Source organism: Nostoc sp. (assembly GCF_036919675.1).
In the GTDB taxonomy this organism is placed as follows: Bacteria; Cyanobacteriota; Cyanobacteriia; order Cyanobacteriales; family Nostocaceae; genus Nostoc.
On sequence record NZ_JBALCP010000063.1, the window covers coordinates 1 to 57,671 of the forward strand.

Annotated in this window: 45 protein-coding genes and 1 pseudogene (1 of these 46 running past the window's edge); 16 read left to right on the forward strand and 30 right to left on the reverse strand. The window is 41.1% G+C overall.

The features are described from left to right. The first annotated feature begins 1,110 nt into the window (after nt 1–1,110). On the forward strand, nt 1,111–2,190 hold the full coding sequence (locus V7K49_RS13120; RefSeq protein ID WP_335205907.1) for an endo-1,4-beta-xylanase: 1,080 nt from the start codon (nt 1,111–1,113) through the stop codon (nt 2,188–2,190). A gap of 843 nt (nt 2,191–3,033) precedes the next feature. Here V7K49_RS13120 and V7K49_RS13125 read toward each other — a convergent pair. The 11 genes from V7K49_RS13125 to V7K49_RS13175 all read right to left on the reverse strand — a co-directional run bounded on the left by V7K49_RS13125 (nt 3,034) and on the right by V7K49_RS13175 (nt 16,347). Continuing rightward, complete coding sequence (locus V7K49_RS13125) at nt 3,034–3,858, reverse strand: WecB/TagA/CpsF family glycosyltransferase (protein WP_442942287.1); 825 nt, start codon at nt 3,856–3,858, stop codon at nt 3,034–3,036. A 41-nt stretch (nt 3,859–3,899) separates the two neighbouring features. Next, the gene (locus V7K49_RS13130; protein ID WP_335205908.1) at nt 3,900–5,102 is read right to left on the reverse strand and encodes a glycosyltransferase; all 1,203 of its coding nucleotides are present in this window, start codon (nt 5,100–5,102) and stop codon (nt 3,900–3,902) included. Nucleotides 5,103–5,113: 11 nt separating this feature from the next. Further along, nucleotides 5,114–6,007, reverse strand: coding sequence for a glycosyltransferase family 2 protein (locus V7K49_RS13135; protein ID WP_334870869.1), 894 nt, complete (start codon nt 6,005–6,007; stop codon nt 5,114–5,116). A gap of 60 nt (nt 6,008–6,067) precedes the next feature. Then, on the reverse strand, nt 6,068–7,048 hold the full coding sequence (locus V7K49_RS13140) for a glycosyltransferase (RefSeq protein ID WP_334870871.1): 981 nt from the start codon (nt 7,046–7,048) through the stop codon (nt 6,068–6,070). 51 nt (nt 7,049–7,099) lie between these two features. Beyond that, nucleotides 7,100–8,116, reverse strand: a complete 1,017-nt coding sequence (locus V7K49_RS13145) for a hypothetical protein (protein WP_334870873.1) — start codon at nt 8,114–8,116, stop codon at nt 7,100–7,102. A 24-nt stretch (nt 8,117–8,140) separates the two neighbouring features. Further along, on the reverse strand, nt 8,141–9,412 hold the full coding sequence (locus V7K49_RS13150; RefSeq protein WP_335205909.1) for a glycosyltransferase family 4 protein: 1,272 nt from the start codon (nt 9,410–9,412) through the stop codon (nt 8,141–8,143). A 48-nt stretch (nt 9,413–9,460) separates the two neighbouring features. Beyond that, complete coding sequence (locus V7K49_RS13155) at nt 9,461–10,699, reverse strand: O-antigen ligase family protein (RefSeq protein WP_335205910.1); 1,239 nt, start codon at nt 10,697–10,699, stop codon at nt 9,461–9,463. A gap of 28 nt (nt 10,700–10,727) precedes the next feature. Further along, nucleotides 10,728–11,654, reverse strand: a complete 927-nt coding sequence (locus V7K49_RS13160; RefSeq protein ID WP_335205911.1) for a glycosyltransferase family 2 protein — start codon at nt 11,652–11,654, stop codon at nt 10,728–10,730. Between the two features lie 24 nt (nt 11,655–11,678). Then, on the reverse strand, nt 11,679–13,001 hold the full coding sequence (locus V7K49_RS13165; RefSeq protein WP_335205912.1) for a flippase: 1,323 nt from the start codon (nt 12,999–13,001) through the stop codon (nt 11,679–11,681). A 107-nt stretch (nt 13,002–13,108) separates the two neighbouring features. Then, on the reverse strand, nt 13,109–14,062 hold the full coding sequence (locus tag V7K49_RS13170) for a glycosyltransferase family 2 protein (protein ID WP_335205913.1): 954 nt from the start codon (nt 14,060–14,062) through the stop codon (nt 13,109–13,111). Nucleotides 14,063–14,142: 80 nt separating this feature from the next. Further along, nucleotides 14,143–16,347: a GumC family protein gene (locus V7K49_RS13175; protein WP_335205914.1), complete on the reverse strand. Its 2,205-nt coding sequence runs from the start codon at nt 16,345–16,347 to the stop codon at nt 14,143–14,145. A 1,271-nt stretch (nt 16,348–17,618) separates the two neighbouring features. On the opposite strand from V7K49_RS13175, the gene V7K49_RS13180 reads away from it, so the two are divergent. The 4 genes from V7K49_RS13180 to V7K49_RS13195 all read left to right on the forward strand — a co-directional run bounded on the left by V7K49_RS13180 (nt 17,619) and on the right by V7K49_RS13195 (nt 21,286). After that, nucleotides 17,619–18,035, forward strand: a complete 417-nt coding sequence (locus V7K49_RS13180; RefSeq protein WP_334870887.1) for a hypothetical protein — start codon at nt 17,619–17,621, stop codon at nt 18,033–18,035. An 87-nt stretch (nt 18,036–18,122) separates the two neighbouring features. Further along, complete coding sequence (locus tag V7K49_RS13185) at nt 18,123–18,536, forward strand: bifunctional diaminohydroxyphosphoribosylaminopyrimidine deaminase/5-amino-6-(5-phosphoribosylamino)uracil reductase RibD (RefSeq protein ID WP_334870889.1); 414 nt, start codon at nt 18,123–18,125, stop codon at nt 18,534–18,536. 1,122 nt (nt 18,537–19,658) lie between these two features. After that, the gene (locus tag V7K49_RS13190) at nt 19,659–20,678 is read left to right on the forward strand and encodes an RNA polymerase sigma factor, RpoD/SigA family (RefSeq protein WP_334870891.1); all 1,020 of its coding nucleotides are present in this window, start codon (nt 19,659–19,661) and stop codon (nt 20,676–20,678) included. Nucleotides 20,679–20,791: 113 nt separating this feature from the next. Then, entirely contained in the window at nt 20,792–21,286 is a 495-nt protein-coding gene (locus tag V7K49_RS13195) for an ureidoglycolate lyase (protein WP_334870893.1), read from the forward strand. 290 nt (nt 21,287–21,576) lie between these two features. Here the strand turns inward: V7K49_RS13195 and alaS are convergent, their stop codons facing one another. Further along, nucleotides 21,577–24,219, reverse strand: coding sequence for an alanine--tRNA ligase (alaS, locus tag V7K49_RS13200; protein ID WP_335205916.1), 2,643 nt, complete (start codon nt 24,217–24,219; stop codon nt 21,577–21,579). Between the two features lie 251 nt (nt 24,220–24,470). Here alaS and V7K49_RS13205 point away from each other — a divergent pair, with 251 nt between their 5' ends. Then, nucleotides 24,471–24,671, forward strand: a complete 201-nt coding sequence (locus tag V7K49_RS13205) for a heavy-metal-associated domain-containing protein (RefSeq protein ID WP_335205918.1) — start codon at nt 24,471–24,473, stop codon at nt 24,669–24,671. Nucleotides 24,672–25,566: 895 nt separating this feature from the next. Then, nucleotides 25,567–26,610 (forward strand): GGDEF domain-containing protein, encoded by a 1,044-nt coding sequence (locus tag V7K49_RS13210; protein ID WP_334870899.1) that lies wholly within the window; start codon nt 25,567–25,569, stop codon nt 26,608–26,610. Between the two features lie 5 nt (nt 26,611–26,615). Here V7K49_RS13210 and V7K49_RS13215 read toward each other — a convergent pair whose 3' ends face one another. Continuing rightward, nucleotides 26,616–27,299, reverse strand: coding sequence for an ATP-dependent Zn protease (locus V7K49_RS13215; protein ID WP_335205919.1), 684 nt, complete (start codon nt 27,297–27,299; stop codon nt 26,616–26,618). Nucleotides 27,300–28,062: 763 nt separating this feature from the next. Between V7K49_RS13215 and V7K49_RS13220 the strand changes: the two genes are divergently transcribed. After that, a complete protein-coding gene (locus V7K49_RS13220) occupies nt 28,063–30,180 on the forward strand; it encodes an AAA family ATPase (RefSeq protein WP_335205921.1) in 2,118 nt (705 codons plus the stop codon). Between the two features lie 242 nt (nt 30,181–30,422). Here V7K49_RS13220 and purU read toward each other — a convergent pair whose 3' ends face one another. The 5 genes from purU to V7K49_RS13245 all read right to left on the reverse strand — a co-directional run bounded on the left by purU (nt 30,423) and on the right by V7K49_RS13245 (nt 35,974). Beyond that, on the reverse strand, nt 30,423–31,298 hold the full coding sequence (purU, locus tag V7K49_RS13225) for a formyltetrahydrofolate deformylase (protein WP_335205922.1): 876 nt from the start codon (nt 31,296–31,298) through the stop codon (nt 30,423–30,425). Nucleotides 31,299–31,482: 184 nt separating this feature from the next. Beyond that, complete coding sequence (locus V7K49_RS13230; RefSeq protein WP_335205923.1) at nt 31,483–32,106, reverse strand: DUF4340 domain-containing protein; 624 nt, start codon at nt 32,104–32,106, stop codon at nt 31,483–31,485. 222 nt (nt 32,107–32,328) lie between these two features. Further along, on the reverse strand, nt 32,329–34,002 hold the full coding sequence (locus V7K49_RS13235) for a GldG family protein (RefSeq protein WP_335205924.1): 1,674 nt from the start codon (nt 34,000–34,002) through the stop codon (nt 32,329–32,331). Nucleotides 34,003–34,153: 151 nt separating this feature from the next. Then, entirely contained in the window at nt 34,154–34,966 is an 813-nt protein-coding gene (locus tag V7K49_RS13240) for an ABC transporter permease (RefSeq protein WP_335205925.1), read from the reverse strand. Then, nucleotides 34,967–35,974 (reverse strand): ABC transporter ATP-binding protein, encoded by a 1,008-nt coding sequence (locus V7K49_RS13245; protein WP_335205926.1) that lies wholly within the window; start codon nt 35,972–35,974, stop codon nt 34,967–34,969. Nucleotides 35,975–36,533: 559 nt separating this feature from the next. On the opposite strand from V7K49_RS13245, the gene V7K49_RS13250 reads away from it, so the two are divergent. Further along, a complete protein-coding gene (locus V7K49_RS13250; protein WP_335205927.1) occupies nt 36,534–36,692 on the forward strand; it encodes a hypothetical protein in 159 nt (52 codons plus the stop codon). Nucleotides 36,693–37,301: 609 nt separating this feature from the next. On the opposite strand, the gene V7K49_RS13255 is transcribed toward V7K49_RS13250, so the two are convergent. The 3 genes from V7K49_RS13255 to V7K49_RS13265 all read right to left on the reverse strand — a co-directional run bounded on the left by V7K49_RS13255 (nt 37,302) and on the right by V7K49_RS13265 (nt 41,693). Further along, nucleotides 37,302–39,038: a diflavin flavoprotein gene (locus V7K49_RS13255; protein ID WP_335205928.1), complete on the reverse strand. Its 1,737-nt coding sequence runs from the start codon at nt 39,036–39,038 to the stop codon at nt 37,302–37,304. Between the two features lie 264 nt (nt 39,039–39,302). Further along, nucleotides 39,303–39,815: a phosphate-starvation-inducible PsiE family protein gene (locus V7K49_RS13260; protein WP_335205929.1), complete on the reverse strand. Its 513-nt coding sequence runs from the start codon at nt 39,813–39,815 to the stop codon at nt 39,303–39,305. A gap of 147 nt (nt 39,816–39,962) precedes the next feature. Further along, nucleotides 39,963–41,693: a diflavin flavoprotein gene (locus V7K49_RS13265; RefSeq protein ID WP_335205930.1), complete on the reverse strand. Its 1,731-nt coding sequence runs from the start codon at nt 41,691–41,693 to the stop codon at nt 39,963–39,965. Nucleotides 41,694–41,914: 221 nt separating this feature from the next. Between V7K49_RS13265 and V7K49_RS13270 the strand changes: the two genes are divergently transcribed. Continuing rightward, complete coding sequence (locus V7K49_RS13270) at nt 41,915–42,859, forward strand: 1-aminocyclopropane-1-carboxylate deaminase/D-cysteine desulfhydrase (RefSeq protein WP_335205931.1); 945 nt, start codon at nt 41,915–41,917, stop codon at nt 42,857–42,859. Nucleotides 42,860–43,148: 289 nt separating this feature from the next. On the opposite strand, the gene V7K49_RS13275 is transcribed toward V7K49_RS13270, so the two are convergent. Both V7K49_RS13275 and V7K49_RS13280 read right to left on the reverse strand, forming a co-directional pair. Then, nucleotides 43,149–44,198, reverse strand: a complete 1,050-nt coding sequence (locus V7K49_RS13275) for an aldo/keto reductase (RefSeq protein WP_335205932.1) — start codon at nt 44,196–44,198, stop codon at nt 43,149–43,151. Then, on the reverse strand, nt 44,195–45,262 hold the full coding sequence (locus V7K49_RS13280) for an aldo/keto reductase (protein ID WP_335205934.1): 1,068 nt from the start codon (nt 45,260–45,262) through the stop codon (nt 44,195–44,197). Before V7K49_RS13280 ends, V7K49_RS13275 begins: the two co-directional genes overlap by 4 nt. A 119-nt stretch (nt 45,263–45,381) precedes the next feature. Between V7K49_RS13280 and V7K49_RS13285 the strand changes: the two genes are divergently transcribed. Then, on the forward strand, nt 45,382–46,290 hold the full coding sequence (locus V7K49_RS13285) for a LysR family transcriptional regulator (protein ID WP_335205935.1): 909 nt from the start codon (nt 45,382–45,384) through the stop codon (nt 46,288–46,290). Between the two features lie 32 nt (nt 46,291–46,322). Further along, a complete protein-coding gene (locus V7K49_RS13290) occupies nt 46,323–46,589 on the forward strand; it encodes a hypothetical protein (RefSeq protein WP_335205936.1) in 267 nt (88 codons plus the stop codon). Between the two features lie 100 nt (nt 46,590–46,689). On the opposite strand, the gene V7K49_RS13295 is transcribed toward V7K49_RS13290, so the two are convergent. Beyond that, entirely contained in the window at nt 46,690–47,349 is a 660-nt protein-coding gene (locus V7K49_RS13295) for a class I SAM-dependent methyltransferase (protein WP_335205937.1), read from the reverse strand. Between the two features lie 494 nt (nt 47,350–47,843). On the opposite strand from V7K49_RS13295, the pseudogene V7K49_RS13300 reads away from it, so the two are divergent. Further along, nucleotides 47,844–48,016 (forward strand): annotated as a pseudogene (locus tag V7K49_RS13300) (transposase); the annotation flags it as partial. A gap of 145 nt (nt 48,017–48,161) precedes the next feature. Here the strand turns inward: V7K49_RS13300 and V7K49_RS13305 are convergent. Together V7K49_RS13305 and V7K49_RS13310 are read right to left on the reverse strand one after the other, a co-directional pair. Beyond that, nucleotides 48,162–48,422 carry a hypothetical protein gene (locus tag V7K49_RS13305; protein ID WP_273764067.1) on the reverse strand — a complete coding sequence of 87 codons (261 nt, stop codon included), beginning with the start codon at nt 48,420–48,422 and terminating at the stop codon, nt 48,162–48,164. Between the two features lie 64 nt (nt 48,423–48,486). Continuing rightward, entirely contained in the window at nt 48,487–48,723 is a 237-nt protein-coding gene (locus tag V7K49_RS13310; RefSeq protein WP_334870930.1) for a hypothetical protein, read from the reverse strand. 391 nt (nt 48,724–49,114) lie between these two features. On the opposite strand from V7K49_RS13310, the gene V7K49_RS13315 reads away from it, so the two are divergent. Further along, a complete protein-coding gene (locus V7K49_RS13315; protein WP_335205939.1) occupies nt 49,115–51,235 on the forward strand; it encodes a tetratricopeptide repeat protein in 2,121 nt (706 codons plus the stop codon). Between the two features lie 32 nt (nt 51,236–51,267). Here V7K49_RS13315 and V7K49_RS13320 read toward each other — a convergent pair whose 3' ends face one another. Then, a complete protein-coding gene (locus tag V7K49_RS13320; RefSeq protein WP_334870934.1) occupies nt 51,268–52,029 on the reverse strand; it encodes a hypothetical protein in 762 nt (253 codons plus the stop codon). 130 nt (nt 52,030–52,159) lie between these two features. Continuing rightward, nucleotides 52,160–53,692: a DUF1565 domain-containing protein gene (locus V7K49_RS13325; RefSeq protein ID WP_335205941.1), complete on the reverse strand. Its 1,533-nt coding sequence runs from the start codon at nt 53,690–53,692 to the stop codon at nt 52,160–52,162. 185 nt (nt 53,693–53,877) lie between these two features. On the opposite strand from V7K49_RS13325, the gene V7K49_RS13330 reads away from it, so the two are divergent. After that, nucleotides 53,878–54,216: a hypothetical protein gene (locus V7K49_RS13330; RefSeq protein ID WP_334870935.1), complete on the forward strand. Its 339-nt coding sequence runs from the start codon at nt 53,878–53,880 to the stop codon at nt 54,214–54,216. A gap of 378 nt (nt 54,217–54,594) precedes the next feature. On the opposite strand, the gene V7K49_RS13335 is transcribed toward V7K49_RS13330, so the two are convergent. Then, nucleotides 54,595–55,125 carry a pentapeptide repeat-containing protein gene (locus tag V7K49_RS13335; protein WP_334870937.1) on the reverse strand — a complete coding sequence of 177 codons (531 nt, stop codon included), beginning with the start codon at nt 55,123–55,125 and terminating at the stop codon, nt 54,595–54,597. 278 nt (nt 55,126–55,403) lie between these two features. Between V7K49_RS13335 and V7K49_RS13340 the strand changes: the two genes are divergently transcribed. Beyond that, nucleotides 55,404–56,294, forward strand: a complete 891-nt coding sequence (locus V7K49_RS13340) for a hypothetical protein (protein ID WP_335205940.1) — start codon at nt 55,404–55,406, stop codon at nt 56,292–56,294. A 265-nt stretch (nt 56,295–56,559) separates the two neighbouring features. Here V7K49_RS13340 and V7K49_RS13345 read toward each other — a convergent pair whose 3' ends face one another. Further along, nucleotides 56,560–57,671, reverse strand: partial view of a TldD/PmbA family protein gene (locus V7K49_RS13345; RefSeq protein ID WP_334870940.1) — the 3' portion only. The gene runs 283 nt beyond the window's last position; the window shows 1,112 of its 1,395 coding nt (coding positions 284–1,395); its start codon lies beyond the right edge, outside the window — the gene reads right to left on this strand; its stop codon occupies nt 56,560–56,562.

Sequence of the window (57,671 nt, forward strand, 5' to 3'; positions counted from 1 at the left end):
ACTATTTTTTCTCGAAGTTCGACAGAATATGACTTCATTTAAAAGTATTTATATTTTAATCTAGTGTACCTCATAACAGACGGAAGTGCTGTAATCTACATCCAAGAGTATTTTATCAATCCCTTGTAGAGGCGCACAGATATGTATTGGTGTCAACTTAAGCTAAAACCCTTTTAAAACTCGTTACTAGCCAGAGGCTGGTAATGCACCTCATTGCGGCTCTGCCACTAGTAAACTTGGATCTAGGCAAAAGTCCTAGAAAAAATACTTAAATTTGCATCTCACATCTTATTAATAAAAACCTTATTTTTATGTAAGATAATTTAGAAAAATTATCTTACAACTTTAATTAAGCCATAAATCGCAAGGTAAATTAGTCAAAAAGGAAATGAAGATAGATATTAAAATGTATGAATATAAACAAAAGATTGATGAAATTGAAAAAGCTGGTAAATAGCTGTTTCATCCATTTAGTAGATATTTTAAATATATTGAAGAATATGAAAAAGCAAAAATTCTCCTAGAAACCGAAAATGATAAAGGACAAGCTTTAGTCAAACAGATTCACAATAATATTCGTGAAATTTTAATTAGTATTCAGCTATCTTTTGAGTTAAAGATAATTGTAGGTTGGGTTGAACATAGACGCCAGAGGCGGCTTAAGGCAGGGTAGTGAAAACCAACAAATGCCCGTCTAGGTTGGGTTTCGTTCCTCAAACGCCATTTGCTTCTCCTAAGGGGAAACGCGCAAGGGACAAGTTGGGAAACCCGCTTGGGCACTGTGGCTCCCCAACCTACGCAATATATTTTATGTGGCTCCAACCCAAGCGTATTGCCGTATATCTGGATGAAGATCGATAAATACTTGTAGTTCTGTGTTAGCGTTAGCACAGCCTTTTCTGAGAAAAATTACTGAAGTGGGAGACAAACAGTAGCTTTAGCTATTTGGAATGCAATGACTTTGTGGGAATCATTACTAAACCCCAAAAAGTATCAAAAATTATTCTGTAATATAATAAACTATGTGTTTTTTATTAAGTACAATTTATGCCTTATCGGAGAAAATTTTTAACAAGAGCAGGATACACTACCCTTTCTGCCTTATTGACTATGGGGTTTTTACAAAAGGATAAGCAAAGAGAAGACCAGAGCACGAATTCTATCGCAGCAAATAATCCAATTAGAAATGTAAATTCTCCACTTCGGCAATTAGCTGCCGCCAAAGGAAAGCGTTATGGCACAGCAATTGATGGTGACTTTTTGCGAAAAGAGAAGGGTTACGCTGACCTGATTGCTCGTGAATGTTCGATTGCGACACCAAATGGTGAATTAAAATGGGCCGGCACTGAACCACAGCCAGGAAAATTTACCTTTGAATCAGCAGATGCGATCGCCAATTTCTGCCAAAAGCATAATATGACAATGCATGGTCATACCCTTTTTTGGCACTTGTCAAAACCAGACTGGGTTCCTTACCCCCCTACTCTTAAAATGCTCGAACGCCATGTTACTGGTGTCATGGGGCATTATCGCAAGAGTCCGGTTTTAAAATCTTGGGATATTGCCAACGAAATTATCGCTGATACTCCAGATGGAACTGACAACTGCTATGGTTTGCGTAGAGGGGTAAAACCAGAATTGATTCGAGACTTATTTTTAATAGCAGCTGAAGTTGATAAAAATAAGAAATTTTGCCTAAATGATTTTGGCATTGAAGGCGCTACATGGAAATCAGACCATTATTTAAAAATGGTGGAATACCTGAAAAATAATGGGGTCAAACTTGACTGGGCAGGTCTGCAATCGCATTTATGGTTTTCTAAAAACTATCCTTTTGACGAGAAAGGATTTAGTAGCGTCTTAAAACGGTTAAAAGACCTGGAAGTTAAACCAGTAATCACTGAATTAGATATTATTATTGATACTCCATTTCCTGATAGTATTGAAAAGCTCGATCAAATGATAGCGGATAGTTACAAGCGATTTCTTGAGCTGTGCTTTGCAGGTGGAGTTGATACCGTGATTACATGGGGAATTACTGATCGTCACACCTGGATACGTTATCCTCAATGGATGCCACAAAAATACAAGGATAATCCAGAGTTCCAGAAATTTCTGCGTCCGCTTCCCTTCGATAAGAACCTGAAACCTAAACTTGCCCGCAACGCTATTGCCCAGGCTTTTCAGTAAGCAACTTATACTCGCACCCAGATGTAAATAGCGCTTTTAAGTGTCATTCTGAACGAAGTATGTGGCGAGATTCTTCCTTATTTACAAGGATGAAAGTTGAATACAATATCTTGACTGTAGCGCTTTTCGTTTGTACGCAATACACTTTGACCTCTCTCCTAAAAGGAGGACCCACTGCGTTGGGGAGCCAGCGCGGTCTTCTCCCAAAGGGAGAGGCTAGCGCCTGCCGTAGGATGCCCGAACGCAAAAGTGTCTCCTGTCTTGAGAAGGGCTGTACATGAGCGACTGGCGTCCGGCTCTGCCGACAAGCCTTGCATGTGACGTCAGAGGCTTTGAATTTACTCCCCAATGCTACAAGGGTTGGGGCTGTTCTTGTTAGGTCTGTATTGCGCTCAATTGAGAAGCATTATAATTAGTGATTAAGCCTTATACCATTTCTTTGTGAGGCTGCACCAAATTTTTTTGGCTTCTTATTTCTTTCTTTCTTTGTGTCCTACCCTACAGTCAGCTACTTCTCAACTCTTGAAGAGGCTGCACCCTAAGCCTGCGGCATAGCGTCTCGTAGAGAAGCTATGCCGCAGGCTTTACGAGGCGCTTTGCGTAGCTTGCTTCTCCGTAGGAGTACGTGTCTATGCGTTCAACTCTTGGAGACCCAACTCTTAGAGAGGCTGCGCCAACGGCATGGTTCGACTGCGCTCACCAGCCGCTCAGGGCATCGCGCTGCGCGAATGCGGTTCGTTCCTCATATAGTTTGGCGCATCTTCAAACAGAATTGGTATTACCAGTATTTTATAAATTCATGACGAATTGAGCGACCTACTGGTAAGGCTTGGCGAGACTCAATCACGCTACAAACTTGTGAAATCTTGTACTAAGAAATAGCAGCATTCTATTTCTTTTTTGTTTACTTGAGATACTCCAAATTTCTCGTAAAAATAATGTGCCAACAAACCAAGGCTCAAGTAAGTAACGTCTCCAAAGTCTTTTAGGTTCACACAACAAGCGATACAACCATTCCAAGCCGACCTTTCCCATCCAGCGAGGAGGAGTGGGTATTGCTCCTGATACATAGTCCATGCAGGCTCCACTAGTCAAAATAGTGTTGGTGTGAATATGTTCAAGATTTTCGGAAATCCAATATTCTTGGCGTGGCATACCCATCCCCACCATTAATATATGGGGTTTGTAAGCATTAATTGCAGCCAGAGTAGCGAGATTTTCTTGACTATCTTTATTCATATCAATGTAGCCATGAGCGCAAGAAATCTGTAAACCAGGAAATCTCTGGCGCAAAATACTTGCTCCTTGTTCAGCAACTCCTGGCTTTGAACCTAAATAAAATACACGCCAGCCTTTATCAGCTGCTTCCGCCATCAGAGGCCATACCCAGTCAGCATAGGTTACTCTTTGTTCTCGTTTCATTGGAAAACCCAACAGCTTTCCAATAAACAATAGAGGCATACCATCAATGTGGATATATTCTGCCTTGGCATAAAAAGCTTGCATTGTTGGATCATTATGGAAGAGATAAAGACTATGCAAGTTGTGATTAGCAATAATCAATTTCTGATTTTGCTCAATAGATTCTTTAATCAAAAAATTTAACTCAGGGATAGAAAGGGCATCCACTTGAATACCAAGAAGTTTATAAGATGAAGTCCGGATCATAAATTTTTTTAGTATTAGATTATATGAGTAAAGGTTTAATACTACTGAGTATGCGATCGCTGTTTTTTCAATATTTGTTCAGCACCTTCAACTAAGTTCTGTACCCTAGCAGCCCAACTGTGATGATTTACTATCTCAATGCAAGCAAATTGTCCCATTTCTGGCAGTGCTTCTCTTTTCTGATAAGCTTCCAATAAGGTACGTTTTAAATCATTTTTATCACCTGGTTTAAATAGGAAACCTGTTTTGCGATCGCAAATCAACCGTTTAGCATCTTCAAAAGCTGATGCTATGACTGGTTTAGCCATTGCCATGTATTCATAAAGTTTCATAGGTGAGAGATACATTTTTCCCATTTTTAGTTGAACTTGCCCAGAGTAACCAATATCAAATCCAGCGATATACTGGGGTACTTCTAGCCAAGAAACTCGACCTATAAAAGCTACATAAGGCGAAATACCTAATTCTTGACTCTGCTTTTCCCAAGCAGATTTCATTACGCCATCGCCTACTATTACTAGCGAAATGTCTAAGCCTTCGGCTCGTAATTCAGATATTGTTTCTACTAATAAGTCTAAACCAGCCCAAGCATATAAACTACCTATAAAACCTATAGTAAAACCTGAAAATATTCGCTTTGGAACATGTAGTTTAGGATTAATAAAATCAATATCGACTCCGTTTGGTATCAAGACAATTTTTTCCCTCGAAATCCCAAAATCCTGTACTAAAATTTCTTTTAAAGTTTCACTTACACAGGCTAAAACATCACATTTTTGATATGATCTAATTTCCATCCATTGAGCTAATCTATACAGGATCAATGCTTTTCGTTCTGCCTTTGCTTCATAAAAAAGTAATGCTTCAGCTTGCAAAATCCAAGGTATTCCCTGACGTTGGAATATCCAGCCCAGACATTGCAAAGTCGCAGCGTACTCATACACCCAATCAACTTGATTTTTAAGTTCTTGGTAGCTTCTCCACGAGTTAATGACACCAAGACCGAGACGCATAAAATCTACTGCTAAGGTGTAGAAAAATCCTTTGCTAATTAATTCACCAGAACCATTCGCCGACCACTTTTTTGAAACTTTATCTCCGACAATAAATGTTTCGATTTTCCACTCAAGTGTTTGAAAGCCCTTCAGGATTCCTAAAATTCGGGAACGGGGTCCAGACATTTCTGCATCAGGATGTGTTGAAATCCGAGGTGCTGCCGCTAAAAAACCAAGCCGTCGCTGCATTTTGGAACTCCTTAAGGTTGCGAACTACTTTGTGGAATTTCTTCTGCAAATGTGGGAGATGCAGCCAAGTTTTTGTAACCAATAATGGCTCGGAGATAAGGTAAACACCAATAAATTACCCAGAAAAACCCGGAGTGGCGACGACAGAATTCAGTCCAAGGTTTGAGCGGAAATGCTTTGACTTGGATTACCTTTCTTAAGCGTTCTAAAACAGATAATTTTGTATCTACCCAACTGTTGCGGATTGAGTTTTTACCACAGGTTCCGACATATCCAGGTACAACCCATATTGAGCAACCACTCTTTCTTGCTCTCAAACCATAATCTAGGTCTCCTAAACTGTGGATAAATGCTGCATCAAGATTCCCTACTTTCTTTACAACCGCACGAGGAATTAGCACGCAGTTACCAAACATCGTGTCACATTCTTGAAAAACCTGAGTTGAGCCTAAAAATTCATATTTATTAGAGTACCATTTGCAAGATTTTACTGCACCGCCGTATGAAGCTTCTCTTGTTATTGAATCTTGAGTCGTACCAACTAATATTGAATTTTGTCGACCAGATTCTAATAATTTTTGATGAAGCGTCAATAGACGTTCTAGGGTGTTTGATTCTAGTATTGTGTCGTCATTCAGCCAGAGATAATAGTCATAATCTTTTTGCATTGCTTCAGCAAACGCTAGTCTCATTCCTCCCACCCAGAATAGATTCCCATTGCCTTGAAGAATCTGGACTTGTGGATAAAAAACTTTCACTGCCTTTGAAGTACTGTCATAACTTCCATCATCGGTTAAGTAAACATCAAAAGACTTTGTTTGTTGAGCTAAGGCACGCAGACAATTCAGAGTTGTCTCACGCCTATTAAAACAAGTCATTATTACTGCTAACTGTGATTCATTCATAGAATATTTTTTTATATAATCTAAATTTTTGCAATACAAATTAAAGGTTTATTTCGCTTTTTATATAGAAAAAACCTCTTGAAAATTTTTCCAATTATATTTATACAATTCTTCAAGTTTTATATATCGAGATTGGATGCCATTGGGTGCAGCAAAGCATTTTTCTCTCATGGCATCTGGTTGTATTTTTTTACCACCTTCTTGTTCAATAAGATTAGCGATATAAGTGCAATAAGCTAACCTCCAATCATTCATTTTTTTCAGAGTTTGTTCTCGAATCTTTTTTGGATCAGGTGCTAACTGTTTTAAAGTTTGCACAGCTTCAGCAACTTTCTCAGGCTCTGGAGCAACAATAACGGAGTTCTCAGAAGTAAAGAATTCATCTCGTCCACCTTTACTTGGAGTACTGACAACAGGAATTCCGCATAGTAAGTACTCGCTTGATGCTAGATTTGCTCCTTCGACTGCTGAAAGAATCAAACCGACAGAGGACTGATTATACTTTTTTGCTAACTCTGTACGTGCAATAAAGTCTTTGTTGAAATCTGCATGTTTCAATTCCGGACAAAATTTATGTAAGTCACCACCATAGGATACAACCATCAATTTCTCTACGTTTTTTGCCAGCCCAAGACGCTTTGATTGATTGAGTTGTGCCGTATAAATTGCATCATAAAGCTTTGGTTGATCGATAACTTGATATAAATATTCATTAATATAAAAATTTTGGTTGAAGTGCGCTCCACGAATTAAAAAACGTTTTCGCAATTCTTCTTCATCTGACGCATTTACCATTAAGTGATGCGTTCTTCCCTCAATGCCATGTAGGGTTGCCTTTATCTTTCTTAGTAACATTTGCTTAGGTGTTCCACACCACCCAGGGATATGTTCTAAAACGTGTTTGGGACGAAACCATTTAGGTAGAGGTTGATATGTGATTTTGCTTTTTTCGTAAACCACTCCCCCTAATAAAGGATAGCTTCCAAGAAAGGAAACAATAAGCGGTCGAGTACTAAAAATATAAAAACCGTGAAATAACATTTAAATACTTTTCCTTAATTAACTATGTAACTCACAGGTGATAATAATCATTTAAAATTTTGCAATTTTTTCTATCCAATTACTCACTTGACTATTCAATTTAAACACGCGTAGCTTTTGTTCTATTTTCCTGAGAGTCAACATATATCGGTGCATTACTGATGTGCGCGGCATCTTATGTCTAACAACTCCTTCGGATAACCATTGATATTTATCTGAACTTCGATTAAAGTTTTTTAAGCTTTGAATTTGTGCATTCCAATCATTATAAAAAAACAAATTAAAATAATGTATCGACACTATGTCATCCCAAGCTTTAAGTCTTGATTCTTTAGATAAGCGATTGTGTAAAGGTAATGGATAACTATAAGCACAAGAAAAATGAGAAATATTTTCTTCCAGCGAGCATAAAGTCACAGATAAGACTGACTGTTCCACAAAATAAATCCCTTGAGGAGGGGTAATATTCATACGCATTACCTTCTCAAAGTTTTCTTTCCAGGCAGTAAATATACCTGCACTCCTTCTTACAGCAACTAAACCAGAATTCCAGTAGGCTCTGATTTTTTTATTACCAATTGGTGTGTCAACAAATACCTCACGCTTCACATTCAGCACTTCATATAGTTTTTGCCAGTACCATTCTTGAGGGTCTCGCAGACCTGTAGAACCAATTCCTTGACCATACTCAGGACGTATGCGAATGTTACAATTTACTGGCAATAAAAATTCGTTTGGCTCATAAAAAAAGCATTTGTCACTGTCTAAAAAAACTAATATTTCTGCATCGATATGTTGTTCGGCATAGGCACAAACCAGGGGTTTATTGGCTAGATAATATTCATGAAATTCTTGATTGATTGGAACTTGTTGATGAGTCACCTGCAACGCTTCAAATGCTTGTTGGGTTTGCTTTGATATCGGTTCACCCACTCTAGGATGAAAACTATATATAGGCGTATTTTTCAATTCACCGCAGAACTTACGAATACTTTCTGCAAGCATCAAAGATTGACCTTCTAAACGACCAGGTTCTGTACAAATTATAAACGCTATAGGTATTGACATATTATGAAGTGTTTATTTACTAAGTTAATTAATAAATGAAGATTTCTTTGTTGTAATTAATATCTCCTGAAACAAAGCTAAATAACGACGTGCTTGAAGTTCCAGAGTGAATTCTTGTTCGGCTTTATCACGAGCATAGAATGACAGCTTGTGCAGCCTCTGCTCATTTTCAAGTACCCAGGTAATTCCTTTAGCAAAATCCTCAACTTCATAAGGTTTAGCCAAATACCCGTTCTGCTGATGATCAACAATATCTTTTAAGCCAGTAGAATTAAACGCAACAACTGGAGTACCACAAGCGAGTGATTCAGAAGCTGTCTGTCCAAAAGATTCTTGAAGAGACGGTACAAGCATCACATCAGCTGCTGAGTAAACAGTTGCTAAAGATATATCATCGTGTAAGTGTCCCAAATAGTGTGTTTTTAAGCCCAAATCAGGTGGATTATCAGGTTGAGATGCCCCAAAAATCACAACTTCCAAGTCATCCTTCCAGCCAGATTTACTCAATTCTTGTAGAGCTGGTTGCAACAAATGAAATCCCTTATTTCTATCGCTTGTTGCTTCTATCGCTCCAAACAGCATCAGCTTCTTATTTTGGGGTAGATTGAGTGCTTCTCGTGCAAAATGTTGATTAATAGGTCGATATTTTTGAGTATCCAGTCCGTGGGGAATTACCTCAACTCGCAAATTCTGAAACAAAGAACTGGAACGAGCGCACTGCGCTAACCAATGACTTGGTGAAACTAAAGTTAAATTCAAATTTTTCCAAGCTTTTACTTTGCGTTGCCATACCCAACGGGATAAATCCCATTCTTTACCACTGTTGAGTTGAGGACAAGCTCCACAGGATACTTTATAGCGATCGCATTCTCCAGTAACGTGACACCCGCCAGTAAACCCCCACATGTCATGGAGAGTCCAAACTAGAGGACGCTTCAGTTTAGGGAATGTTTCTATCTGCATAAAACCTGCACTAATCCAATGCAAATTAATTATGTCTGGATTAATCTGAGCAACTTTAGGAATAACTCTATCTGGCAACCATTGAATAAAAAATGGAGTCTTTTTCTTTTGAGGATAAAGCTTTAATGGTAAACTTTCAATTGTCAACTTTGCCTTAGCGATGCCTTGAAAGAGTCTAATTTTAGGTGCAATTACTGTTTTATCATTACTATATTTTTCCTGAACTAGCATTTGTGACTCTAGTCCTATATCCTCTAAACCTGTATGCAAACGATATGCAGCCCTCGCTGCACCTCCACTAATATCATTGGTACTAATATGTAAAACTTTCATTTTTATTAACCTTATAATTACTAAAATTATTTCTGACTGCCATAATAGCTAGTCGACTAAAATATTTTTATGATTTCGTTGATATTCAAGAGTCAAAGATAACGACGTGGTGACATACATTAACCAATTCCAACTAGGAGTTAATAATCTGGCTTCTGAGAAATTTACTATGACAATAATAAGTAGCATCTGCATTGGCCAATAATCTTCCGGTTTTTTGGCGACAGAAATAATTCGAGTCAATACCATTACAAAGAACCGGACAAACCCTGCTGCAAAAGTCAAAAAACCTAATAAGCCTAATTCTAAGAATAGTTCTAAGAAACCATTGTGAGCATTACTTGCCCAATCATAAGTAGCTCTGAGATTAGATGCAGTATTACTAGTCCAAAATCCCGAAAATCCATAACCTAGCCAAGGTCTTTCCAAAATCTTGGAAATCACTAGCCCCCAGAGGTCAGAGCGTCCATTGAATGTAAGGTCTTTACCAGAAGTACCAACTACAGTTTCAGCATTATTGAGAAGTAATATTGAAAAAATAATGAGTAACATTAAAGCTGAAGTTATCATAATAACTTGTAATTTATAATTAGTTTTTTTCAGGAATTTGTAGAAAGGTAAAAATAATATCATTGCTAATAAGATCGTTAAAGATGTTGTTGAACGTGAGAGAATAATTAGACATATAGATATCCCACATAGTGCCCACATCAACCAGCGATATTGATGGCTACTAAGAGCAAGGTGTAAAAAGACTCCTGCGCTCCAAGCCATCATGTAACCTAATTCATTTTTATGACCAAAAATTCCGCTCCACATATTTACTAATTCAGGTGATTGGTGAATATAACCTGGTATGAATGCAGAGAATATCATAGATAATAATGCCGCTACACCAAGTGCCCAAGCTATTAGCCTCATTTGTTCCCTAATGGAATAACGCATTGCCAAATAGATTGCAAGAAAATATATTCTGATTAGACCTTTTATATCTTTTAGAGTAGAATGTAGGTCTTCTGACCACAATATAGAAAATATAACTATTGTTAGTAAAAAAAACTCTAATGGACTTTTGGTAATTACATAAATAAAACCTTTCCAATATAAGCTTATGAAATAAAATAAAATTAAATATGAAACTATATTCAAGAAAGTATCTACCTTATCGCCTCCAAGGGTAGACATAGAAACTTCTTGTGCAGGGTGGATTGTTAATGCCCCTACAGCAATGAGTAATAGCAAAATAGTTAATAGTTTTTCTGTTGATTTTACCTTCATTGCTGACATTTAATTTATTAGTTTACTAAATATATTGCTATTTTTTTATCGTTGAGTAATTCAATCTTTTCTTCACTTCCTCTTTAAAAATATCCAATACAGTTGCTTTATAGACTGTTTTCTGGGTAAATTTATCTGCCTCTATATTCCTCACGATAAACGGTGGATGTTTTAGAGGAAATTCCATCGCTTGCGTTGGCATATTGATGAACGAAAATTCTTGATTAGAAGTGAAATGAGTTGCGTCTGCACCAACACCAACATTAGAGATTAAATTGATGTTGGGAATAATACTTAAGCTCCCCTGTATCCAGCAAGCAAATGTCCATTGGTAATCCCAGGTTATACCTGTAGGATTGTTATAAACAGACTGAAATATTCGTCGCCAAAAATTTACTGCTTTTGGGTCTATAAGAATGTCATGTAAAAGATTTTCTGCTTGTACCTCTTTCCAGAGTTTGATGGTCAAATCATAATGTTGCCAAGCACGTCTCCAACTTGCCCAACCCCAGCAGTGGTTATAGCGAGAAAAATAGTAACTGTAATTTGTACGTTTTCGTCCCACTTGAAGATTTTGAGCAGAGATTGTCGCGATTCTAGTATCGTTTCTATATTTTTCCAACAGTTCTTCACTAAATCTGAAAAATGTTGAGTGAGGGATACAATCATCTTCTAAAATAATTGTCTCTTCAACATTATTAAATACCCAATCTAAACCACTAGATACTCGTTTTGCACAACCTAAGTTGATATTAGAATAATTCTTGATCACTTCGCAGTCCCAATCAACTCTTTCGATGATTGCCCGAGTTGCTTCACACTTTTCTGCCTCACCTTCACGGTCAGTGCGGGGACCATCTGCAATTACAAAAAGTTTTGTTGGCTTGGCTTGGCGAATAGCATTAAAAACTCTCTCTGTTGTTTGTGGGCGCTTGAAAATAATAAAAGTTACTGCTGTTTGCATAATATAAAAGTTAAATATAAATGATCAATATTTGTAAAAAGTAAGAAGCGATCGCACCTGAATCTGAAATATTTTTTGTGTTCTTGAATCAAATGCATTACATAGAAAAGTAGCAGCAGCTTGAGAGATTATGGTTGCGATCGCAGCCCCAAGTCCTGCATATTTAGGAATCAATAATAAATTGAGAATAATGTTTAGTATGGCCCCAAATAAAGTCTTACCTAAAGAAACGTGATTCAAACCTTCAGCAATAAACCACGGTGATGTTGCAAGACCCATAAATACAAACAAAGAAGTCCAAATATGAACTGCTAATATTGGCCCCGCTTCTGCATATCCACTTCCAAACATCACCATAATTATCTTGTTAGACAGGAATGTCATTGGAAAAGCAATTGCCAAAGATATACATGTCATTAAACTGAGTAATTGTCCTATTCTGTGATAGTAAAGACTTTCTGATTTTTCCTTGGCTGCATAAATTGCAGGAGCAACAGAAGAAACAATAGCTGCCGGAATAAAATACCAAATTTCAGAAATACGCACAGCAGCAGAATAAACTCCAACCTCGCTATCTCCGATCATTTGACCTAACATCACCTGATCGATTCTCATAAAAATCATGATAGCGAACCCCGAAAAAATTAGAGGTAAACTCTCTTTTAAAAGAGTTTTTGCAGATGCAAAACTCCAACGCCATAACCACAATGAAGACCCTTTGAGTTGATAAACAATCAGCAAGCTAATTGCACTCATCGCAAATTCTGCTAATGTTACCCAAGCAAAAGCTAGCAATGGTGCTTTTGTTAAAATTAGTGCGATTTTGATGACACTATTTAGCAGAAATGCTGTATTTTTAGCAATTACAGTGTATTTTGACTGCACCTGTGATTGAAACCACAGTTCAATAGTATCAGCCGCCCTAAAAATTCCTGCCATTCCTAAAATTGCAACTAGCCATATCTTCAGTGTTTCATGCTCACCTAAGAAAAAGATAGTGCTAATTGCCAATAAGACAGAAGCAATTCCACCCAGCAATTTTAGCCAAAAAGTGGTTCCTAAAATTTCCTCTTTGTTTGATGATTGACGGACAATATGGCGAACTACTACGTCGTCCAGTCCTAAAGTGAAAATTGGGCTAAATAAGCTAACAAAAGCTAAAGCATAGTTAAAGAGACCATACTGCTGTACTCCTAAATACCGTGCTACCCATACTCCTACGACCAAGCTTGCACCCATACGTAGAATGCGGTCAGCAAACAACCAACCTGTATTGGCAATAATTGCACGCAGCCCAGAACGAGATTTAAATTTTGATAAGTTTTTAATTTTTAATTTACTTAACATTATTTTTATGAATTAATCATTTAAAATTCTCTACCTCTTTCAATATTGTGAATTTTTTAACGGATAAAACAACGTACATCTATGCATGACTTTACATTATTTATCGCCTACAATATTTTTAATTTACCAGTTATAAAAATTTTAACAAAGTAGCTAAGTAATAACACTATGCCCTTGATTTTCCAAAAAAAACTATGTTCAAACAAAAATATTATTTTTAAATACAAAATAAAATCTTTATATTTTGGACATTGGATTGTTTTTAACTCATTGAGAGATGTGAAAGCCAAGAATAATGGTGAACTGAAATTATTTTTTTGCAGAATGTAATTAAATAGGGAATTGCGTTTCCAGAACCTCTTATATTCATAGTTGTTGTCTATATCTAAAAATTTCTTATTATGATACTGGTTATTTTGATGGATTCTATACATTACTAAAGATTTCGACAGATAAAACTTTTTAGCTCCTACCAAAGAAGCTCCCCAGATCAGACAGTCATCAGCCCTTACACGCCAATCTTCTATATATGGAATAGGTAAAAATTTTCTGATTATTTCTCTACGTATTGATAATGTTGAAGTTATGGAACCAATCCATTCACCATTATATAAAGTTCTGATTACTGAATAACCCAAATCTAAATCAACTACATCACTTTGAAACGTTCCTTCTACTGCTCCAAATTTTTTATACGCACAAAATAGAAAATCACATTCACTACGTCCCTTATAAAACTTTAAGGTGGTTTCTAAATATTGAGGTTCATAAATATCATCGGCGTCTAAAAAAAATATAATGTCCCCAGTTGCAGCTAAAAATCCTTCGTTAAAGGATGATAATTGTCCTTGATTTTTTTCTTTCAAGATAGATTTAACATTAGCTACTTGAGTAAATTTAGTGATGACTTCCGCAGAATTATCTGTAGATGCGTCATCAACAATAATGATTTCATCAAATTTCACTGTTTGATTTAAAGCGCTATCAATTGCCTCTGATAGAAATTCAGCGTAATTGTAGTTATTAATTAAACAAGATGTTTTGATTTGATTTTTATCCATGTAAAAATTTCTTGTTCATAAAAAATAAAAGAGGTTGAAATGTTTGTAGTAAGGGTCGCTTTCACGATTTATAGGATAACTTAACGCTCGTTAGAAAATTTTGTTAAGCTGCTAGATACTAAATCTTGTTCAATTTGTCGTTTTTTGGTGTCATAAAAATAATTATTAGGTTCATTTTTAGTATTCACACCATTGATGACTATCCCTAACACCTTCTGACCTGACTGAGTTAAAAACTCTTTAGCTGAATTCGCACTGTTAAGGTCAACCACTCCAGGACGAACAACTAATAAGATACCGTCAGTCAGGGTACTTAAAACAGCAGCATCTGCTATTCCTGATAGAGGAGGAGTATCAAAAATCACAAAATCATAATCTCTCCCGAAGTCACTAACTAATGTTGCCATCCGTTGAGAATCTAGCATTGCTACTGGATTGGGAGGCAAAGCTCCAGAAGTAAGAACCTCAAGATTAGGCATCACTTCTTGCACAGCTGCATCTAAAGAAACTTGACCAACAATGACATTACTTAGTCCCATTGTATTTGTTAGCCCCCAGATATGATGCTGTATGGGATGACGCATATCTGCATCCACCAATAACACCCGACGCCCGGACTGAGCCATAGTTACAGCTAAATTTGCAGATACGTCAGACTTTCCTTCTTTGGCAACGGAACTTGTAACTACAATGCTTTTGAGCGGTTTATCAGAACGGAGGAACTTCAAGTTCACTTGTAGTATTTGGTATGCGTTACCAAGAGGGAAGTAAGGAATATCTCTGCCAATGATTTTGGGAATAGCTCTATCAAGTCCTGCTATAGAAGAATGATCTTTACCATTTCTACCTTGTGTGGGAATTACTCCCAAAACACTGTATTTCAAGACTTCTTTGGCTTCTTTGACAGTTTTCACCGAGCGGTCTATCAAGTCTAAACTAAAGGCGACAATGATACCTAAGAAAAGACCAATTCCTCCTCCACCAACAATAAACAGGATTTTGCGAGGCCCTTCTCCTATTTCCGGGATTAAGGCATAGGAAATGACACGAGCATTAGGAATCTTTTGGTTCTGTGCAATATCAATTTCTTGGCGTTTGTTTAAGAGCGTTTCGTAAGTTGTTTGAGCTGCTTTCAGCTTCCGTTCTAGTTCTCGTTGATTCTGTTCTAGCCTTGGCAAATAATTTGCTCGTTTGATGTAAGCATCTTGCTGTCGCTGGAGTGTGCCAATTTGTCTTTCTAGACCAACGCGGTCTGCCTGAGCACGAGTAATATCTGCAATTAGGCTTTGCCGCAGTTGTCCAACCTGTAAACTTCCCTCTGTTACCTGCGCTGTACCAGCGACTTGTGCTGTCCGCTGTTTTAGCAAGCTCTTAAGAGCTACGACTTTTTCTTCTAAGCTAGTAATTGTAGGGTGTTCAGGTTCAAAACGGGTACGCTCTAGTGCCAGTTGGCTTTCTGTTTCTTGGAGTTGGGCAAGCACTTTTTGAACTCCAGGTGCTTGACTCAATTCAGATGCGATTACACCTTGCTGTGAATCTACCTGAGCTTCACTGCCTAACTGTTCTAAACGACCTTTGACATCATCTAGTTGAGCTAATGCTTGAGAAATTTGGTTTCCTAACTTGGAAATTGTATCGACTGCTGCGGTTGCTTCTTGTTCTAGGACAACAACTTTATTCGTTTCTTTAAATAGCCGCAGTTTTGATTCGGCTCTTCTGACAATTTCTTCAGCTTTGGGTACTTCCGTTACAAGAACCTCTTTGGCTGTCCGCGCTTCATTCTGATTAGCCTTGATATTTAGGTCGATATAACTGTCGATAACTTCATTGACGATTTTGGCAGCTAGTTCCGGATCACCGCCTTGATAAGAAAGTTGTACAACATCAGTGCCTTTAATTCCTTCTATTTTTAGTTGTTTTGCCAAGCTGGGAATCGAGAGTAGTTTCCCTTGACTATCTTTGAGGTTGAGGGAATTAATTGTTTTCTCAATCACTGGATTTGATCCAATAACTCTCACCTGAGTTTCCAGGGGATTGTCGTTCATATTCAGAGCTTCTAGGCGTCCTATGTCTTCTGGTAAGCCTGTGAGTGAGGAAGAGCGATTTGTTTTAATCATCAAACTTCCTTCTGCCTTGTATGAAGGTTTTTGTGAAAATGCATACAAGCATCCAAAGGTAACAGATATGGCAACAATTCCGACTAGAGGTAGCCAACGGCGTTGAAAAACTTCTAAGTATTTCTGAATATTTACTTCTTCAAAGTTGGGCAAAGATTCCATCGTCATATATATGCAAATTTTTATAAAAGAAGACTATTTCCTTACAGCAGATTTTTCTCAGTATTTTCCTGGCAGTAGCACTGTAGCCAACTTCGCGATGGTAATATTTGCGTTGATTGTCAGCTAATGCCTTTTTACTGAGGTTGTTCAATAGGTGAAGTAAACTAATAGTTTGACAAGTCGCGATTTTAACTTAGATTGCTTGATATTATCCTGAGAGCAAAACAGGATAACTAACAACTTTCTCCATGTTTAGTGGATTTCTATTTTTTGGATTAACTTAGTTTTGTGTTACTAATGATGCAAGTATTGATTAATAATCTAATACTCAACATCATATTATGTAAGAACACTGAATTTGATAACTTTACAAAAAATTCATAGAACATGCTAGTATATTCGCTGTCGATTTACTGATTTTGAAAAGACAAGAGGAATTAATTACTTAAGGGTAAGGAATAGAACCATTGTGCCAGCTACAAGCAATGGAACAACTTCAGAGATAGGCTTTGTCCAGTTAAAGTAGACACTTGGAAAGACTGGATGGATATTTATGTAAGCTGCTTAAAAGCTTTCAGGAACAATTAATTATTGCTCTGAATAATGGTCAATCTTGGGAACGATAGGGGACTGGCAATATTAAGATTGTGTGATTTTAGTATTGAACTTGTAAAGACTTGCTATCAGTTTAATTTGCCCAGGCTGGTGAAAGACTTTTTTTGATTTTGCTTGAGGTGTGGAAATTACAACACAGTGAGCCTTCCAAAATTTATCTAATATTGTATCATAAATGTAACCTGATAGTAATATATAGGATAAATAAACGGCTAGTAAGTCAGTTGGGACAATAAAACCAAACTATGTTAATAAAGATAAACTAGGCTACAACCCTCTTTTCGCCTGCCTCTTTAAAGTTTGATAGCCGGAAGCTGGCGCTCGAACTTCTCTCTGCCTCCCGCCTTGTGCCAACAACAAATTTTTACGCCTACCTAGCTATTAATACGCCTAACAGAATATGAGTTAGTAAGGTTGTAGCAGGAAGCAGATAACAGGCGAGTATCAAATTACGATGTGGTTAGAGCATGGATTGCTCAACTGCCTCCTGCCAGACAAAAGTCTACATCTCACTAAACTTCACTATATTTTTAATGAAGTTTAGCTATACTTTTTACTACCTGTGTTAATCTGAAGGACTCAAACCAGGCTGCTATTTTTTCGTTTCTGTATCTAGCCAATTGTAATTATTAAACTGATATTAAATGTTAAGAAATTGAATTATGAAATCCTCTTCCATCATCTTAGTCGTTGTGATTAGCGCACTTACTCTCTCTCAGAGTGCCTATGCTAACCAAGAGAATGTTCCCATGACAACAGGCGATGCTCTGAAGGAGCCGTTTCAGGATCGCAATCAGGCTGGAGTTTTATTGACGGAACCAGCCACGATTAACACTACATGGAGTAATTTTATCGGACAGACTAATAATCCAAAACAAACTGCTGAATCAATTTCGCTAGTGCGAGAGCGAGGATGCGAAAAAATCAACCCGCTTGAGTTGATCAATAACCCAGAGGCTTTCTTTAAGCAATGTCAGAAACCAACAAATACCCAAAGTTCTCAAAGTAGTGAGCCAATTGAGTATCTCAAGGTTCCCAAACTCGATTCTGGTATTAGTGTGACAGTCACTAAGTTTTGATATAATAACTTTTTTAACAAGAGATAACTAATTCTTGGTAGTGTAATTTATCTAGATAATTTCCGCTAATACATGGATGAAATATTTATGCTGGCTGCTTTAGCTCAAAGCAGAAAAGCTTTGCCGGAATGTTTACCCAACCCACCAGTAGGCTGTGTGATCGTAGATGCCCAAGAGATAGTAGCTCAAGGATATACACGGACACCAGGAAAACACCATGCTGAGGCTGACGCACTTAACCAGATTCAAGACAAAGCTTTCGACTTCTTGAAAATGTATGTAACTCTTGAACCTTGTTCTTTTCATGGACGCACACCCGCATGTGCTTTAGCGATCGCCCAAGATCGGCGGATACATGAAATATATGTATCTATAGTTGATCCAGACCCCCGTAATAATGGTCAAGGATTAGACATTCTCATAAAAGCAGGAAAGACAGTTAATGTCGGGTTATGCGCCAATGATGTGAATGCTTTTCTTAACGAATATCTAATAAGGTGATAGTTGAAGAGTTAGATTGAAATTGCAATGTAGTACCATTTTCCCAAAAATCTTTGCAACAAGTCAATCATCTATATGGATGCATAACTGTGTAATTGTGTCAATTGAAGCTGAAAACTAGTAAGAAAGAAAGCTTTAAGATGTTGTCTCCTTAAGAGTCTCAGATGATTTCCGACTTATTAAAGAAGTGGGAGATATTGTCCGTTTAAGTATGCTGCATAACAACCAACCACCCACCTCTAAACGTAAATCTTTTCGCTTAAATTAGGATATTAGTGGCGATCCGTGGGTGTTGCTGTCTTGCCAAGTATTATCCTTGATGTTAATGTGACCACTGTTACTACTTTTAGTCCAGAAAATGTCTCCAGGAGTAATTACATTGATAATACCGCACTCGATGCAGATGTCTGCGTGCAAGTATCACACAAGTGCAATTGTCACAGATATCCACCTCTTTGTCATCCTAAATCCCTGATTACAAGTATTTACCAGACTCTTAAAGAAAGCTGTTCTTGAGCAGGGGCAGCAGGAGAAGGACTTTCTTTGATATTTAACGATCGCCCGCTACGTACCCGGCTTCAGATGATTGGATTATCTAGCAAAATATTAGAGGTCAACAAATGGACATTTTATATTTAATTAATTCCCATTGAATGAGAATTCTCTGGAAGTATAACCAGACTATTAACATTTAAAAAAATAAATTACTGATGGCTTAACTATTGGAAATTACTTTAAGAGTTACTGTGATTAATTTATTTCTTAGCTAATTAAATCATTGTCCGGCAAACTTTTTATTTTTTTCATGAACTGCATTGAATAATTAAAATAAATATAATTCGGGTTTAAAAATATGCAAGAATCAACAATAAAGGAGTGTAATTACTTCAAAGGATATCTTGATGATCCTTTAGGTAATTGATTTGTGACTGGTGATGATGTTAGTATTAAGGGGTGGGTTGATTTTGGGTTTATTATCTCCAACAATTGACTTGTAATGTATCATAGACCAGAATTCATCAGTATTGCCAATTGATTGATTAGCAGTGTGAAATGGCTATGGGTCTGAATATCTAGACTTGATACCAATAAATTGATGAGGTTACAGAGGAGCAAATAACCATGAGCAACTTAACATCTCCACATACCGAAGTTCAAAAAACGAAGAAAAAAAGTTTAGCAGCAGATAAAAAACCTCGAGCTACAGATGATATTGTGCGTAGTTATCTGCAAGAGATCGGGCGTGTAGATTTGTTGACTCGCGAACAAGAGGTTATTTTTGCCCAACAAGTGCAGCAGATGATGATTTTACTAGCTGCTAAGGAAGAATTGGGTGTGAAATTAAAGCAGGAACCCACGCTGCAAGAATGGGCAGATCAGGTGGAGTTAAGCGTTGAGGTGTTAGAGCAACAGCTAAATTTAGGACACCAAGCCAAGCAGAAAATGATTCAGGCTAATCTCCGGTTAGTGGTAGCAGTAGCGAAGAAATACCAGCACCGCAACCTGGAATTTATGGATTTAATTCAAGAAGGTACTTTGGGTTTAGAGCGAGGGGTCGATAAATTTGATCCGGCTCTTGGTTATAAGTTTTCTACCTACGCTTACTGGTGGATTCGTCAAGGAATCACACGAGCGATCGCTCAACAAGGACGGACAATTCGCTTACCTATCCACGTCTTTGAGAAACTGAACAAAATTAAACGGGTGCAGCGAGAATTATCTCAACAGCTAGGTCGTGTTCCCACGACTGCTGAAATTGCTAAGGCGTTATCTTTGACACCCAGCCAAGTTCGAGAGTGTTTATACTTAGCCCGTCAACCCTTCTCCCTAGAGGCGCGAGTTGGTGAACAACAAGATACAGAATTGCAGGACATACTGGAGGATGATGGCCCTTCTCCGGAAGACTATGCCGTTGAAGAATCTCTCCACCAAGACTTACAAGACTTGTTGGCAAAGCTGTCTCCCCAGCAGCGAGAAATATTAACCTTGCGCTTTGGTCTGAGTGATGGATATGAACTTTCTTTAGCACAGATTGGCGATCGCATGGGTATTAGTCGAGAACGGGTGCGTCAGATTGAGCAAAAAGCTCTCAGTCTCCTCCGCCGCCAAAAAGAACAAGTACGTAGTTATCTAGCTAGTTGAGGTTATTTTTTCACAATTTAGAGCATTTAAACTCAGGAAGTCACCAGAATGGCTATATAAAATTCAGTCATTTTAGGGGTAAATAAACCTAAATAATCTCTCAAAGATTTGATATGGGCACATCAAAGACAGTGCAACAATTGCAAGCACAATGGGTGAGTTCTGAAAATTTTTGTCGTTATGGACAGGTAATTTTTGCAAGTCTTGATGGCAAAGCTTACGATGGGGAAGATGCCCAGTTAAACCTGCAAAACGGGATTCCACGATTTTATATTATGCGATTGGAGCAGAGAGGGCGAAAGTTTGATAAAATTACTCGCCATGTCCAATGCACTCAATGTCTGGGTTCTTTGTCAGGGAAAGATTGGTTAATTGCAGTTTGTCCTCCTGATAATGATCAGAATGAACCAGCATTAGAAGAGATTGCTGCATTTCGCATTCCAGGAAATTGTTTTATCAAGCTACATGAGGGTACTTGGCACGCTGGCCCCCATTTTGACCATGAAGCTGTGGATTTTTATAATTTGGAATTAGCTAATACAAATGTAGTGGATCATTTCACTCATGATTTTTTTAAGAGTCATCAATTAGAGTTTGAGATGGTATAGGTGAGATTGGGTTTAATTAGAGATTTTCAAGAAATAAATTATTCAAAGAAACAAACCACTCCAGACGCAGAGAACACAGAGAGGATTTTTGCATCTGTTTTGGGATATTTTTATTTGGAAGTCCCTTAGAGGCATAAACTAGTTATAGATAGCAGTGGTTATCTTAGACTTGCGATCGCTATTTTCATTTCATGTCTAATAGCGCTTCTGGGTTGAGTTCAATATAGACCTAACAAGAACAGCCCCTTCCTTTGCAGGAAGGGGAGTAAGTCTTAAAGTCAGGAGGATGGTTAACCCAAGGCGGACTTTAACTCACTTTCTGCTTGTTCCAACGCTTCTGGTAATTTACTCGGATCACGTCCGCCTGCTTGGGCTAAGTTCGGTCTTCCACCGCCACCGCCACCGCAGATTTTAGCGATCGCACCGACAAATTTACCAGCTTGCAAACCTTTTTTGTTTACTTCTTGACTAAAAGCTGCAACTATGCTGACCTTATCGGCTTCGGGAATAGAACCCAGCACCACTGCACCTTTACCGATTTTTTGCAGCAAGCGTTCGGCTGCGGTTTTCAAAGATTCTGGATCAACGTCTTCTAATTGGGCGACGATAATTTTATAATCGCCTACAGTTTCGGCTGTTTGCAACAAGCTGTCAGATTTTGCGATCGCTAACTGTACCTTCAAGGTTTCCAGTTCCTTCTGGCTGGTTCTCAGTTCGCTTTGCAGACTTGTGATTCTATCTGGTAGTTCTTCGGGTTTAACTTTAAAGCGATCGCTCAAATCTTTAACTACTTTATCCCGAAGGTCGAGATAATCTAGGATTGCCGGCCCCGAAACAGCTTCAATGCGCCGCACCCCAGAAGCTACACCAGCTTCTGAGATAATCTTGAACACGCCAATTTCAGCAGTATTACTGACATGGGTTCCACCACACAGTTCCATTGATACGCTAGGGAAGTCAATCACCCGCACTTCCTCGCCGTATTTTTCGCCGAACATGGCAACAGCACCCCTAGCTTTCGCCTCTGCTAAAGGTAATACTTCCACTTTTGCAGCATGTGCTTCAGCAATCCAAGTGTTCACCTGTTCCTCAATTTGTTGCACTTCCTCTGCTGTCAACGCGCGGGGACAGTTGAAGTCAAAGCGCAATCTGTCAAAGGAAACTAGAGAACCAGCTTGAGATATGCCATCATCAACAATTTTCTTCAACGCCGCTTGCAACAGGTGCGTTGCGGTATGGTTAGCTTGGGCACGACGCCGACAAGCCGGATCAATTTGGGCTGTAACATGATCACCGACGCGCAGTGTACCGCGTTCGATGCGTCCGAAGTGAACAAAGAAATCAGATTCTTTCTTCATATCTTCCACCCGGACTAGAATACCATCACCAGAGATATAACCGCGATCGCCGATTTGTCCCCCGGATTCAGCATAAAATGGCGTTTTGTCAAGGACAATTTGCACCTGTGTTCCCGCTTCTGCTTCCTCTTGGGAAACACCTTCTACCAATATCGCTTCGACTTTCGCAGTCGCCGCAGGTTGGGTATAGCCTAAGAACTCCGTGGCTTGGATGTTTTCTGCTAATTTGTCGAGGGAACCTTGTACAGTTAAATCGATGGTTTCATGTGCTGCTTTGGCACGTTCCACCTGCTTTTGCATTTCGGCATCAAATCCGGCTTCATCGACTGTCAGATGATTTTCCTCGGCAATTTCTTGAGTAAGTTCCAGGGGAAATCCGTAGGTGTCATAGAGGGTAAATGCGCTTTCACCGCTAATTTGAGTGTTCCTTTGCTGTTTTACCTCTTGGATGATTTCTTCTAGGAGTTTTTCGCCTCTATCCAGAGTTCTGAGGAAATTGGATTCTTCCCGTTCCAACTCAGCTTTAATTGCTGCTTCCCGTTGGCGCACATTGGGGTAAGCTGATTCAGAAAGAGCGATCGCAGTTTCGGCAACTTGGGTAGTAAATTCGCCAGAAATCCCAATTAATCGCCCATGACGCACCACGCGCCGAATTAATCGCCGCAGCACATAACCCCGTCCCACGTTGGAAGCGCGAATTTCATCGGCGATCATGTGGACAACAGAACGAACATGATCACCAATGACTTTCAGAGAGACTTTGGTTTTTTCGTCGCTGCTGTGGTAGTCAATCCCAGCAATTTGCGCTGCTGTTTGGATAATTGGGAAAATTAGGTCAGTTTCGTAGTTATTGGGCACTTTTTGGAGGATTTGCGCCATTCTCTCCAAACCCATGCCGGTGTCGATGTTCTTGTTTTGCAGCGGCGTTAAATTGCCTGACGCATCCCGGTTATATTGCATGAAGACGAGGTTGTAAAACTCGATGAACCGGGAATCGTCTTCTAAATCTATATTTTCGTCACCGCGTTCTGGGTGGAAGTCATAATAAATTTCTGAACAAGGCCCACAAGGCCCAGTCGGCCCAGATACCCAAAAATTATCATCTTCGCCCAGGCGTTTAATTCTCGCTATCGGCACACCGATTTGATCACGCCAGATACCAAAAGCTTCATCATCTTCTTTAAAAACGCTGACGACGAGATTTTGGGGGGAAAAACCAAAGACTTGTGTGGAGATTTCCCAACCCCAAGCGATAGCTTGTTCTTTAAAATAATCACCAAAGCTGAAATTGCCCAGCATCTCAAAAAACGTGTGATGCCGTTTGGTGCGTCCGACGTTTTCGATGTCGTTGGTACGGATACACTTTTGCGAAGTCGTAGCCCGCTTAAATTCTGATGTGCGTTGCCCCAAGAATATCGGCTTAAATGGTAGCATCCCCGCGATCGTCAGCAGTACGGTTGGGTCTTCTGGCACGAGGGAGGCACTTGGGAGAATTTGGTGTTTCCGTTGAGCAAAGAAGTCGAGGAATATGTTGCGAATTTCGTTACCGCTTAGGTACTGAGGATTTGAAGACATGGGTGTTTTTAACTTTAGACTTTAGACTTGGGCGTAGCAGCACTAGGTAGGTGTATTTTCATAAATAGCTTTATATATTCTTGCATTTTGTTTCATATTAGTGCTAGCGAATTGTAGCGGTCGATAAGCCATATACAGTTATTGTGATGCTTTTACACCACTACCTTACTTTAGTAGGATGCGCGATCAGATTTTGATGGTTAAGATTAATCCTTAAGAAATGATTTAAAATTTCCATAATTAGGTAACAAATGGCACTAAAACTAAAGGTATCAAATATTACTTGTGAGGGATATGCAGAAACAATTACTGAATCCATCCACGTTATGGAACCTGAAGCCAAGGTGGATGTCGATGTTAATGCTAAAACTGTCACGGTAGAATCCGCAGCTTCTGAGGAGTCAATCAAACAGGTAATTGTTGCTGCTGGTTACGCAGTTAAAGGTTATTGATCTAATTCTAGCTTTTCACAAAAGTTTAGATTTTAATATCTCAGGCTACACTAACAAAATTTTTTTATATTTTTCCGCCCTTTCTCCAAGCGGAATCGAACTTAATATTCCCACATTAGGGGCAGGTTTTGACATGGAGTTTTTATTTAGCTTTTTTCTAGATTTATGATGTTGGGGCAAATTAAAAAAGATGTGAATTAAGTAGACAAACACAGATAAAGGTTAAGTAGAGACATTTTTTTCTCCTTCTAACACATTGTGATACTTGGGTTCAGACCTTATTTAGATTGGAGATTTTTTATGGTATCAATTCGATCTGTAATCGTAATGATGTCAGTGGCAGAAAGCTACTTACCTTAGTGTGAGTGGGTTTTGCTACCTATTTGATTAACGTTTTTATACAACTCAATCCCTACCTTGATACTTGATAAAAGCCGATTCATTAAAGAAAAAGGCTGAAGTGTTCTATGGGTAATAATATTTTTAAGTCAATGAGAAAATATTGGCTTTCATAATTTATTTATTTTTCTTTATAGGAATAAAATTTGTGGACTAATGTGACAGTTATTACAAACTATTTATTTTGGTAATTACCTCAGTAAAATAACACTTAAGAAACTACTGTAAGGGTTTTTGGACATGTAAATAATATTCAGTAGTTTTACTGATTTAAAAATATTCTGTAAAGAAGACATTAGTTGTCAGAAGTGAAGCTTTTAGAAAGTCTAGTAATAAATGTCAAGTCTTAAAAGGATATTGAACTTGGAAAGTTATTGTGAATTTAGTGTTAAAAAAACGAGATATCAAGAAACATAACTCAGTTAAAAATATCATATTTAGTATTAGGCAACAATCTCAACAAGTTTTACTAAGTTAATCTCTTGAAAATTTAAATATGATAAAAAATAAAGCAAGGAATATTTCTATTCTGGTCTTTGGAAAGAATAACTTTAGCGCCACACTTCCAGATCAGATCCGTTATGCGACTACTTTTAGTGTAGAAGTTATAGACAATCTTAATCAGGCAGTGTCGCGGATTCAAATGACCCCCCCCGATATAATATTTGTGCAGGCTAGCCTGGATGGCAGTATGAAACTGTGCAGTTGGTTGAAAAAGCAGACAAAACTATCCTGGATATACAGTATTCTGTTTGAGGATCGTCCCCAGCAGCTTACTGATAGAAATAAGTATGGTTGGCAAAGGGAATTGGAGATGAGTGCTGCGGCATTAAAGCAAGGAGCCGATGCTTATATTTGGTATCTTATTGAAGAAAAAACAGACTATACCTTAGCAGAGTTGACCGCTAACCATGGCCTAATACTTGCTCAATTAACTGTTGGCTTGCGGAAAGCGCAAAAATACCAAGATTTGATTCGGACAAATGATATGTTATCAGCGATCGCCTTAGCCGATTCCTTGACAGAATTAAAAAATCGTCGCGCTTTAGCATGGGACTTACCCAGACAAATTAAAACAGCTAGGACTGAAAAAAGTTCCCTGAGTTTGATTATTCTGGATATAGATCATTTCAAGAAAGTTAACGATACTCACGGGCATTTAGTAGGCGATCGCGTCTTGCAGTTGCTATGTCAGCGTCTGCAACACAATCTGCGCTCTCAAGACACAGCATTCCGCTATGGTGGCGAAGAATTCGTGATTCTTCTGGCTAACACTACCGACGACGAAGCACTATCAGTAGCCCGTCGTCTCAATCGCTTAGTCAGCGACGAACCATTTGCACTCAGCAATAAACTGACAATTAATATCACCATTAGTCTGGGCACAGCCTGTCTGCAAGCTGAGGATGATGATCAAGGAGAGAGTCTGCTGTATCGTGCTGATCAATGTCTATTACAGGCTAAAACTGCTGGGCGTAATCGGGTTATTAACTCGAACTACGTATCTAATGTCTCACGTTTGAAAGCTGTTTCTTCGTGAACTACTTACTCCCCACTTCCTACTCCTAACTCAACATGACAATCTTCTACCGAAGTGCGTTGTCGCATGGCATTAACTAAAGCCTCGTAGCTAGACCAATTTTCTTGCAGTAGGGTTTTTGCCTGGAGGGTATGAAACCGCAGTTTCTGCTGATAAACTGATTCAGAAAAGCCTAAAATTGTCAATACTCCTATCAGCTTGTTTTTATCATCAGATCCACCTTCAGCATTATTAAAAATTAGGGTTTCAGCAGCAATACCCGCCATCCAAACAGTGCAGTAGCGGTCTAGCATTTGGGCACTGATTTTACCCACTTTTAGTTGAGATGCTAATTCGCCATCATCAAAGCTAACGCCGCCTTGCCCAGATTGCCCCTGTTTCCAGGCTTCCCAAGCGCTGAGAGTATAGCCAGTAACGGGAATACCTAACAGGTAAGCAACCAAAAAATGTCCTGCTTCGTGGTGGACGATGCGATCGCGGTGTTCACTTGAAAAACCCGCAATCCAATCTAAAAAGATAGTACCACCCTTGCCTTGCAAGCTGAAACTATCTAACGTGGCTATGCCTAAGATGGTGAAGGTAGCAAGTGCCGGTACTGCTGGCGATAAGTTTAAGAATGGCCCCAGCAGTACCGATAGGGTCATGAGAAAGATAGATATTGCAACTAAATTTAGACTAGTCTGGCTCATTGAGAGGTTTCTGAGAATCTGCTTAATCTTTCTTCATTATGAGGCGATCGGACACCTTCTGTATCAACTGTCTTTACAAATCCCTTGACGACGTAATTTCCCGCACTGGCATTTGACTAGAAGTGAAGAACTTTTACAAAAGTTTAAGAAATTACAACTATCTAAAACTAGGGCTTGTTACCAATAGCATAAGCGTGTAAATTAATACTAGTCAACTTAATTAGATATTTCCCAAAACAGCCATAGATTTTAGATATTTTTTTATTAGCAATATGCTCGTGGTTTTGAGTTGATAAATCGGTAATTACATTTAAAAGTAGTCTGGCTGATCATGAGGTGAGATTAGCTACAAAAGGAATGTGATTAAACAATACTGCATTTACTAAGAATAACTTCTAGCTCATTCTATATCTGCTCAAGTTATTGGCGCTTTTGGTAAATCCACATCTTTTCAGCCTGACTTTGTTCCAGAGTTTCGTTGTGAGCTTTTTCCTCTATAAATTGAGATGCCAGTAGATGGATTCTGACATCGCGCCCACAGACTTCTCCTATTTTTTCTAAAACTTTCTGCTTTTATGCTTCAGAAATTTGAATTTTTCCATTTAAAGTATCCTCTGAATGATATAGCCTATCGAAACCTTTTTTGGTCACTTTATTTATTTGACTAATAGAGTGCTTAATTTTTACTATTCCACTATCAAACGTCAAAAATATCGCATCTATTAAAATGGAATGTGGGTAAGATTAGTTTTAAAGTTAAATAATGCGTATTTGTAGCCTTGAAATCAAAAATTTTCGTGCGATTACTGGTCTTAAGCTTACAGACTTGGGCGAGGTTGTTGTTATTGCTGGGCCAAACGGCTGTGGGAAGTCATGCGTTTTGGATGCAATCCGACTGTTAAAGTCATTCTATGGAGGTTATCAGGAGAATGAGTTGCAACAGTGGTTCAATGAATTCCAACTTAATAGGAGTAGACAAGAAGATATCTTATCTCTGTTTCAAGATAAGAATCAGCCACTAGAAGTAGTTGTAGAGATTTTGCTATCTCCTGAAGAAAATAAGTACCTTTTAAATGAGGCAAATAAGCTGTTACAAGATAATGCAAGTAGTCTCCTACAAAATCAAATTTGGCAGGGGGTCTCACTTCAACCTTGGCAGGGGGGATTCACCAATGTACAATCCCTGGCAATGCAACAACGCATATACACGCCTATTGTAGAACAGCGTACCAGAGAGACAGTTTCATCTCTGATTAAGGATTTAAAGCAGACTTCTCACGTTGGCCGTATCAGAATACAGCCTGATAGTAGTATAGAAATAGCACCATCACAAATTCTTGAGCTTGTATTCGGCAATTATAAGCCCCAGCACATTGGCATCATTGATTATCATGGAGCTGGTAGAAATTACGCCCGTGAAAAAATTAGCGCAATTAACCTCAGTCTTGAGTCGAATGAACAGCAATTGCGGCAACATACACTCTACAACTACACAAACAAATATTTAAACTTGAAGGCAGAAATGGCTTCAGGCTATATTCGTCAACTTCTTGCGAAAGAGATTAGTACAACAGGTGGCAAAATTGATACGCTAACTAATACATTAAAAGAACTGTTTACAACTTTTTTCCCTGGTAAAGAGTTTTTAGGAGCGCAAGCTGGGGCTGATGGACAGCTCCTATTTCCTGTCCGAACGACCTCTGGTGCCATACATGATATCAATGAGCTAAGTTCTGGTGAGAAGGAAGTTCTCTACGGCTATCTGCGTTTACGGAACACGGCTCCTCGGAATTCTGTACTTCTAATGGACGAACCTGAACTTCACCTAAATCCACGCCTGATAAGTGGTCTAGCATCTTTATATCACAAGCATCTTGGAAAGCCATTAGGAAATCAGTTATGGTTAGTTACGCATTCTGACACTCTTATCAGAGAAGCCGTTGAGCGTGATGACTTCCAAGTATTTCATATCCAACCGCCTAGCAATTTGGACAGTAAAAATCAGGCTACGGTAGTTAAAGCAAATGAAGATGTTGAGCGAATAATTATTGACCTCGTTGGAGACCTTGCAGCTTACCGCCCAGGTGCCAAAATTGTAATTTTTGAAGGTGGAGGTAATACTGAGTTTGACCGTTGGATGGTTAGTCAGCTCTTCCCAAAATTTTCAGATGCAGTCAACTTTATATCAGGTGGTAACAAAAGGCGAGTTGCAGACCTTTACGAAGTACTGGAGAATGCGCGGCGTGCTGGTCATATCCCTGCAAAGTTTTACGCCGTAACTGACCGCGATACAGATGAGTCAGATGTGGTAGAAAATTCCAATCGTATGAGTTGGGATGTTTACCATATTGAGAACTATCTCCTCGAACCACATTTCATTTTCCAAGCTCTTCGGGATATAAATGCCTTATGTAAGGAAGTTGTGACGGAGAAAGATATTGATAAAAAACTTACGGAGTTCGCCTCTGAGATAATTACTGATATGGTTACACATCGGTTGCGTAAGTACGCAAATCACCAACTTAAAAACAAACTCGGTCTTGGTTTTGATCCAAGTATCCAATCTGTAGGATCTGAACTTGCAAAAGCAGTTGCTCGATGCCATGATAGCATTGAAAAATTGACTTTAAATGAGCTTTCTGAAAAACATCTTACTGACCTTGAAACACAATATCGCTTAGAAGCAACTACATCTCTTGGAAATGGCACTTGGCGTATAAATTTCCGTGGGCGCGACATTATAAAGCGCTTTGTAGGAAAATTTGGGCAAGGCATTCCTTATGAAAAGTTTCGAGATTTGATCTTAGCTCGTATGCGTGATAATAATTTTCAGCCAGCAGGCATGAAGCAAATTGCTGATCGGATAATTGCCGATCATTAGGATTTGAAGGTTTAATTCGGAACGCACAGTTACAACTCCTTCCCTGCACTCTCGGAAATTTCTCTACTGTGATCGCCAAATTGTAATAGACGGGACGCTTGAATGTTTGGAAACTCAAGGGTATTAATTTTGAGCAGGGTTCACACCTTTGATTGAGAAGCGCTATCGAGGGAATTGAGGATTACTCATGAAGACGCTTTCTAACTTGAAAACTGCCTGTTTAGATTCCTTCGGATATAAAATCACTCAAATACTACTGTCCTATTACCATAGACTAATACACGATTTTGTAAGTGTGATCGCACCGCTCTTGCTAATACAACTCTCTCCAAATCTTTGCCTTTTCTCACCAGATCATCAACTTCATCACGGTGACTGACTCGCACTACATCCTGTTCAATGATTGGGCCTGCATCTAAATCAGCAGTGGCATAATGCGCCGTTGCCCCAATAATTTTTACCCCACGTTCAAAAGCTCGGTGATAGGGATTGGCTCCGATAAAAGCTGGTAAAAATGAATGATGAATATTAATAATCTGCGGAAATTTATTAATAAAATCTGCACTAACAATCTGCATATATTTCGCCAATACAACTAAATCTATTTTGTACTGGCGGAGTAATTCTAATTGTTGGGCTTCTTGTTCTGATTTATTGTCTTTAGTGATGGAAACGTGCTGGAAGTCGATATTAAATTGTTCTGCAACTACCTTTAAATTAGAATGGTTACTAATAATTAAAGGAATTTCAGCCACAAATTCTTTAGCGCGTTGTCGCCAAATTAAGTCAAATAGACAATGGTCTTGCCGACTTACCCAAATAGCAATGCGTGGTATTGTATCAGAAAAACGTATTTCCCACTTAGCGTCTAAAGGTTGTGCGAGCACTTCGTGATGCTTCGCAAACGCATTAAAAGCAGGTGCAATAAATTCTCGCGGTAAATTAAACCCATCTAACTGCCATTCAATGCGAGTAAGGAATAACCCAGCAGCAAAGTCTGTATGCTGATCTGCATGGATAATATTACCACCATTAGAATAGATAAAATTGGCAATTTTTGCCACTAGTCCCCGTTGATCTGGGCAGGAAATCAGCAATGTTGCTGTCGGATTTGTCATAATAAATTATAAAAAATAGTGAGATTTAAAGTGTCAACTTAACGTTAAATCAGCGGTTCAAAACCGCGTCTACACGAAACTTTACCCACTTATCATGCGGGAACGCCAAGGACAAACGTAAGTTTCAAACCCTCAATTTTTCCTTAGTCGGCGGGGGCAGACTTTGCCTGTGTAGCCGCTATCCTCATTTACCATTTGTCGGAGTTGGTAAAGGGGTGCTGAGTCCAGGTAGTTTCTGACTATTATCTACAGGTTGCTTCCACTCTGATAGTTCACGATTCACAGCATTTGCAAAATCTGTAGATACTAACAACACATTTATATTCCCATCGGGTTTAGCAGCAGAGTCAGCTTGAGCATACAAGAAACGTCCGTTAAAGTTAGATTTACCTAAAATCAATTGATGGCTTTGTCGGTTTTTCAGGATGATATTGATAGTGGCTTGAGGTTGATCTAAGGCAAATTCTCCAAGCTCTTTTACTGGAGTTGATAAAGTGCGATCGCTCTTACCTTTGACCAACAAATCCATCAAATAAGAAACAATAGCATCATTTGCTGGTCCCGATATCGGAGATTTGATTAACCACTTGGGGTTACTAGATTCAGAGCTACGTTCCAGATTCAAGGTGAGTTTTTTTGTCTTGACTGTTAGAGACTGCACATCATCTTCTGCAAAAGAGAAAATTTGCTGCTTTTGCTCGTTGATTTCTTCTCGCACAGTCGCACCCCTAATTTCATAGAGGTAAACAAAACCACCTAAACCCAGCGCTAGCAGTATCAAAATTAAAGTCGTTCGTGGCAATTTCATTTTTTAATCATTGGGCACTTGTAGTGAGCATCTCGGCTTCTCTACGAGACGCTCTTGCGTTCGCTCGATGGAGCCGGCGTCGTTGGCGCAGCCTCTCCAAGAGTTGTATTGAGCATGGGGTATTGGTGAAGAGTTAATATTTATAACTCCTGTACAGACGCGATTAATCCCGTCTCTACTCCTAACTCCTGTACAGACGCGATTAATCGCGTCTCTCCTTTCTTACCTTCGTTTCCACCAAATAATAACTGCGATCGCAAACCCAATTAAGGGTAAAACTAACAGAGATGACAATATTAAAAGATTGGCTTGTGTGGTTGTCAGGGTTATCCGACGGTTTTTCGGTTCTTTGGGGCGAATGGAAAGGGGTTGCTTTTCCTGCTGACTCAGCCAAGTAACTGAGTTGAGGAATACATCTCCATTTAATTGCTGTTGAAACAAGCCATCAGTGGCGAAATTGGAATTTCCTAAAACCACTAACCGGGACTCAGTAGCTGTTTGAGATGAGGGAGTGGGGGAAGGAGTGGGAGCAAGAGGAGCAGGGGAGGCAGGGGGAGTGGGGGAAGCCTTGCTTTGAGTGGTTGGTGATGGTAGGGGTGAAGGTATCGGGGCAGCTTGGGGAGTGGAAGCAGATTTAACTGCTTTTCTTGTTAAGGCTACGCCTAAGGTTAGAGGCCCTTTCAAGTCTTTATCTGCATTAAACTCCAATTTTTCGCTTTGGAGGTCGCTTTCCGCCCAGCTTTTGGGATAGGGTTTGGTTCGCAGCAGTGGAGTAGCCTCAACACCAGGCACAGAGCTAATTTCCAGGGGTCGGGCAATCGGATAAAAAGAATTGCCGTTACGGAAATCTTTGGTAATCGGATGTTGTCCGTATTCTGTGACTAAGGGCGTAGCAGGGCCAAGTCCCACGACACTTTCGCCAGAGACATCGACCGCTAAACGATTATCCAGACGAACACCCCACTCTTGTAGCAAGCTGTCAACTTTGGGATCGGTATTAGGATCAATCATCAGCAGTAAGTTACCGCCGCGATTAAGATACTCTTGTAAGGCTTTGACTTCGCCTTCAAACAGCCCTCGCTTCGGGCCAGCCACGATCACGACAGCGGCATCTTCAGGAACTTTGGAAGTTTCTCCTAAATTCAGCGGTGATGTTGTGAAATTTTTGTCGCCTAATCCCTGAATTGCTTGTGATATTGCACCTTTACCAGGCGAAAGTTGGCGTTCGCCATGACCTTGGAGTAAGTAAACTTTGGCTGTGCTTGAATTTGTTAGTTGTTGCAGACGACTAGTTAATCTGACTTCCGACAGGCGTTCATTTTCATTTACTGTTTGCACTAATTGCCGCTTATCCCCAGATTCTAAATAAACTTCCCCATAATCTTTAACGCCAAACTTTTCTGCAAGTCCTGGTCTAGCTTGGGGGTCGATGTACTCATATTTAAATTTTGAGCTTTGCCGTTGATAATTTTCTAGTAATTCTCGGTCTTGGGGATTCTGGTTAATATCAAACACCCACACCTTAACTGGCTGTGGTAAAACCCTCACCAATTCCCGTGACTGGGGCGCAAGGGTAAATAATTGAGTTTCTGTTAAATCTGCCCGCAAGTGGTAGCGAGTTCCCAAAAAGTTAATCAATCCCAAAATTGCCAACACTGCTAGAGTTGCTACTAGAGCATTAGTCCCAGCTTGGGTAGAACGACGCCTCCACCAGTTACTCTGGTAGCTTTGCCATATTACCCCCAATCCACTGATCACAATTCCCGCAATCAGAAATGCTAATGGAATTAGTCCCCACTGTTGAGAGACTAACCCAACTGTTAAGCCGACAGTAATTAGGAACGGGCCCAACCAAAACAGATATTTCCACAGTTTCTTTTTTGCAACTATCTTCATATTCTTAAACTGAAGTGAGGAGTTAGGAGTTATGAGTTTTAACTCATAACTTCTAACTTTTAAAGCCTCGACTTTGCTCGGCTTTAACCCTGAGCGACTTGTGCCGAGCGGAGCCGAGGTAAGCCGAAGGGTTAACTCATAATTTATATGACTACTGCCTTTGAAAGCGCAGTGCATCAATTGATTGAGCTGTGAGAAAGATGCCCAAAAAAATGTAACTGGCGAATAAAATCAAAGCGCTGGTATCAAAAATGCCTTGAATTAAGGTGTTGTAATGTTTCAGCAATGAGAGATAACCTAAGGCTTCACCCACTGGGCCAGGGACAATTTTGGCGATTAAATCAATCAACAACAACAATAAAACTGTTGCAAATGTGAGAACAGCAGACAGAATTGTGCTGTCTGTTAAGGAAGAAATAAACATTCCTAAAGATAAAATTGCCCCTGCTAGCAAGATTAATCCAAAATGACCCAGCAAAGGAATTGAGAGCGCCATTGGTGGATTTGATCCGCTGATGGCGATCGCTTCAAACACTAGCATAGGTGCAATTATCGTGGTGAAAAATGTTAGCACGCCTAATAACTTACCTACAGCTACCGCCCAATTGGTGATTGGTGACGTGGCTAGCAGTTCTAAAGTGCCCCGCTTACGTTCTTCGGCATAGAGTCCCATTGAGAAAATTGGCAGGATAAACAGCAATAGCCACTCCATACGCTCCAAAAATACCTTGATAAATTCGTAGGGGACATCTATTGGCGGTACTGGCACTCCTAGTTGTTGCCCTTGTGAATCTATTGCCGCGACTCCTACCAATATGCCATCTGGCCCTAGCAAAATCATCACGAAGAATAACCCCGCGAGCAACCAAAATATGCCTGCGATCGCATAAGCTAAAGGCGATACAAAATAACTCTGTAACTCTCGGCGATAAATGGCAATAATATTACTCAGTACTATACCCATTTACGCTGCCTCTCCTTCGTTGTCTGCTGCTAAGTCTACCTCAGTCTCGAAATTCTTTTCTTCTGTGGTCAGTTGCAAGAACACATCTTCTAAAGTGGCGTTAACACGCCGCAGTTCATGTAAACCAAATCCTGCACGCACTAATGTTGTGGCAATATCCCGTCCTGGTTCTTTTCCCGGTTGCGATATCACCCGCAGGTAAGCGCGATTTGCCTGTGGTTGATTACCAAGCATTCCCGTCGGAATTGATTCTATCAGACTCACACCCGCGACTTTTTGCAATACTTGTTTCGCTAGGGCAGCTTCTCCTTCTATTTCCAACTCATATCCTGAACCGCCTGTCAACTGGGTCATCAGGTTTTCTGGTGTATTAGTTGCCACAACTTTGCCCTGGTTGATGATGGCTACACGGCTACAAGTCATGCTAACTTCTGGCAGAATGTGCGTGGAAAGAATAATTGTGTGAGTCCCAGCGAGGCTTTTGATTAAATTCCGCACCTCAATTATTTGTCGAGGATCGAGTCCGACAGTGGGTTCATCCAGAATGATCGCTGGTGGATCGTGGACGATCGCTTGAGCAATTCCTACCCTTTGGCGATATCCTTTAGAAAGTTTGCGAATAATTACCCGCCGCTTATCTTCTAAATTGCAGCGTTTTATAGCGGCTATTACCTTATTGGTGCGCTCGCCTGCTGGAACTCCCTTAATTCGTGCGACAAAATGCAAAAATCCCTCCACCGTCATTTCTGGATATAACGGTGGTGTTTCCGGTAAATAACCAATTCGTTGGCGCACAGCCAGGGAATTTTCATGGACATCATAACCAGCAATCCGGGCATTACCATTCGTTGCCGGTAAATAACCAGCCAGAATCCGCATGGTTGTGGTTTTACCAGCGCCATTGGGCCCCAGAAGCCCTAAAATCTCCCCTGGCTCGACGCTAAAAGTTACATCAGTAATCGCTGGGGTGGAACCGTATATTTTACTTAGATGCTCAACTTCAATCATCGGTATCAAGCGATCGCAAATTATAGGATACCCAACAATCTTAGATCACGATATTCAGCATGGGGGATTGGCACTAAGATTCGCCGACAATGGGTAAAGTTCCTGAAAAACTTAACTACCAAGCAAGCTTCTGTACTAGAGAAAGGCGAAAAATCAAAGCCTCTCTCCTCTTAAGAGGCTACGGTGTACACACAAGTCTAAAGTAGTTTACGAATCTGGTTTTTACCCCACCCTAACCCTCCCCGATGTATTGGGGAGGGAACTGGATTTCCGGCTTCCCCCCAATACATCCTACGGTGTACACACAAGTCGAATTACCCCCCTTAATCCCCCCTTTCCAAGGGGGGAAACAAGAGATTCTCATTCCCTCCCCAATACATACGGGGAGGGTTAGGGTGGGGTAATTCGAGGACTGGTAGTGATTCGATAACTTGTGTGTACACCGTAGCCAATACATCGGGGGGATTGAGGGGGGTAATTTAACTTGTGTGTACACCGTAGTCTTAAGAGGAGAGAGGAATGGAAGTGAGGTTTTGCAGATTCCGTAAAAAGTTTAGCATTGTCAGTCGAAACAATCGCATTGTTAGCCGAAACAATCGCATTGTCAGTTAAAACAATCGCATTGTCAGTCGAAACAATCGCATTGTCAGTCGAAACAATTGCATTGTCAGTCGAAACAATCGCATTGTCAGCCAAAACAATCGCATTGCAACTCTAAAAGACTTGTGTGTACCTGACTTTTCACGTTATGTAGGAAAGCCCACGAAAAACCTAACCCCTAATACCAATTCACGAAAACCCTGATACAAATAGATTTATCGTAGAGCTATTTTCAGGTAAATAGACCAAGCGGTAGGGGCGCAAGGCCTTGCGCCCCTACGACAGATGTGGTTCAAATAGATGAAAACTGCTGTAAGCAAAAACTCCTTTAAACCTCGTTAACAGCCTCTGGCTGGAAATGCTCTTTCATTGCGGCTCTGCCGCTAGTCTTGAGGCGGAGCCTCACATTAGGCATTCCCAGTCGGAGACTCTTAACGAGACAACGAGACAATCTCTGAAAGCTTGTTCTAGGCAGGCTTTTTCCTTAAGTTGACACTAATGAGCATTGCCATGCCCCTACCAACGTATTTGTATCATTATTAAAGTGAAATGGTATAACCCCCTTCCCGACACTCTAAGGGGGAAAATTCAAAGTCTCTGACGCCACGTGCTATCCTGCGGGAACGCTAAGAGCGAACAAGTCGGCAGAGCGCAAGGGCGCAGTGGCTCCTCCTTTTAGGAGATAGAAATAGAAGTGAGGTTTTCCACATACTGTAGAAAAGTCAGGTTAATAATAGCTGCCAGATTTCCGATGCTCCAAAGCAGTGATACCATCATTTTCCAACACTTCACCGTGATTGATGACGGCATAAATTAACCATCTATCGCCACATTCAAGCTGATTTTGCACCGTACATTCTAAATAGGCTAATGCCTCATTTAGAATCAAACAACCATTAAGAGCAGTTTGTGTAGCAAGATTTGCAAAGGGATTATCTCCTAAAGTGCTATGACGAGAAAAATAGCGTCGCACATTTCTTCCTTCTTTGAGGATATTCAGCACAAATTTATCACCAGGATGATGCATTAAATCTGCATTTTGCTTCTGAGCGATCGCAATCATAATTCCTGGCGGGTTAAAAGTTGCCTGAGATATCCAAGAAGTTAAAACCCCTTTGTGGGTTTCTTCATCACGAGTTGTCACAACACACAGAGAACCAACGATCCGCCCCACCGCTTGTTCGGTACGATCTACATGGGTTTCTGTGACAATCTGGCGCGAAGTCCGCAGTTTTTTAGTTTTCTTCAAGTTTTGGGCAAAGGAAGCACCTGCTTCTTGACACTGCTGAAGAATCTCAGCAGTCGGGCTGAAACGCACCCGAATTGTTTCAAATCCTAGTTGATAATTTGCATCACTGAGCTTGCTTTCGATTAAATCTATTGCCTCGCCACTCCAACCGTAAGAACCAAACACCCCTGCTAACTTAGTTTTAGCCGCCACCGAGAGGACGATTCCTAAAGCAGTTTGAATTTGAGTCGGTGCATGGCCGCCCAATGTGGGTGAGCCGATAATCAAGCCATCGCAAGTTTCTACAATGCGGTTAATCTCCGCAGAATCGGCTAGTTCACAGTTGATTGATTCTACATTAACTCCATTTTGGATCAAACCTTGAGCGATCGCATTCGCCAAAGTTGCTGTATTTCCATAAGCAGAAGCATAAAGCAAAGCAACACTCAACTCCTGAGATTTTTGTCCTTGACACCATTGACGGTAATCATAAGTAAAACGACTCAGGCTGTAACGGACAACCGGGCCGTGGGCTGGGGCATAACATCTGGCTCCCAAAAGCGATATTTTATCTAAGGCTACTTCAACTTGTTTGGCTTGGGGTGCATGGAGACATTCAAAATAGTAACGACGTTCTGCATCTAATCCCTTCCAATCTTCATCAAACAAAGTATCTTCGCAAATATGAGCGCCAAAAAGTTTATCTGTATAGAGAATTTTTGTGGCGGGATCGTAGGTACAAAGTCCATCCGCCCACCGGGGAGTTGGTACGGTGATAAATGATAGAACATGTCCTTGTCCTAAATCTAGAGTATCTTGCGATCGCATCGCTTGAATAGGTGATTCAAATTCGGGAAAGGCAGTTTTTAGAGCATTGGCGGCGGGACGAGAACAAATGAGAATGGCTTGAGGAACCAGAGAGAGCAATACTTGCAAGGTTGCTCTGCGGTTCGGGTTGACATGACTGAGAATAATGTAATCGAGGGAGATAAAATCTAGATGTTGTGCTAGTTGCTCAAGGTAAATTTCGGTAAAAGATTCGCCGGGAGGGTCAATTAAAGCTTTTTTATCAGCTTGAATCAGATAAGAATTTGCTGTAGTTCCCCGTTGGCGGGAATATTCCACCTCAAATTTTAGTCTGTCCCAAGTCCGCGATCGTAGAATCAGAGTATTTTTACCAATTTCAGCAACTTGTACATCTCTGCTATGGTTGGGCGTTAATGTGGCAGCAGACATAATAACCTCTCTTAATTGGGCATGGGATATTGGGCACTTGTAACTGAGCGAACGCAAGAGCGTCTCGTAGAGAAGCTGTTGGCGCAGCCTCTCCAAGAGTTGTATTGGGCATTGGGGATGGTTCAATATAGTCAGGACTTACGCACGGGTCATGGAAGAACGAACCACAGAGACACAGAGTACACGGAGGAATGAGAGTTTGAGAGGTTTTTTGCGTAAGTCCTAATAATCAATAGTTCTTTCCTCTGCTTCCCCTGCTTGTGCCTAATGATTATTGGTTTGTGTTAATTCAGACTTGGCTAGATTTTTATAGCGTTTAGATGCTTCTTGTTCCGGGTCGATACCTTCAAAGGTCGGGGGTAGCCAAACTCTCAGAAACAGTAGTATTCCCAGCACTAATAAAAAGGCACAAGTTGCTAAAACTTGACTCCAATTAGTTTCTAAAACCCCTTTTACAATGACTTCTCGCAAAGCAGAAACAATGGAAACTTCAACAGCTACCCCAATCGATACTCGATGTTCCTGTAGGTAAATAATCAGCAGTCGGAATAACTCAACTAAGATAAGTAAAAAGAGAATATCAGCAGTAACAGCATGAAAATCCAGAGGCGGAAGTAAGGAGAGAAACATATCTCTCACCTGAAGCACCATAAAGCTAAATAAACCGATACACAAAGAAATTACAATTATATCTTGGATAAATTCCAAGGTTCGCACGACGCGCCCCCGATTGATTTCGTACATGGTAATTGAGGTATTTTCAGCAGATTTATACATAGTTTTTTGGGAGACGCGATGAATCGCGTCTGTACAAGAGTGGGTAGAGACGCGATTCATCGCGTCTATAAGAAGCAGAAGCAGGAAAAGTCGGAAAAATAAGGCAGGCAAGGGGACAATGAGAATGACCAATGCCCAATGCCCTATTTAGTAATGATTGCCAATTTTGCGGTGATGAGCGGCGGTAAGTGCATTTAGCTTGGCAACTCTTCCAGTTTGGACTGTGCTATAAATTACCCAATGGTCTCCACAGTCCATGCGGCTAGTGATTTCACATTCCATATAAGCTAGGGCTTCAGCTAAAACGGGCGATTCATTGTTTGCTGGATATGTTTTGACTCCGGCAAAGCGATCTGCACCAGGAGGAAAACGCTTCAGAAAATGTTTCATTAATCCTTGATATTTACCTTCTTCTAAAACGTTTAAAACAAAGCGATCGCCAACGCGCATCAAAGATTCAATTGCCCGCTCTTTGGATACTGCGATCGCTACTCCTAAAGGTTCAAGACTCGCTTGTGTCACCCAAGAGGCCAACATAGCACTCTGAATTTCTGCTTTTTTGGCGGTGATAATGTATAATCCTGTGCTAATACGCCCTAAAGCTTTTTCTAGCTCGGTATTGATGGATTTGATCTGTTTAATGGTGCGATCGCGATTTAGCCATTGACCCATATCTGTCCCCGCTTCATCACAAAGCTGTTCCATTATTTGGGTAGGAATTTCCTTAACTAAGATAGGTGCAAAAGCTTCAGTTAATCCTAGTTCTTGAAACTTATTGCGTAAAGGGTAAAGGGGTTCATCTTCTCCCCCTCCCGACTCTAATAAACCAATTGTCTGTTTCTTGTAAACAGCAGCTAAAATAATACTTAAACAAGCTTGAACAATCACCGAAGATTGGGGTGGCATTGCAATTACTAAACCAGAAGATTGTGCAACTAATTCTCGAACTTCTTGAGGCTCAGAACTATTGAGAGGAAATAATTCTACTGCCACGCCTGTTTTCGTACATCCATGAGCTATACTACGGACTAACTGTTCGCTATACCCGTAATCTTCAACATAAAATAGAGCCACTAAAGTCTCTGTTTTTGCTTGTTCTAAACTCCAGTTTTGATACCGTCCAAGCAATTTCGAGATATAGTTTTGTAAGAAAGGGCCATGTCCTGTGGCAACTGTTCTTATTTCTAACTTTTCAATCCGCTTTAAAGCTGCCAAAACAGATCGGGCATTGGGGCCCATGAGACAATCATAGTAATATTTAAAATCCTCCTCTATTGAGGTAAGATTTTCATCATAGGTGTGGTCATCACAGTAGTGCATCCCAAACACATCACAGGTGTAAAGAGTGCAAGTTTTGTGGTCATAAGTGAAGATTGTGTCAGGCCAGTGTAAGTTAGGTGCAGAGATAAATTCTAATTGGTGTCCCTTGCCTAAATCTAATAGCTGTCCACTTTTCACCTGCATTGATTTAAAGGGCTGGTGAACCATATTTTCTAAAAATTGAATAGCTACCTTAGCACCGACAATAGTAATAGAGGGAGCTAATTGCAAAATATTTTTCACTAAGCCACTGTGATCGGGTTCTGTGTGGCTAATAATCAAGTAATCTATTTTAGTTGGATCAATTAATCCCAGCAGTATCTCAAGATATAGCTGCTCAAACTTGCGGTGAGATGTGTCAATTAAAGCAACTTTTTCTCCTTGAATTAAGAAAGAATTATAGGTCGTCCCATTCCGTAAACAAAACTCGATATCAAAACGTTCTCTATCCCAGTCGAGACAACGGATAGCAGTCGTTTGAGGAGCAATTTCAACAGTTTGAATCGTCAAACGTCCTGGGTTGGGAGTAACTTGAGTGGGCTGGATGAGTGCAACCATTTGTTTTCTCCAAAAAGATTATTATTTGAAGCGAGAGCTATGTTTCTTATATTTACCTGAAATACTCAATTAGTAAAATGTTAATTTCTAAAGCTAATCATCAGAAAGATTTATTGGTCATTTAGATTGATTTACCATTGAAATTACTCAATGTTTATCATTACTTTTATCATTAATAATGAATGTGAGAAAATGTAAATACTAAGTTAGAATGTTAAGGCATGTCGTTAACTTTTATTTCTCCTCCTCTACAACAAATCAACAGCGAAATTATCCGCAACGCTGGTGTTGATCTGTATGTACTGCGCCTCGATCTGATGCACCGGTGGGTTAACGGCAACAAGTGGTTCAAGCTAAAGTACAACCTTTTGGAGGCCAAGCAGAAAAATTTCACGAGGTTACTCACCTTTGGCGGCGCTTATTCCAATCACATCTATACAACTGCGGCTGCTGGTAATCTTTTCGGTTTTCGCACCATTGGTGTAATTCGTGGAGAGGAGAGGCTACCATTGAATGCGACACTGAGTTTTGCTGTACAGCAGGGTATGCAGCTTGTGTATCTGAACCGTGAGATGTATCGACAACGCAACACAGCAGCGCTACAGGAATATCTGCAACAACGTTTCGGTGAGGTGTTTATCATTCCCGAAGGTGGGAGTAATTTAAATGGTGTGCGCGGTTGTACAGAGATAATTGGTGATGCGATGCCTACGGCTGGCTACGCCTACGCATTTGATCATATATGCGTAGCTTGTGGTACAGCTACCACACTGGCTGGTATTGCGCTTTCGTTGCATCAAGGACAAAAAGCGATCGCTTTTCCAGTATTGAAAAACGGGGCATTTCTGGCACAAGAAATCGAAAGTCTGCTGACAAATTACCTCGCCTCTGGTTTACCCGCAACATATAGCCCGGCATCTTGGGAATTGGTATGTGATTACCACTTTGGCGGCTATGCAAAGGTAAACGATCAGCTGCTGCTGTTCAGCCAACAGTTCAGCGAGGAACATGGCGTACCTCTTGATTACGTATATACCGCAAAAATGTTTTACGGAGTGATGGATTTACTACAGCAGGGATTTTTTGGTAAAGGCGATCGTTTGCTGCTGGTACACACAGGCGGCTTACAGGGCAACGTTGGGATGGAGGAAAGGTTACAGAGCTAGTACCGCAAGGCGGAAGTCAAAAGTCAACGGTGAGCGAAGTCGAACCGTTGACCCTGAGCGAAGTCGTTGGCGCAGCCTCTCTAAGAGTTGGTTTAATGCATAATTTCTTTGTTCAATTCCAGCCGATGCCTAAAATGCTGTAAAAACTTTGATAGTACATATGCTCACCTTGAAAGGGCTAGTCCTAATATTTAATGAAGTTAGCCCAAAGAGGGCTAAGAACTCACGCAGTAGCGTGATGATTTTGGCTTTTGTAGAACAAAGACTGTGCGATCGCTCTTTGCAAGACTTACCAACCCTGAACGCTCACGCCACCAAAGATGCTACGGTTCACCTCGCTCGTGAAGATGCCGTAGGGAAAGGCGGGGTCGAGCGCACTGCTCTCGTCTAGCATTTGAAACTGTTCGGGGGTGAGGCGAATCTCTAGCGAGGACAGGTTGTCGTGCAGTTGCTCTAGCTTGCTGGCACCCAGAATGGGCGAGGTAACGCCGGACTGCGCAAAGACCCAGGCAAGGGCAACCTGCACCAGTGGGCAATCGACCTGTGCCGCTACTATCCGGAGGGTGTCGAGTACGCGCCAGTTGCGCTCAGTAAACTTTGTGTTGCCAAACGGATTACTGCCGCCAAGCCGCCCCTCTCCAGTGGCTCCCGCATCTGCACGCTGGTACTTACCCGCCAGAAAGCCGCCTGCTAGAGGACTCCAAGGACACACGCCAAGTCCACCATCGCGCGCGGCAGGCAAATGTTCACGCTCGATGCTGCGCTCGACGAGCGAGTACTCAAGCTGTAGGGCGATCGGTGCGGGAAGGTTGTGTGCTGACGCTAGTGTGACCGCTTTGGTGGCGTACCAGGCAGGTAAGTCTGAAAATCCAAAGTAGCGGATCTTACCCGCGCGGACGAGATCACCGAGCGACTGTAGGACTTCTTCAACGGGTGTCACCAGATCCCAAACATGCATCCAGTAGAGGTCGATGTAGTCGGTTTGCAGTCGGCGCAGTGACCCTTCGATCGCCCGGTAGATATTCTTGCGTCCGTTACCACCTGCATTGGGATTGCTAGGTTCGCCGCCGTGAAAGCTGAACTTAGTTGCTAGTACCAGTTGATCGCGCAGACTGCGATCACGTACATAGCCGCCGATCAATTCTTCGCTGCGTCCCTTGGAATACACGTCAGCCGTATCAATGAAGTTGCCGCCCGCATCGACGTAGGCGTGAAAGATAGACTCAGCAACCTCGTCGGGCGCACCCCATTGCGGTGTGCCGAAGGTCATAGTGCCAAGGGCGATCGGGCTGACAATCAAGCCAGAGCGACCGAGGGTGCGAAAAGCAGTAAGGTTCATGGAGTTTCTCTTTTAACTGGAACAACGGTGCGTGAATTTTTTAACTGCTGAACTCTCGCTTGACTCCAAAAGTCCAGCATCCAACCAGGGTACTCGGTAGGAAGTTGGCTCACTTGATCTAGCGATTGCAACTCCTCCTCGGAGAGAAGAATATTGATCGCGCCCAAATTGTCCGTTAACTGCTCAATCCGTTTTGTTCCGAGGATGACGCTCGTGACGCGGGGCTGATGCAAGAGCCACGCAATAGCAAGTTGTGCCACAGAAACCTGTTTGTGTTGAGCCATCTCCTTCAAAACATCAATAATGTTGTAGGCGCGCTCCATCTCCACAGGCGGAAATTTGAATGTAGTGCGGCGGCTTCCTTCATGCTCCTGCTGCTCTCGATTATATTTACCGCTCAACAGTCCTCCAGCTAGAGGACTCCAGACCAGCAGACCGAGGTCTTCGCTACTCAGCATTGGCACGATCTCACGTTCCAAGTCTCGACCTGCGATCGAGTAGTAAGCCTGAAGCGAAGCAAACTTTGCCAGGTTGTGGAGGTTGGAGATGCCGAATGCCTTTGCAATCTGCCAAGCCGCCCAGTTTGAAACCCCGATGTAGCGAACCAGTCCCTGTCTGACCAGATCGTTCAAGGCTGTGAGGGTTTCCTCAATCGGAGTGGCAGGATCAAACCCGTGGAGCTGATACAGATCGATGTACTCCAATTGCAGCCGTTCAAGGCTTGCCTTTGCGCCATCGAGAATATGACCGCGTGAAGATCCTTGCTGATTCGGCTTTGAACCCATGTTGCCAAATACTTTGGTCGCTACGATCACCTCATCGCGTTTTGTCCCCAAATTCTTCAAAGCCTGTCCGGTGATCCGCTCGGAATCACCCTCTGAGTAAATATCAGCGGTGTCGATCAGGTTGATGCCCGCCTCAAATGCCCGCGCGAGCAAGGTATCTGCTTCTGTCTGCTGCACCTTGCCGATGATGCCAGTGGCTCCTCTGCCTCCGAAGGTCATGGTGCCGAAACATAGTTCCGATACGAAAAGTCCTGTAGACCCTAGTTTGTTGTAGCGCATTATATTCCAAATAAGTGCGTATTGCGATTTTTAACACTAGCTGAACTTCAACGATAGATCAAATGCAATTCCTTGACTAGATGGCATAATCAGCATGAACTGATGAAAAATATGCAGTAATGAAGCGGGATGAATTGAACGACTTAGCCGCCTTCGTCGTGGTTGCCGACGAGATGAGCTTTACACGCGCCGCCGCGAAGTTGGGCATGTCTGCCTCTGCCTTGAGCCATGCCATGCGATCGCTCGAAGACCGTCTTGGGTTACGATTGCTAGCGCGAACAACCCGGAAAGTCTCGACGACTGAAGCGGGTGAGCGACTGTTAAGAACGTTGCGACCTGCCTTTGAGGACATCAGCGCCGAACTGACTGCCTTGAGTGAACTGCGGGACAAGCCTGGTGGGACAGTACGTATTACTACGTTTAAGCACGCCGCGACTTCAATCCTGTCTCCTATGCTGCCCGGTTTTCTCGAAACCTATCCAGATATCCGCGTCGAGATTACGATCGATGAAGGACTGACCGACATTGTTTCAAGTCGTTACGATGCTGGCATCCGGTTCGGCGAGAAGGTAGCTAAAGATATGATTTCAGTGCGGATCAGCTCAGAGGTACGATGGGCAACGGTTGGGTCACCCGTCTATTTCGCCCACCACCCGATTCCCAAGACCCCGCAAGATCTCGCCGAACATCGCTGCATCAACTACCGATACACAACTTCTGGAGGTCTCTATCTGTGGGAGTTTCAGCAAGATGGGCCATCGTTTCAGGTCAGAGTCGATGGTTCGCTCATCTTTAATGACAGCGATCTGATTCTAGCGGCGGCATTGGCGGGACAAGGAATTGGTTACCTCTTCGAGGATCAAATTGTTGAGCTTGTTGCCGAGGGTCGGTTAATTCAAGTCTTGGCACAGTGGTGTCCGACCGCTCCAGGTTACTACCTTTACCACCCAAATCGCCGCCAGATTCCACCCGCATTAGCTGCGCTGATTGATGCGCTGCGGATTAAATCAGACGACAAGCAACATTAAGGTTCGGAAACTAACTGAAGTGGCATCACATCATGGAAGTGCTTGTAGTCCAGGTTGCGATCGCCTCGCCTTATCTCAAAGAATATGACAAGCCTGGTTTAGAGACAGTACTACGCTCTCATGTTATACCGACGATTATTCTTGAATGGTCAAGAGCCGATGTACTTCCTGAACACGTCTTGAGTATTTTTATTGAAGAAAGGACAAACCTCTTATTAGAGGCTTTCAGGCTGAAGTTAGACGGAATTGAATTTAATGTTTTTGATATGGGCAATCGCACAGATAAAATCTATTTATAAATAAGCGATTGTCCAAAAAAGAGGCATTACTGGGTGAAAATATGAATTTTCCTCTGGATGAGATTCTTATACTTTTATTCAGCAACTGCAAAAGCTTCTTTCACTTTGTCGCTACACCAATAATATGAGGACTAACAATCGGCAATTGTGTATCAAATCGCTGATAATTCACGCTAGCAAAACCAGCATTTTCTAAAGCTATCCAAGTTTCTCTATCTGGATGACAACCATCACCTATCACCTTCCAAATCGGACTAATTGTCCTTTGTAGTTGTCGCAATACAGTTCCTTGAGGTGCGGCAACATGTTCAATAAATAAGAAACGTCCACCTGGTTTAAGTACTCTTAAAATTGCCTGTAATGTATAATCTATATTCGGTACTGAACATAAAGCTAAGGTACTAACAACACTATCTATGCTGTTATCTTCAGCATCTAACCATTCAGCATTATTCATGCGAAGGTCGATATTTAAATTTAATTTTTGTGCTTGTTTTTGAAGAGAGGAATGCATGTGTGGGTTTGGCTCGATTCCTATCCACTGAATATCTTTAGGATAGTACGGTAGGTTAGTGCCAGTTCTTGGCCCAATTTCTAACACTTTACCTTGGAGATTAGCAAAAAGAGAACGTTTGCGTTCGCCTACAATTTTATCATATGTACCGCTATTTTGAGCCATCATCCAGGTAAACAAATGTTTACCAAAGTTGGCACAAATCTGATTTGGTAAATCTCCAATAATTTGGTTTACAGTCATCATCCACTTCCTAATTTTTGAGTCTATAAATTGGTATATTCAGCAACCATTTTTAGCCTTAACCTACTATATTTTATATTTCTTGTACCTCACCCTTTTGATTCACCTGATTGGGTGATTTTGATTAACGCACACATGTAGCGAATTACCGCAAGCTACCACAGAAAAAACAAAAGTGCAGAGGACGAAGTAAAATTTGCTATCTATATAGCAGTCCTAAATGATTTATGAAATTCTCTGTTTCTTTTCTTCTCTTCTCTACGAGAGGCTTCGCGTTGGCGAAGCCTCTCGTAGAGAAGGCGCTCTTGGCGGCTTGGCGGTTCGATATTTGAATTTGACGTTTGTTTAATGCTAGATGACCCAAGTAAGCAGCAATTCCTAGAAAATATTTTCCCAATAGCAACAACACTATAGGACTCATATCTGATTTCTGAACAAGATTTCAGAGCAAACCCTGATAAAACGGGCTTTTGAGTCTCAGTATGTTTTCAAAAATCAAATCGGAGTCCTATATTATTCGTTGGTTTGATGAAATTATTACTTATTTTGATAATGGGTGATTGAAGGAATTAATAACAAGCTTAAACTGATTAAACGTTCTGGCTATGGATTTAGAAGCTTTGAAAATTTCAGAGTTAGATGCTTATTAAATTGGCATTTTATTTATTAATTTGGCATAACAAGTACTGAATAACCAAAAATATTTATTAGCAATACAAAGATAACAAAAAGCGTTCCCCAATTGGAAACGCTATATTTTAGTAAATTCTGTTAAGATAATATGAATTTAAATTGAAAATTGCTAGTTGATAAAATCAGGCATGGAGATTTGCTTGTTCCTGCAACCAAGGATCTACAGGTTGTCCATCTTTGCGGCGTAATTCAATTTCCACTACCATCACTTCTTTTGAACCAGGAGGCGCAGGTTTTTTATGGAAAATAATGTCATAATCTTCTGGATTGTGTTTGCGTTCTTTCAACCATTCCTGTACCTTGGTTGTGGCAAAAAATGATTGCCCTTGCTCAAACATTCGGGTAATCTGCAATTGCAGTGTGTAAGGATTTATGCGACTCATTTTCTACCGCCTTTGTTAAGTTAATTTTAGGACAAGTAATCTGCTTACCGTAGATAATCTAATGTTAGTGCGAAGTACCCACACCTGACACTTTGGGTACAGGTGGGGCTTCCAACTTAACCCACTCTGCCATCCAATACCCTTGGGTTAGAGCCACATAAAATATATTGCGTAGGTTGGGGAGCCACAGTGCCCAAGCGGGTTTCCCGACTTGTACCCCTACGGAGATATTGCTAGCAAGAGCGTCTCCCCTTCTCACATTGCCAGAGGCTAGTGTCCGCCGTAGGATGCCCGAACGCAAGAGCGTCTCCTGTCTTGAGAAGGGCTGTAGGGAGAAGCAAGTGGCGCTTGAGGAATTGAAACCCAACCTAGACGGGCATTTGTTGGGTTTCACTACCCTGCCTTAAGCCGCCTCCGGCGTTTACGTTCAACCCAACCCACAATTATCCTTAACTGAACTGTATTGCTCTGCCATCTGTAGGAATAAAGTCTAACCTAGTTCGGTAAGTAGGTAGGCATTGACTGCACTCCACCAGTGAAATTTCGCGTACAGGGACAGATGAGAGGGCGGATTAGTTAAGGATGGTTTAGCATTTCCCACTGCCTCTACAACATTTCACTACTTAATTCTGTTATAGATTGGAGAGAGGCACGCCGCTTCAAAAACTGACCAACAGACTGAGATGGTTGTTATGAAGAGCAAAAATCAAGCTGTTTTCGCTTTAATTGTAAAAAGTACTATTGTCTTTTTACCCTTACTGTTATCCGTTGGAATTGCCAGTGGACAATCTGCACCATCACCCTCCCCAGCACTAACTCTTACTCCGGTGTTATCAAATCTGGAACAGGAAGAATTAGTGCGACTACGAGCAGAAAAGCGAATTCAACAGCAAGTGCAATCTGATTTTAAGAGCGCTTTTAGCCGTACAACTATCTTACTCGATATCTGGCTAGTTATATTAAGTCTATTTCCAGTCGCAGTCATTGTTTTATTTTGGCTCCTGCGACGGGTGGTAATCCGGGAAATTGTTGATAGAGCAATGCAACAACTACAAGGAATGGAAAAGTTACAAAATCAGCTAACCACGGTTAAGCAAGATGCTGAAAATATTATTCAAGAAGCTAAAAAAATAAATTATGAATTAGAACAGGAAACAGTTAGCTTACAACAAAAAATTAAAAACGAACAAGGAAATTTATCTACCCTGACATCTGAATTAGATTTAGCTAAAGCCCAGGTATTAAGTAGATTAGAAACGGAACTCAAAAAATCTCAAGAAAATATAGTAAATTTAGAGTCAAATTTTGCTTCTGGGCTATCTAAGTTAGAGTTTGATGCTCAACAACAAAGAGATATAGCACTGGAAAATCTAGGAAAATTAGCATCTGTCATGGCAGAGGAACTGTCTAATTTAAAGTTAGGGCTGCAACAACAGCAAGAACTAGCCGTTGCTGATTTAGAAATATCAAGGTCTGAGTTCACATCTCAACTTTCTGGATGGCAGTCTGATGTTCAAAAGCAAAAAGATATAGCTTTGGAAAGTTTAACAAAATTACAGTCAGAATTTGCTGATCAATTATCCGAATTACAAGTAGATACTCAAGCCAAAAAAGAGATTACATTTGATAATTTAGGGAAATTAGATAATCAATTTAAATCTCAATTATCTGAATTACAGGCGGATGCTCAGGAGCAAAAAAATAAAATTATTGATAGTTTAGCAATATTACAATCAGAGTCTGCTGCTCAACTATCTGAATTACAAGTAGATGCTAAAAAGCGGAAAGAGTTAATCATTGAGAATTTAGAAAAATCTGGCTCGGAATTTACTTCGCAATTCTCAGAATTACAATCGAATGCTCAACAACAAAAGATTCTCATTTTGGAGAAGATAGAAAGATTAGAAACTGAGTTTGTCTCTCAACTTTCTGAGTTACAATTGGATGCCCAACAAAGAAAGGATCTAATTCTTCAAGAACTGGTTGAGATGACATCTGCATCCATCCCAGAGGCAGTGAATTCTGAAGTTGAAGTTGAGATGACATCTGCATCCATTCCAAAGGCAGTGAATTCTGAAGTTGAGGAAGAAATACAGGAACAGCCACAAGAACCAGAATTCACTGCTGATGAGTATGTAAAACAGGGAGATGCGCTGTTTTATGAAAGGCGCTATGAAGATGCGATCGCAGCTTACAACCAAGCGGTTAAAATCCAACCTGATGAACCTGTGGCTTGGTTAAAACGAGGTCTAACTCTCGGAAGATTAAAACGCTACAAAGATGCGATCGCATCTTATGACCAAGCTATTAAACTCCAACCAGATTATCATCAAGCTTGGTGCGATCGCGGCGTTGCTTTTGGTAACTTACAACAGCATCAGCAAGCCTTTGCCTCATTTGACAAAGCTACACAAATCAAGCCTGACGATGCAGTTGCTTGGTTAAATCGCGGTCTTTCCCTAGTAGCATTGGAACAATACGAAGAGGCAATCGTATCCTTTAATAAAGCGCTGGAATTCCAACCCAATTCTCCCAAAATCTGGGATAAACACGGTTATACTTTGGTGAGATTGGGACGCGATGATGAAGCGATCGCTAGTTTTAACAAAGCCTTAGAAATTAAGTCAGATTATGCCAGTGCCTATTATAACAAAGCAGCCTGTTACGCACTGCAAAGACAAGTTGAACGATCTCTACTAACTCTACAACAAGCAATTGAACTTAATCCCAGGTATAAAGAAGATGCAGCAATTGACCTAGATTTTGATGATATTGCTGATGATGAACGGTTTATGCAGTTGGTTGCAGAGTAAAAACCTAAATACATTAATTACTCCCCCATTCCCTACTCCCCACTCCCCACAATTGGCAGATTCTGTTTGCCAGACATCGCTTTTAGTTTAGATGTGAAAGACTCAGAGCGATCGCTTTTTTCTGGGGTAAATTGCCCGATTGGAGCATGAATAGCAGCAGGTGGGAGGAGTTTTGCCCGTTTATGATGGAATGGTGATGGAGAGGACGGTGGACTTTCTTGTGAAGTTTGCCTTTGGCTGACAGCAGATGATAGCTGAAGTGTTGCCGAAGAGGCAAATTTCCCAGGAAGGGGAGACTTTAGGACGGTTTTATTGTCTCTATCTTCCTGCTTCCCCTCTTCTTCACTCAAAGATGCCTTTTGTTCGTAACTTTTCAATTGTAGAGTTGCAGTATTGCCGTGTTGATAGCCGTTGCGAATCTTAGCAGGTGGTAATTGAGGACTCGTGACTTTCTCTACAGTAGGGTCTTTCTTGACTGGTGGTAGGGCTGGAGCAGGCGATGAGGTTAACCTTTGGGGAAATTTGCTACAAATCATCCGTTCAAATTCCATGTTGAAATGATATGTAGCCTGATCTCGGCGCTGCCAAAATACTAAAATTTGTTGCACGGAAACCGCTTTATAACGACCTTGATATAGTGCCTCAATCACTGCCAGGTGTAGCCAATTAAGGGGATATTGCGTTTGCCAACGCTCAACTAGCTCATTGGCACTATACCCACTGAGATCGAAACTATAGTTAATTAATAAAGCGATCGCCAAGTTGGCAGAGGTGTCTGGAAGTGTTGTTAACATGGGGCTATTAGCTTTAGGCAATAGGTCTAAGATTTGTCACCCATCGCATATTAGCCTAACGTGCTTTTAACTACATGATTTTTTTTCCACGAGTTACTAAGCCGATAGGCAGTGTTTCCTATTCTACTTGTCAACTTCTAGAATGCAACCCTACATAGACAGATTTAATTGCAGGTGTTCGCCCAATGGCAACTAATGCCTGATAAACCATTGCTGCAACTTCGGCGCGTGTTGCCGAACGTGAAGGTGCAAGTACTTTCGGATCTGGATAGTTGACAACTATTCCCCGTTGTGTAGCAGTGGCAACAGCTGTCCGGGCATAGTCAGGAATGGTATGACGATCGCTGTAAACTTCTAAAGCATGGCTATCAGCAGAAGGTAGTCCCAGTCCGTTTACTAGGGAGACAACCACCTGTAGCCGCTGGACATTTTGATCAGGGCGGAAAGTGCGATCACTAAATCCGCCAACAAAGCCACCGCTAGCCGCGATTTGGATTGCGCTATAAGCCCAAAAATCCTTGGGTACGTCCGTAAAATCAGGTGCTGGGATTTTAGGAAATGGGTTAAAGGCGATCGCCACCAAAGCCGCGTACTGGGCGCGAGTCATGGGTTTATCTGTCTGGTAGCTACCATCAGCGAAACTATGAGTTAAATCCATGCTCACTAATGCCTGAATAAATGGTTTTGCCCAATGTTCATCCAGTTGAACAGGCGCGGGGAGTTTTTCAGATGGGGATTCAGTCGGAGCCTCAGAGAAACTGGTGCTAATCGCTACTCGAGCGGCTGGAAGCAATTCGACTAAGCCTTTGACTAGAGCAGGATTCAACTGATTACCTACCGAAACTAGCTTTTGTGTAGTGGCATTGTATAAATCGAATTCACTATGATCACGAAAAATATTATCAGCAGGATCTTCGGTATTACCTAAGTCAGGAATTGCATTGCCATTGACTAATAAACCACCTTGGGTATTTTTAACAATGAGATTTTGACGCAGCACAGGGCGGGCGTTGCGAGAAAGTGCGATCGCTGTGCGATTTTCTGATAATTTGTTATTTGCGATCCCAGGAGCGGCAAAGTCACTAATTGCTATGCCTAAAGGGTTTCTTTGAAATACATTCCGCAGTACTTCTCCCTGGCTATGACCTGCCATCACTAACCCACTAGCAGTATTTTGCACAAATATGTTATCTAAAATTGTGGGTTTGGCAGTACCAGTGGTAAACACACCTTCCCGCCCACAGTCGCTCAAAGTATTGTTAGCTAAAGTAGGCGCAGCCGATTCAATCCAGATACCAGTACCTTTGGTTGAGGGATTGGTGACAGTTACACCTAAAAGACTGGCATTATCTAGCAAGAGAAACGTGATACTTTGGATACCAAAGCTGGGACTTTGATACTCGCCACTCCCAGAAATTACAATCCCTGCACCTTTGTTCGCTTCGTTACCTACCACTGTCGCCCCTCCAGGGATGACTAGTGGGAACACCTCACCACTAGCAGCGCTGTAAGTTCCCGACTCCAGATGAATTATCGTGGAGATTTTGGTTACTTTTAAGGCTCGGGTGAGGCTTTTAAATGGACTCAACCGTGAACCAGTATTGGTATCATTCCCTGTCATAGGGTTGACATAGAGTGTGACAACGAGGGTAAAGTTCTCCATTGATAGTTGAGAGTCGGTTGTTTTAATTATGACAATCATAAATAACACTACTTGTAGCAAACTTTTTCAAAGTAGTATCCTTGTGTGGAGAAAATATATCCACGTTACTTGTTCTTGCAAGCGGATAATGTGTACACACAAGTTATAGACTCTCATGCAACATTCCGAGTTCTGATCTGGGCGTTTTGAGTTCTGATCTCGGCGTTTTGAGTTCTAATCTCGGCGTTTCGAGTTCTGATCTCGGTGTTCCGATTTCTGATCTTGGCGTTCGGTGTTCCAAGCTTGAAGTTCTGAGTTCTGATCTCGGTGTTCTCAGTTCCAAGCTCAAAGTTCCGAGTTCTGATCTCGGCGTTCCGAGTTCCGAGCTACTAGTTCCGAGTTCTGAGAGCGATCGCATCCAAATATATTTTTCAGGGTGCTGTCTTAGCTACACAGCGATTCTCTTGTCAGTGCCAAAAGTAATCACCAAAAACCGGAAACTAGTACAGCACGGCGGAAATAAGCAGACCATTGAAAAGCCCTAAAGAGCTTATTCCATAATACTTTTGACTTTTACTTCGGCTACGCTCAGTACAAGATCACATTGATGGGATTATATCGTTTTGTAATCGCGATCGCCTGATTCATATTTTGATTCAGCAACGCCTTTTTTCGACTTGTGTGTACACCGTAGTCTGCAAGGAGGAGCTGACGAGCCTTGCTATGTGGCGTCAGAGGCTTTGAGGCTTACTCTCCAACGTTACTAGGGAAGGGGCTTTTCTTGTTAAGTCTCTATTGGACTCAATTACAAATTGCTCTAAGTTTTCAGTCCAAATAGTTTACTTGTTAATGTTGACTGATTTAACTAATTCGCCTGATATCCCGCCGCTATAATCGGTACTGCGATTTAGCGGCGGGAGATGTCACACATTTTCATCCAGGATGGTTCCTTCTATATTGGCTCCCTCCAAATTTGCTCCACTCAAATTTGTCTGGTTCAAATCTGCTTGAGTGAGATTTGCCTGAGACAAGTCGGCTACACTTAAGTCTGCACCACTCAAATCGGCTCCATCTAGATTCGCCGCCATCAAGCTTGCTTCCTGTAAATCCGCGTCACTCAAGTTAGTTTCAATCAGTTTAGCAACCGTCAAATCAGCCTGACTCAAATTAGCTCCTTCCATTGCTGCTCCATCCAAGATAGCTCCATCCAAGATGGCTCCACTTAAGTTGCTACCAGTGAGGTTAGCATTGCTCAAATCTGCTCCATTTAAGTCTGCCTCAATCAAACTGGCTTGGGCTAAATTAGCGTGACTCAGATTAGCTCCATCTAAAATTGCTCTATCTAAAATTATGCCACTGAGATTGGCTTCCCTTAAGTTTGCCTCGCTCAAGTTAACACCAGTAAAGTCTCTGACACCTGCTTTATAGTTTTTCAGGAGTTGATCTGCTTTCATATCTGTCGCTGTGCTAAGGAACTTTTAATTGAGGCTATCCAGGTTACCCATACAGGCAGTAAATCCCTAGTACGCGCCACGGGGGATTGGTGGAGTGAATCAAACCAGAGTCTATATCGCAATCACTTTTATCTAAATTAGCTATCCTCAACTACTAGCGCTACTACCTAAAGTTATGAGTTACTTTCATCCTTGAGACGGATGTTGAGGAATTTAAAAATTTAAATTAGTGCAAAGCGATCGCTATACTCAATTGTGGTGTCCATCTGGCAGAGGTTATGGCAAAACCAATTCGTATTCTTTTGCAAACTACGATTCCTACGACTGAAGATGACTGGAGCATTTTTCGTTTCTCGATGTTACAAGATTACTTAGCATCGATTCAAGACGAAGCAGGAAACTCCTTATTTGAAGTTACAGGACGCGATTATGAATCAGATGCAGTAAGTGGTGATCAAGTTTTAAGTAGTCTCGACAAATCAGATTTTGATGAACTTTGGCTATTTGGCTTAGAGGTGGATAACGGTTTAACCGAAAAAGACATTGCCGGAATTAATGCTTTTCGGCAACGCGGCGGCGGTATTCTAGCAACACGTGATCATCAGGATATGGGCTGTTCGATGTGTGGTTTAGTTGACATTGGTGATGTTCACTATTTCAACACAAAAAATCCCGATCCCGACGAATCTCGCAGGAGCCGAGATGACTCATACACAACTTATATTTCCTGGCCTAACTATCATTCGGGAGCTAACGGCGATTATCAAAAAATTACCATTGTTGAACCCATTCACGAACTTTTAAAAAATCCCAACTCACCTACAGGAAGTATCAATTTTTTCCCAACACATCCCCACGAAGGTGGAATTGGCGTAACTTTGGGCAATACAAATGCGCGGGTAATTGCTCTGGGTAAAAGTTTAGTTACAGATCGTAACTTCAATTTGGTTGTAGCGATCGAGCATCATCAAGATGAACAGGGAAATAAATTAGGACGAGCAGTAGCTAACTCCAGTTTCCATCATTTAGTAGATTACAACTGGGATATTAACCAAGGTTGTCCCACTTTTGTAGATGAGCCACCAGGAGATGGCATGAAAAAAGAGCCACGCGCCTTAGAAGATATCAAAACCTATGTGCGTAACGTCGCTTTCTGGCTAGCAAATTGATTTGAATTGAGGCATTCCCCCGTGAGACTAGTACCACAAGGCGGAAGTCAAAAGTCAAAAGTATTATGGAATAAGCTCTTTAGGGATTTTAAATGGTTGCTCTATTTACGCCGTGGTGTACTAGTATAGTACGGCAAGAATCCAGCTACCATCTCAATTAACAAGACTTGGGGCAAAATCCCCTTGTTAAAGGTAGGCAAACTGACGCCGCACTGTACTAGAAACCTGAAGTTAACCCGCAGTACCGGGTATAGGGGCGGGTAGTTCAGGTTTCCCCACCAACCACTACATCTCGAATTCGGAGACTAGGGCCACCACAACCCACTGACAAGCCGTTTTGCCCTCCTTTACCACAGCCGCCGGATTCATCCCAGTAAAAATCATCACCAATTGCCTCAATATCCGCTAAAGTTTGGAATACATTTCCCGAAAGCGTTACATCCCGCACAGGTTCAGCAATTTTACCGTTCCTAATCATCCACGCTTCCCCAGCACTAAAGGTGAACATTTCACCATTTGTCATCCCACCCAACCAATTACGGGCATACACTCCTTCTTTGATATCGGTGAATAAGTCTTTGACTGGTGTTTTACCCCGTTCAATCCAGGTATTTGTCATCCGCACAATCGGGGTAAAGTGATAGTTGAGACAGCGGGCGTTACCCGTAGGCGCCTCCTCCAATTTGCCAGCGGTTTCACGAGAATGTAAACGTCCAACTAAAACTCCATCTTTAATTAGTTGAGTAGTAGTAGCAGGCGTGCCTTCATCGTCGTAAAAATAGCTACCGCGATGTCCCTCTGAAGCAGCACCATCGAAAATTTGGAGTTCTTCTGGCCCAAACCGCCGTCCAATCGTCATGACTTCTAACAAATCAGGGTTTTCGTAAGCCATATCAGCCTCAGAAAGATGTCCAAAGGCTTCGTGGACAAACAAGCCGGTAAGAATTGGGTCAATAACGACGGTATAGGTATTGCCTTTCGCCGATGGCAGAGATAAAGCTGCGATCGCTCTTTGGGCAGCACTTTTGACCTGTTCATCCAAATCAGTTAAATCTTCGTAAGCTTTGCGAGAACCAGTAGTTTCCCGTCCAGTTTGTACGGTTTCGCCATTTCTGGCGGTGGCGGCAAAGCGCATTTCCATATCCACCCAAGATTGCTCGATTAAAGTCCCTTCCGAGGTAGCAATGATCACTTTTTGGGCACTGTCTCCATAGCGCACCGAGGTAGTGGTAATCCGGTGATCAAAGCTTTTGAGCAATTCAGCATAGCGATCGCACAATTGTTTTTTCTTTGAGAGTGAGATTTTTCGCGGATCAGTACCTTTTAGGGGTAGAATGCATACTGCTTGCACCGGGTCAATGGGTGCAAGTAAAGTTT

What these genes read in the sequence shown, in the direction of transcription:
- V7K49_RS13120 (WP_335205907.1), top strand. Translation starts at nt 1,111, where the DNA reads ATGGGGTTTTTACAAAAGGATAAGCAAAGAGAAGACCAGAGCACGAAT.
- V7K49_RS13125 (WP_442942287.1), bottom strand. Translation starts at nt 3,858, where the DNA reads ATGATCCGGACTTCATCTTATAAACTTCTTGGTATTCAAGTGGATGCC.
- V7K49_RS13130 (WP_335205908.1), bottom strand. Translation starts at nt 5,102, where the DNA reads ATGCAGCGACGGCTTGGTTTTTTAGCGGCAGCACCTCGGATTTCAACA.
- V7K49_RS13135 (WP_334870869.1), bottom strand. Translation starts at nt 6,007, where the DNA reads ATGAATGAATCACAGTTAGCAGTAATAATGACTTGTTTTAATAGGCGT.
- V7K49_RS13140 (WP_334870871.1), bottom strand. Translation starts at nt 7,048, where the DNA reads ATGTTATTTCACGGTTTTTATATTTTTAGTACTCGACCGCTTATTGTT.
- V7K49_RS13145 (WP_334870873.1), bottom strand. Translation starts at nt 8,116, where the DNA reads ATGTCAATACCTATAGCGTTTATAATTTGTACAGAACCTGGTCGTTTA.
- V7K49_RS13150 (WP_335205909.1), bottom strand. Translation starts at nt 9,412, where the DNA reads ATGAAAGTTTTACATATTAGTACCAATGATATTAGTGGAGGTGCAGCG.
- V7K49_RS13155 (WP_335205910.1), bottom strand. Translation starts at nt 10,699, where the DNA reads ATGTCAGCAATGAAGGTAAAATCAACAGAAAAACTATTAACTATTTTG.
- V7K49_RS13160 (WP_335205911.1), bottom strand. Translation starts at nt 11,654, where the DNA reads ATGCAAACAGCAGTAACTTTTATTATTTTCAAGCGCCCACAAACAACA.
- V7K49_RS13165 (WP_335205912.1), bottom strand. Translation starts at nt 13,001, where the DNA reads ATGTTAAGTAAATTAAAAATTAAAAACTTATCAAAATTTAAATCTCGT.
- V7K49_RS13170 (WP_335205913.1), bottom strand. Translation starts at nt 14,062, where the DNA reads ATGGATAAAAATCAAATCAAAACATCTTGTTTAATTAATAACTACAAT.
- V7K49_RS13175 (WP_335205914.1), bottom strand. Translation starts at nt 16,347, where the DNA reads ATGACGATGGAATCTTTGCCCAACTTTGAAGAAGTAAATATTCAGAAA.
- V7K49_RS13180 (WP_334870887.1), top strand. Translation starts at nt 17,619, where the DNA reads ATGAAATCCTCTTCCATCATCTTAGTCGTTGTGATTAGCGCACTTACT.
- V7K49_RS13185 (WP_334870889.1), top strand. Translation starts at nt 18,123, where the DNA reads ATGCTGGCTGCTTTAGCTCAAAGCAGAAAAGCTTTGCCGGAATGTTTA.
- V7K49_RS13190 (WP_334870891.1), top strand. Translation starts at nt 19,659, where the DNA reads ATGAGCAACTTAACATCTCCACATACCGAAGTTCAAAAAACGAAGAAA.
- V7K49_RS13195 (WP_334870893.1), top strand. Translation starts at nt 20,792, where the DNA reads ATGGGCACATCAAAGACAGTGCAACAATTGCAAGCACAATGGGTGAGT.
- alaS (WP_335205916.1), bottom strand. Translation starts at nt 24,219, where the DNA reads ATGTCTTCAAATCCTCAGTACCTAAGCGGTAACGAAATTCGCAACATA.
- V7K49_RS13205 (WP_335205918.1), top strand. Translation starts at nt 24,471, where the DNA reads ATGGCACTAAAACTAAAGGTATCAAATATTACTTGTGAGGGATATGCA.
- V7K49_RS13210 (WP_334870899.1), top strand. Translation starts at nt 25,567, where the DNA reads ATGATAAAAAATAAAGCAAGGAATATTTCTATTCTGGTCTTTGGAAAG.
- V7K49_RS13215 (WP_335205919.1), bottom strand. Translation starts at nt 27,299, where the DNA reads ATGAGCCAGACTAGTCTAAATTTAGTTGCAATATCTATCTTTCTCATG.
- V7K49_RS13220 (WP_335205921.1), top strand. Translation starts at nt 28,063, where the DNA reads ATGCGTATTTGTAGCCTTGAAATCAAAAATTTTCGTGCGATTACTGGT.
- purU (WP_335205922.1), bottom strand. Translation starts at nt 31,298, where the DNA reads ATGACAAATCCGACAGCAACATTGCTGATTTCCTGCCCAGATCAACGG.
- V7K49_RS13230 (WP_335205923.1), bottom strand. Translation starts at nt 32,106, where the DNA reads ATGAAATTGCCACGAACGACTTTAATTTTGATACTGCTAGCGCTGGGT.
- V7K49_RS13235 (WP_335205924.1), bottom strand. Translation starts at nt 34,002, where the DNA reads ATGAAGATAGTTGCAAAAAAGAAACTGTGGAAATATCTGTTTTGGTTG.
- V7K49_RS13240 (WP_335205925.1), bottom strand. Translation starts at nt 34,966, where the DNA reads ATGGGTATAGTACTGAGTAATATTATTGCCATTTATCGCCGAGAGTTA.
- V7K49_RS13245 (WP_335205926.1), bottom strand. Translation starts at nt 35,974, where the DNA reads ATGATTGAAGTTGAGCATCTAAGTAAAATATACGGTTCCACCCCAGCG.
- V7K49_RS13255 (WP_335205928.1), bottom strand. Translation starts at nt 39,038, where the DNA reads ATGTCTGCTGCCACATTAACGCCCAACCATAGCAGAGATGTACAAGTT.
- V7K49_RS13260 (WP_335205929.1), bottom strand. Translation starts at nt 39,815, where the DNA reads ATGTATAAATCTGCTGAAAATACCTCAATTACCATGTACGAAATCAAT.
- V7K49_RS13265 (WP_335205930.1), bottom strand. Translation starts at nt 41,693, where the DNA reads ATGGTTGCACTCATCCAGCCCACTCAAGTTACTCCCAACCCAGGACGT.
- V7K49_RS13270 (WP_335205931.1), top strand. Translation starts at nt 41,915, where the DNA reads ATGTCGTTAACTTTTATTTCTCCTCCTCTACAACAAATCAACAGCGAA.
- V7K49_RS13275 (WP_335205932.1), bottom strand. Translation starts at nt 44,198, where the DNA reads ATGAACCTTACTGCTTTTCGCACCCTCGGTCGCTCTGGCTTGATTGTC.
- V7K49_RS13280 (WP_335205934.1), bottom strand. Translation starts at nt 45,262, where the DNA reads ATGCGCTACAACAAACTAGGGTCTACAGGACTTTTCGTATCGGAACTA.
- V7K49_RS13285 (WP_335205935.1), top strand. Translation starts at nt 45,382, where the DNA reads ATGAAGCGGGATGAATTGAACGACTTAGCCGCCTTCGTCGTGGTTGCC.
- V7K49_RS13290 (WP_335205936.1), top strand. Translation starts at nt 46,323, where the DNA reads ATGGAAGTGCTTGTAGTCCAGGTTGCGATCGCCTCGCCTTATCTCAAA.
- V7K49_RS13295 (WP_335205937.1), bottom strand. Translation starts at nt 47,349, where the DNA reads ATGATGACTGTAAACCAAATTATTGGAGATTTACCAAATCAGATTTGT.
- V7K49_RS13305 (WP_273764067.1), bottom strand. Translation starts at nt 48,422, where the DNA reads ATGAGTCGCATAAATCCTTACACACTGCAATTGCAGATTACCCGAATG.
- V7K49_RS13315 (WP_335205939.1), top strand. Translation starts at nt 49,115, where the DNA reads ATGAAGAGCAAAAATCAAGCTGTTTTCGCTTTAATTGTAAAAAGTACT.
- V7K49_RS13320 (WP_334870934.1), bottom strand. Translation starts at nt 52,029, where the DNA reads ATGTTAACAACACTTCCAGACACCTCTGCCAACTTGGCGATCGCTTTA.
- V7K49_RS13325 (WP_335205941.1), bottom strand. Translation starts at nt 53,692, where the DNA reads ATGGAGAACTTTACCCTCGTTGTCACACTCTATGTCAACCCTATGACA.
- V7K49_RS13335 (WP_334870937.1), bottom strand. Translation starts at nt 55,125, where the DNA reads ATGAAAGCAGATCAACTCCTGAAAAACTATAAAGCAGGTGTCAGAGAC.
- V7K49_RS13340 (WP_335205940.1), top strand. Translation starts at nt 55,404, where the DNA reads ATGGCAAAACCAATTCGTATTCTTTTGCAAACTACGATTCCTACGACT.